The organism is Edaphobacter paludis (genome assembly GCF_039993895.1).
GTDB lineage: Bacteria > Acidobacteriota > Terriglobia > Terriglobales > Acidobacteriaceae > Edaphobacter > Edaphobacter paludis.
On the sequence record NZ_CP121194.1, the window covers coordinates 519,045 to 575,504 of the forward strand.

Below are 56,460 nucleotides of genomic sequence, written 5' to 3' on the forward strand. Positions count from 1 at the left end.
GCCTCGCCGGTCACAAGGTTGTCGGCTTTGACTTCAACAAGGAAGCCACCGCCAAGCTCACCACTACCGGAGCGCTCGGCGTCAATTCGATTGAAGAGCTGGTCAAGAGTCTGCCCGCTCCTCGCGCCATCTGGATCATGGTTCCCGCGGGCGATCCGGTGGACGAGACCATCGCGCAGCTCGAGCCTCTGATGGAGCAGGGTGACACCATCATCGACGGCGGCAACTCCAACTACAAGAACACGCAGCGCCGTCACGATGAGGTCAAAGCCAAGGGCTTCCACTTCGTCGACTGCGGCACCTCCGGCGGCGTCTGGGGACTCAAAGAGGGCTATAGCCTGATGATCGGCGGCGACCAGGAGCCTGTGGAACGCCTCACTCCCATCTTCCAGGCGCTCGCTCCGTCGCCCACCGAAGGTTGGGGACACGTCGGCCCTTCCGGCGCAGGCCACTTCGTCAAGATGGTTCACAACGGCATCGAGTACGGCATGATGCAGGCATTTGCCGAAGGCTTCTCCATTATGCAGGCGAAGGAGCCTCTTCATCTTGATCTCACTCAGATCGCGCACATCTGGCAGAAGGGTTCGGTCGTTCGTTCATGGCTGCTCGACCTTACCGCCGGTGCGCTTGATAAGAACCCGACGCTCGACGGCCTCGAAGCCTGGGTGCCCGACTCCGGCGAAGGCCGCTGGACCGTCACCGAAGCCATCGACCTCAACATCTCTGCGCCGGTGATCACTGAATCGCTCATTCGCCGCCTCCGTTCGCGCGAAGAGAACAACTTCACTGACCGAATGATCTCCATCATGCGCGGCGCCTTTGGCGGCCACGATGTTAAAAAGAGCTAAGACTTCAGAAGAGATCTGAGCTTCGAAAAAGCCCGAGCCACCACCAAGCTCTAACCAAGCACGAGAGGTAATTGAAATGCCAACCACCACCGAACCACACATCACCCCTGCGGTTACGCCTGTCAGCCCGCAGCCCGAGAGGACACCTGACCCCTGCGTCGTCGTCATCTTCGGCGCCTCCGGTGACCTGACCAAGCGCAAGCTCCTGCCCGCGCTCTATCACCTCGAACAAGCCAACCTCCTGCCCAAGGACTTCGCCGTCGTCGGCGTCGCCCGCCGTCCGCTCGAGGACAGCTTCGCCGCCGACATGAAGGAAGGTATCGTCGCCGGCGGCGGCGTCGAGGAGTCTGACCCTAAACTCGATCCCTTCGTCGATAAGATCCAGTACCATGCCATGAACTTCGACGATGCCTCGGGCTATGACGCTCTCAACAAGCTGCTTGCCGAAATCGACAAGCAGTTCGGCACTTGCGGCAACCGGCTCTTCTACCTTGCAACCGCGCCTGAGTACTTCTCCGACATCATTAACTTCCTCGGCCAGCATGGCATGTCGAAGCCCTGTGTCGGTCCTTCGTCGGACGGCAAAAAGAACTGGGTGCGCACCATCATCGAGAAGCCCTTCGGCCACGATCTTGACTCGGCCAAGGCGCTCAATGACGAAGTCAACAAGGTCTTCGACGAAGACCAGATCTTTCGTATCGATCACTACCTCGGTAAAGAGACGGTCCAGAACATCCTGGTCTTCCGCTTCGCCAATGGCATCTTCGAGAACGTCTGGAACCGCAACTACATCGATCACGTCGAAATCACCGCTGCCGAGTCCATCGGCATCGAAGGTCGCGGGCCTTTTTACGAGACTGCCGGTGCACTTCGCGACGTTGTCCAGAACCACGTTATGGAACTACTCAGCTTCGTTACCATGGAGCCACCTGTCTCTTTTGAGGCGTCCGCGGTTCGTGCTGAGAAGGTCAAGGTCTGGCGCGCCATTCAGCCGATTCACCCGGCAGACACCGTTCGCGGCCAGTACGGTCCCGGCACGGTCGATGGCAAGCCTGTTATTGGCTACCGCCAGGAAGACCGCGTCCACCCACGCTCGCAGACAGAGACCTACGCTGCTCTGCGTCTCGAGATTGAAAACTGGCGCTGGGCCGGTGTACCGTTCTACATCCGCGCAGGCAAGCGACTCGCCAAGCGCGTCACCGAGATTACCATCCAGTTCAAGAAGCCACCGCTTCTCCTCTTCAAGGGTAAGGACGGTAGCAAAGCCGATGTGCAGCCGAATATCATCTCCATGCGCATTCAGCCTGACGAGGGTATCACCCTTCGTTTTGGCGCGAAGGTTCCCGGACAGGGAATGAATATCAGTCCGGTCAATATGGACTTTAACTATGCCGAATCGTTCGGCAAGTCCTCCGCTAACGGCTATGAGCGGCTCCTGCTCGATGCCATGCTTGGCGACGGCACGCTCTTCGCTCATCGCGATGGAGTGGAAGCTACGTGGGCACTCATTACCCCCATCCTCAAGGCCTGGGCGGAGAAGCCGGTCAAGGACTTCCCCAACTATGCCGCCGGAACCTGGGGTCCTACCGCTGCCGACGCCCTCCTCGAAGTCGAGGGTCGCAAGTGGCGAAAACTCTAAACTGTAATCTCAGCTTCTAGCTCCTAGCTTTTAGCCCATTAGCTAAAAGCTAGGAGCTAAAGCCAGGAGCTAGAAGCTAAAATGCCCCGTCCCGTCACCGTCACTTACCGTATTTCCCCCGCGCCTGCTGCCGTGGCTCAGGCTGCTGCGCAACTCTTTGCCGATGCCGCGAAAACAGCAGCCGAAACCAGAGGCCGCGCCCGCATCGCCATCTCCGGGGGCACCACACCCAAGGCGATGTTTGCCCTTCTGGCCGACCCCGCCCAGCCATTCCTCAAGCAGGTTCCTTGGGACAAGCTCGATCTCTACTGGGTCGACGAGCGTTGCGTCCCTCCCACCGATGCGGACTCCAACTACCGCATGACCAACGAGGTACTGCTCTCGAAGGTACCCCTCGCCCCCGAGCGCATCCACCGCATGGAAGGTGAGCTCGACCCCGCTGTCGCGGCCGCCCGTTACGAGTCCACCATTCGCAACTCCTTCCGGCTCGAAGGAGCCGAGACACCCACCTTTGATCTCATCCTCCTCGGTATGGGTGACGATGGCCACACTGCCTCGCTCTTCCCGCATACCGAGGCGCTCAACGACCTCACCGACATCGTCACCGCCAACCACGTACCGGAAAAGGACACTTGGCGCATCACCCTCACCTGGCCGGTCATCAACCAGGGAAGGGAAGTGGCCTTCCTCATCGAAGGCGCTGCCAAGGCGCAGGTCCTCCACGACGTTCTCCTCGGCCCCTATCAGCCTGAGACTTACCCCTCACAGATCATCCGTCCAGCCAGCGGACACCTTACCCTCTTGCTTGACTCCGCGGCGGCGTCTAAGCTTCCCGTACCCGAAGATTCAGGGACTACAGGTACGTTGGAGCTCAAATAAATGATCCTAGCTGGCGACGTAGGCGGCACCAAGGTTCACCTCGCGCTGTACGATTTCAACGACGGCAAACTCCACCCGATTCGTGACCAGAAGTTCCCTGCCCACCAGTTCGCCACGCTCGACTCCGTCGTCGAGCAGTTTCTCGGCACAGATCGAGATACTCGCGGCCAGATTGCTGCTGCCTGCTTCGGCTGCCCCGGGCCTGTGCGCGGAGGCCGCCTCAAGCTCACCAACCTCCCATGGGTGCTCGATGTTTACGAACTCGAGAAGTCCCTCGGAATTGAACACATCTTTCTGATCAACGACCTCGAAGCCAACGGCTACGGCATCCTCGAGCTGAGTCCCGATAAGATTTACACCCTTCACGCAGCCAATACCGCCGCCGTCGGCCATCGCGGCCTCATCTCTGCGGGCACCGGTCTCGGCGAAGCTCTCCTTATATGGGACGGCAAGCACCATCGTCCTATCGCCTCGGAGGGCGGCCACTGCGACTTCGCTCCCCGCACTGACCGCGAAGTCGCTCTCCTCCAGTATCTTCTCCGCACCCTCAAAGGCCACGTCAGCTATGAGCGGGTGCTCTCCGGCCCCGGTGTTACAAACATCTACGCTTACCTGCGCGACGTGGAAAGGCTTCAGGAGCCGCAGTGGCTTCGCGACCGCCTCGGTGCCGAAGACCCTAACGCAGTCATCGGCCAGTGTGCCCAGGATGGATCGAGCTCTATCTGCTTCGAGACCATGCGAACCTTCAGCGCGATCTACGGAGCCGAAGCGGGCAATATCGCCCTTAAGCTGCTGGCAATGGGCGGCATCTACCTCGGAGGAGGTATCGCCCCGAAGATCATTCAGACCCTCCAGAACGGTGACTTCATCCAGGCCTTTCTCGATAAAGGCCGCCTCTCACCCCTGCTCCAGTCCATCCCGGTCCGCATCATTCTCGACGACACCTGCGCTCTCCTTGGGGCCGCCGCATACGCCGAAGCGCGTGCAGCCGACATCTCCAACTACTCCGAACGCGCCGCCTCCATCAAACACTGATTTTTGAAGCTCCGTTCTGGCTTCATACCCGGCGGCGCACAGATCTCTGGGAGGCTCTCAGCCTAAGCCGGCAATGTTCCACTTCGTCACGCCCTCCGGCTCTGCTCCAACTGCTCCTTCACCTGGTAATCGCTGACCTGACCGAAGTCCTCATAAAACTGTCCCACCGCTTCAAGCCGTGACGGAGTGTAGACACAAACCGCCTCATCCGCCTCCGCACCCACCCAATCCAGAGTCTCCCGCAGCGCAACAGGGACAGCAACGACCACCCGCGCTGGGCGCTGCCGGCGAACGGAGCGCACCGCCGCCAGCATGGTGTATCCCGTGGCAAGTCCATCATCGACGAGAATGACTATCTGCCCTTCCAGCGCAAGCGGTGGCTGGTCGCCGCGATAAAGCCTCTCCCGCCGAACGAATTCCTCCCGTTCGCGTGCGATGATCGCATCCAGCGCAGTTTGTGAGATATGCATCATTGCAATCGCCTTTTCGTCGAGCACGATAAGGCCATCTGCAGCTACAGCGCCGACGGCAAGTTCGGGCTCGCTGGGAGCGCCAATCTTGTGTACCAGGAATACATCGAGCGGCAATGCAAGTGTCCGCGCAATGACCGCAGCTACCGGAACACCCCCACGCGGCAGAGCCAGAATGACTGCATCGGTGCTCCCTCGATAACCGGCCAGCAACTTGGCCAGCAACTCTCCCGCATGTTTGCGGTCGCGGAACATGGATATTGAGATGCTCGTGCGATGGCTCAGTGTTTGTCTCAACCACTCCCAGCATGTACCGTTTAGATAGAACACATGCTGACCACAAAGACCCTCCTCTCCTCGGCCCTCCTCGTCATCGCATCCTGCATCGCTCCCCTCGTGGCTTCAGCCCAGCGGCTTCCGTCCGGAGTTCATCCTGAGCACTACACCCTTGCTCTCACGCCCGACCTCAAGGCCGCCACCTTTGCGGGTACCGAGACCATCGACCTCACCCTCGACGCCCCCAGCACCACCATAACGCTCAACGCCGCCGAGATTAAGTTCCTCTCCGTCACGGCAGGCACACAGACCGCGCAGGTCTCCCTCGATCCCGACAAAGAGCAGGCCACCTTCACCTTCCCGCAGGCCCTTCCTGCGGGCAAGGTCACCCTCGACATCCGCTACACCGGAATTCTCAACGACAAGCTGCGTGGCTTCTATCTCTCGAAGACAGCGAAGCGCAACTACGCCGTGACCCAGTTCGAGCCTACCGACGCCCGTCGTGCCTTCCCCAGCTTCGATGAGCCTGCCCTCAAGGCTACCTTTGACATCGCCCTTACCGTTGACCGTGGCGATACCGTCATCTCCAACACCAACATCGTCTCCGACACTCCCGCGCCGGACAAACGGCACACCATCAAGTTCGCCACCACGCCGCGCATGTCGACCTATCTCGTGGCTTTCCTCGTAGGCGACTTTCAATGCAGCAAAGGCAGCAGCGACGGCGTTCCCATCCGGGCCTGCGCTACGCCGGACAAAGTGAAGCTTACTCAGTACGCCGTCAAATCCGCCGAGTACATCCTGCACTATTACGATACCTACTTCGGCATTAAGTACCCTATGCCCAAGCTCGATATGGTCGCACTCCCTGATTTCGAGGCTGGTGCCATGGAGAACTTCGGCTGCATCACCTACCGCGAAACCGACCTCCTCATCGACAGCAAGACCGCCAGCATCCCCGAAAAGAAGAACGTAGCTGCCGTAGTCGCTCACGAGATGGCGCACCAGTGGTTCGGTGACATGGTCACGATGCAGTGGTGGAACAACATCTGGCTCAACGAGGGTTTCGCCACCTGGATGGAGCACAAACCCCTCGCCCAATGGCATCCCGAATGGAACATTCTGCAGGACCAGGCGCACGAGCTGGACGCCACCCTCAACTACGACTCGCTGGCCACCACCCGCACCATTCGCGCTACTGCCGATACTCCGGCACAGATCAATGAGATGTTCGACGGCATCGCTTACGGCAAGGCAGGGGCAGTCCTTAACATGGTGGAGAACTACGTTGGGGAGGAGACCTTCCGCCAGGGCGTCCACAACTATCTCGCCGCCCACCTCTACGCCAATGCCACGGCAGAAGACTTCTGGAACGCCCAGACCGCTGCCAGCCACCAGCCTGTGGACAAGATCATGTCCAGCTTCGTGGAGCAGCCCGGCGTCCCTCTGCTCACCTTCTCCAATACCTCCGGTCCCGGCGCGCCTGTAGTCCAGAGCCGCTTCTTTCTCTCTCCCAACTCCGCCAGCTACACCAGCCAGCACTGGACGCTTCCAGTCTGCGTCAAGACCAGCGACAAACCCATCTGCCAACTCCTTACCCCCGGCGAAACCACTCTCCCCATTTCCACAGAGACTCCGCAGCCCTTCTTCTACGCCAATGCCGCTGCCAAGGGTTACTTCCGTACCGCCTACACGCCGGAGCAGTATAAGGCCATCGAAGCCAAAGCCGAAACCGCCCTCACCCCGCCTGAGCGTATCAACTTCATCGGCGACCGCTGGGCGCTCGTTCCTTCAGGCCGCTCTTCCATCGCCGATTATCTTGACCTCGTCCTCGCCCTCAAGCAGGACCCCAACTCCGCCGTCCTTGAAACCGCTCTCGCCAAGGTCTACACCATCAAAGCGAAGATCGCCACCGGCAAAGATCTTACTCAGCTCAACGCCGCCCTTCGTCGCGAGTTCGGTCCCATCTATGCCGCTTTAGGCAATCCGTCGAAGAACGACTCTTTCGACCGTAGCCAACTTCGCGCCGTGCTCTTTGAGCTGCTCGGAGCCGCCGACGACCCAGCCATCATCGCCCAGTCGCGCCAAATCGCCGACCGTAGCTTCGACAAAAAGAAGAACCTCGACCCGGCTCTAACCGACGCTGCTATCGTTATTGCCGCCAGCAATGGGGATGCTGCGCTCTACGATAAGGTGCTTACCGCCAGTAAGGACCCCAGCGACCCTAGCCTCCAATCCCACGCCCTTCAGACCCTCGCCCGCTTCCTCGACCCGGCCCTCGTGACCCGCACGCTCGATTACGCCTCGTCCGGTCAGGTTCGCAATCAGGATAGTTGGCGAATCTTTTCCATCCTTCTCGAGCAGCGCGCTACCCGCGACCAGGCGTGGACCTATATTCAGCAGCACTGGGACAAAGTCCATGCGCAGTTCACCACCAACTCCGGCGTTCGTGTCGTCGCCGCCACGGGCTCCTTCTGCACCGCTGAGGGTCGTGATCAGGTCAGCAGCTTTTTCAGCACCCACTCGGTCGACGCCTCGGCACGAACCCTGGCCAAGTCCATCGACAGCATCAATGCCTGCATCCAGTTTCGTGCCACCCAGGAGCCGAGTCTTCACCACTGGCTCGAATCGCAACCTGCACAATAGTCTCGTTCTGCGCAGTGAGGAGACAACCGACCTAAGATTCTAATCCCCTCAAAACGCTGATGCCGGCCATCATGGCCGGCATCAGAAGCAGCGGTGCTCACCAGCGTGATGCCTTACGGCATCACTTTTACCATGACCACTCCATGGCTGGGAACCTCAGCCGAATAACCGTCAGTCTTCCTTCCGACGTCCTTCTTTGCCCAAAGATCCCTGACCGAGGCGCTCAGCGTATTCGGATACCCAATATCAGTCCACGCCACTGAGATCTTCGCCGCCGTCGTTCCGCGATTCAGGAGCGCCACGGCACGGCCGCCATCCGCCAACTGCTTCGACCAGATCTCCAGATCGCCGTCCTTCTTCACCCTGCGCCCCTGCTGCCCCAGCCCGTCCTGATCGATGGCGATGACCTCTTTATTCAGCAGAGTCTCCTTCGTGTCCGCCGACATATGTTCAATGTCGTTGCCCGCCAGCAGCGGAGCAGAAAACAGGGCCCACATGCTGAAGTGCGCTCGGCCTTCTGTAGTCGTCAGCCCGCTATTGCCTACCTCCAGCATGTCCGGATCATTCCAGTGTCCCGGCCCGGCATAGCTCTCGATCCCATTCATCAAATCCAGAATCTGGACCACGCCGTTGCCGCCCCAGGTCTTCTTACAGTCCCAGCAATCCTGAATGTCTCCCGTAGCGCGCCACATATTTCCAACCGGCCCGGCCCAGAGCCACGGTTTCGTAGATCCCCATTCGCAGATGCTGAACAGGATCGGCCTTCCCGAAGCCTTCAGTGCATCGCGCATCAGCGTATAGGAGGACTCGCTGCTCTGGCCCGGCAGGGTATTGCACCAATCTTCTTTCAGATAATCCACGCCCCATGCCGCGTACTGCCGTGCGTCCTGATACTCATGCCCGATGCTCCCCGGCCGCTTTGCGCAGGTCATCGTGCCCGCATCGGTATAGATCCCGAACTTGAGGCCCTTCGAGTGGATATAGTCGGCCAGCGCCTTGATGCCGCCGGGAAACTTGTCCTTGTCCACGATGATGTTGCCCTCGGCATCGCGACCCGTCTGCCAGCAGTCGTCGATGATCACATATTGATATCCAGCATCCTTCATCCCATTGCTGGCCATCGCGTCTGCGGTCTCACGAACGACGCCTTCATTGATGCCTTTGCACGCATACTTGTTCCAGCTATTCCACCCCATTGGCGGGGTTCGCGCCAACCCGTTTTCCAGAGCGTGCCCGACGGCGGGGGCCATCAGCACAAACATCAGCAACGAAGAAATCCAAACCAGACGCAACACTTTCATCCTGTCTTCCTTTCGATTTTGCAAAGATTTCCATCCCGACCCGCAAAGCCGCGAAGAGCAGCAGAGCTGAGGACACCGATAAAAGCTCCTCGGTGGTCGCGCCAATTGTAATGTAACCATTTACACGGTGCGCTTACGGCAGCCGCTTTTCATAGCAAAGGACGCGCAGGCCGGGACGAAACGATAGCCCAATCTCCCCCACCTGCACGTATCCCAGTTTGGAAAAGAGCCGCTGCGCCGCTGTATTCTCCCTACTTGTGTCGGTGCGCACCGCCGGGATGCCACGCTCCGCCGCGACTTCTTCTGCTTTCTGCATCAGGGCTGCCGCCACCCCTGCTCCACGAAACTTCGGATCGACCGCCAGCCGATGCACCATGACTCCGGCCTCTTCGACATCCCAGCCGGCGTGCCCATACTCCGGTTCCTGGCCGGTCGTTACCGCTATCATCCCCGCAAGGGAGCCATCGATCTCTGCTACCCAAAGCTGTCTCTGCTCAACATCATGCTCAAACACAGCCTCAGTGGGATAATTTTCATCCCACTGCAGATTTCCCGCCGCCCGCATCGATGGCACTACGCGCCGCAACAATTCAATTACTGCCACCACATCCTTCCGCACAGCCAACCGTATCCGCATATTCTCAAGCACTCAATCAGTAAAATTTACATAATGCGGAACCGTTCCCGCATCAGCCGCTGAAACCGCGGCTTCCAGATCAGGTCATACGCCAGTTCCTTCCCTGGAAACATCGCCAGCGCGGCCTTCCTGCTATCGCCGATCATCTGTGCCGCCTCGTCTATGGTCAGCGATCCATCCTGTGCGATGACCTGCATTACCATGTTCATCATCATCTGCATCCGCCGAATCAACTTCTGTTCCTCGGCTCGCTCCTCAGCGCTACCCTGTGCAACCACCTCGCTCGTCTCATTGAGTTCCATCGAGATACCTCCGGTCCTACTGGTTAGATATCCAAAACCCTCTGGCAGATTCCTGCTGGACATCTTCTACTCGCGAACCAAAAAGATAAAGGCCGGAAGCAGTATCGCTTCCGGCCTTCCCCATCAAACAACCAACTAGGCGTTGTAGGTAGAAGAAGCAACCCGTCCGCCGCGTCCGGTCCAGTTGGTGTGGAAGAACTCCCCTCGCGGCTTGTCGACGCGCTCGTAGGTATGCGCGCCGAAGAAGTCACGCTGTGCCTGGAGCAGGTTCGCCGGCAGTCGCTCGGTCCTATAGCCGTCATAGAAGGCCAACGCGGTCGAGAACGCAGGCATGGGCACGCCAATCTCGATCGCGTGAATGACAGCCTTCCGCCACGAAGCGCCATACTTGTTCAGCGCGTCCGAGAAGAAATCATCCATCAGCAGATTCTGCAGCTTCGGATTCTTGTCGAACGCCGCTTTGATATCGCCGAGGAAGGCGCTGCGGATGATGCAACCGCCGCGCCACATCAGCGCGATACCGCCCATATTCAGGTTCCAGTTCATCTCTTTTTCAGCAGCACGCAGCAGCATGTAGCCCTGGGCGTAGCTGATCATCTTCGAGCAGTAAAGCGCACGCCTAACATCTTCGATGAACTGAGTCTTCTCCGCGATTGTCTTTGCCTTCGCCGGTCCCGTCAGCACCTTCGAAGCGGCAACGCGCTCATCCTTCAAAGCCGACAGGCAGCGTGCAAACACGCTCTCGCCGATCAGTGTCACCGGCATGCCCAGGTCGAGCGCAGAGATGGCCGTCCACTTACCCGTCCCCTTCTGCCCCGCCGTATCCAGAATCTTGTCGACCATCGGCTTGCCGTCTTCGTCCTTTTTGGCAAAGATCTCAGCCGAAATCTCGATCAGGAAGCTGTCCAACTCGCCCTTGTTCCAATCATTGAAGACCTCGGCAAACTCATCGGCGGTCAGGCCAAGCCCGTCCTTCAGCAACTGGTAGGCCTCGCAGATCAACTGCATATCGCCATACTCGATGCCGTTATGCACCATCTTTACGTAGTGGCCTGCACCGTCCTCGCCCACCCAGTCGCAGCAGGGAGTGCCGTCTTCCACCTTCGCTGCGATGGCCTGAAAGATCTCCTTCACATGGGGCCATGCTTCCTTATTGCCGCCGGGCATGATCGACGGGCCGAACCGCGCACCCTCTTCGCCGCCACTTACGCCAGTACCGATAAACAAGATGCCCTTGGCGGCAAGGTCCTTCGTGCGCCGGTTCGAGTCGGTGAACAACGAGTTGCCGCCGTCAATGATGATGTCGCCCTTCTCCAGGTAAGGGAGCACGTGTTCAATTGTCTGGTCGACGACTTCGCCCGCCTTCACCATCATCATCACCCGGCGCGGCGTCTTCAGCAGTTTGCACATCTCTTCTACAGAGTGCGCTCCAACTACCTCGGTCCCCTTGGCCTCATTGTTGATGAAGTCATCGACTTTAGAAACCGTCCGATTGAACACTGCGACCTTGTATCCGTGGTCGTTCATGTTGAGTACAAGGTTCTGACCCATAACAGCCAGACCAATCAATCCAATATCACAAGTTGCCTCTGCCATTTCAATCTCCAAAGCGATCCGTTCATACGCATCGCTGAATGTGTGGGGTTATTTGTCGGCCCATTATCGTCGTGGAAAGCGGTCCGGCCAAGGTGTCTTTTTATCATATGGAAGCAACGATAAGATAGACCCGCTCCGCAGATTGCTCACGGAAGCGAGCATCCTCTCAAGCAACATTTGCTTTACCTGCAACGGTTCCGAATCGATACAATTGGTGCCAATAGGGTGTTGAGCCTTTCGCGAAGATCCAAACTACTATTCGTCTGCCGCTCCGAGAACCTCGCGAATGCCGCCATCGCGCCCCAGCAAAAACGTAGTCAGGCCAAACTCATCCGTGCGGTAAAGCCGCGTATGTGCCGCTGCAATTCGGTCGATCACCTCTACCTTCGGATGCCCGAAGGTATTTCCCTTACCCACAGAAATCACCGCATCTTCCGGAGACGCCTCGGCAAAGAACTGAGAGGTCGTTGAGCTATTGCTCCCATGATGGCCCACCTTCAGCAGAGTTACTGCCTTTATCCGTCCATCCGCCACCATGGCCCGCTCACTCGGAGCCTCTGCATCTCCCTCCAGCAACGCCGAGGCCTTTCCATATTGCATCCGCATCACCAGAGAGTCATCATTTACCGGAACCCCGTCATTTCTGTAACTCGCCTCCGGGGCAAGCACCGAGACCTCAGTCCCACCCCAAGGCAAATCCTCCCCGGCATGAAGGTGCCGCACCACCACCCCAAGCTCTTTCGCTTCAGCCAGCAAAGCCCTGTAGGCCTCCGAATCCGGATCGATCCCCACCCACAACTCCCTCGGGCGAAAGTCTCGCATCACGGCTGGCATACCGCCCATGTGGTCGCTATGCGCATGGCTCAGTGCAATCACATCCAGCCGCCGAATGCGCCGCGACCAAAGATACGGGGCCACCACCTCCTCACCCACATCGAACCCGCTCACCACCGCCGCCGCTTCTGACGGCCCACCCACCGGGCCGCCCGCATCCACCAGCATCGTCCGTCCCTCCGGACTTACCACCAGAAGGGAATCCCCTTGCCCGACGTCAATCGCCGTGACCTCCATCACTCCCGGCGAAGTTACCGCCCGCTCCGGTAACAACACCATCAAGGCAATCAGCGGCAGCACAGCGATAGCCACCCAGCTCCACACTCTCGATCTCCTTACCGCCCAACAGCAAAATCCGCAACCCACCACCGCAAGCAAAGCCACCCACCAGACCGGCCCCGGAACCCTCATATCCGCCGCCTGAATCTGACTTACGTGTCCAATCACACCTCGAATCCCATGAAGCAAAGCTGCCGTCACCGCCCCCGGAATCACAGCCAGCACGGGACTCACGAGCGCCGCGCAAAATGTCACCAATGCCAGTGGAGCCAGCACCGCCACCAGCGGCACGCTCAGCATATTCGCAGGCAGCGCAAACATCGTTGCTCGATGAAAGTACATGGCCATCGGCAGCACCATTAACGTTTCCACCACTACTCCGATCAGCACCAGCTCCAACGCCCAGAATCCGCACCGCACCATGTACGCCGGAATCCCACGCGCCCATCGCCCCAGCAAGCCTGCGAATGCGTCGCCCCAGACCCGCAGCATTACGCGAAACTGCGCTACCCGAGGTCGTAGACGCACATCCTCCCACTCGTCCCAAAGCTGCCGCGCCGCCCGCGCATAGTCTCCCGGGCCGCGCTCCCACAGCGGAACCGCAATTCCACCAATCGCTACAATCGCCAGAAACGTCATCTGAAAGCTCGCCTCAAACAAGCTGCCCGGAGTCCATACCAGTACCCCCAGCGCCGCTGCACCCAACGCATTCAGCACGTTTCTGTCTCGCGATAGCAACCGCGCCACAAGAAAGATAACGATCATCCAAAAAGCCCGCTGCATGGGAACCCCAAACCCGGTCAGCAACGCATAACCAGCCGTTAGCCCAATCGTCAATAGCGTGGCCAGCCACTCGCTCAGCCTCAGCCGCCGTGCCATCCAGAAAACCAGCCCCGCCAGCAGCGCTACATGCATCCCCGAAACCACGAAGAGGTGAAACGACCCCGTCCGCTCAAATCCCAGCCGCAACGCGCGGTTCAATCCGGAGCGGTCGCCAAACAGCATGGCATTCAGCATCCCCGCATCGTCTGCGCTCAACCGCAACGCAGGAGGCATCCGCCGGTTCGCACCCGACCGGACATATCCCGAAATCCTGTCCGCCGCCCAGCTCTGCGTCGCATACACCCTACACTGCAGGTCACGCGTACCCTCTCCCAGCAGAGTTACCTTACTGGCCTTGACCGTCGCATGAAACCCCAAGCCCTGTCCCAGCAAATAGTCCGCATACTGCCAGGCTCCCGGGTCGCGATACCGCTCCGGCACCTTCAATCGCATCGGCCCTTCAATGACATCACCGCACTTCAAATCGGGTAACGTGGCTGCATTCGCCAGTACCGTGACCCGCACCCCACCATCCACCGAGACCATCCGCGAAATGTCCGGCGTCAAATACTCCACGTCCTGCACCTGCAAGTCGACCGAGACAGCCTCTGCCGCGTCGGGCTCCTTCTCCAGCCACCATGCCGGATCATTATCCTGATCGACAGCCTTCTGACGAGGAGGCAGCTTCCGCACCCTCACCACGCGCCCCCTCACCTGTCTGCTCAACCCATCGGCATAGTTCTGCAAAGCGGTCTGCGGAATTGGAACCGGCTGTACCTCGGCACACCACATTCCCACCACCATCCAGACCGCAGCCACCGGTAAAATTGCAACCCGAAGGGACCATCGCAACCCAACGATAGCTAGCCCCGCCAGAAAAGCCAAAGCCACCAGCAGCACCACCGCTGGCTGCCGGTTCCGTGCCATGACTTCACCCAGTGCAAACCAGACTGCCGCAGCCAGCAGAGGAGCCCGCCCAAACCGCAGCCGCTCGACCCCAGTCCACCTCCAAAGCGCAGGATCAGGCCCACCACTCGCGTTGTCAGTTTTTAGAGCTCTGCTAACTGACCGCATCCACCATCCATTGCACCGCCTTCATAAGTTAGAGGCGGCGCAGAATCACAACTGTCTCCTGGTGAAACGTCTGTGGAAACATATCGACAAGATGTAACTCATTGATTCTGTAGCCGAAGTCTACCAGAGCCTTCAAATCGCGCCCCAAAGTTACCGGGTCGCAGGAGACATAAACTATCTCTCTGGCCTTCAATCGCCCCAGCAGCTCGCAAACCTCCGCGCCTACTCCGGCACGTGGGGGGTCCATCACCACCAGATCCGGCCTCTCCCGTTGCACCACCGCCCCACGCAGAAACTCCAGGGTGGTCGCCGCAATTGCTCGCCTTCCGGGTCCTTTGAAGGTCTTCGCCAGATCGTCCGCCGCAGCTTCCACCGCGACGACTTCGTCGAACCCTGCTTTCAAGGCCCGTGAAAAAAGTCCCACTCCGGCATACAGATCCCAGGCCAGCGCCCCGCTGCGACCATGCGCGACGATCCGCACCAACTCCTCCACTAGAAAGCGATTCACCTGAAAAAATCCGCCGCGGCTGACCCAATATTTTTCTCCTGCCGCCGCGTAGCTCAACCCCTCGGCCCCCCATGCGGCTATTGGTCGCGGTCTCTCCATCCGTCGCCCCTGCAGCGAGCCTTCTGGCCTCAGCATCATCACACCAGCGCCTGCCAACTCCGGCAACAATCCTTGCAAGCACTCACAAAAAGTATCGAATCCCGAAACTGGAGATGGAACCTGATTCTGCCGCACATACACCGTCATCTGTAACGCGCGTGCATCTTTCGTCGTAAAGAACTCAATCTCCGCCGCCGCTCTTACCCACCTCGCCGTGTCAGCATCTTCCGCTAGCTTCAACACTGCCTCGGCCGCACGCCACAACACCGGCGCTGCAATGGGGCACTCCTTCACCGGCAGAAACTCATTCGACGCCCGCCGCAGGTACCCAACCCGCGGCGAACCTTCTACGTCAGCCACGCGCAGCCGTATGCGATTCCGATAACCCCACGCCTCGCTCGCGTGAACCTGCACCTCCGGCAAGTCCACCAGGGCCGCCCGCTCAAGCGTCTCCCGCAGAATCAGAGTCTTCAACTCAAGCTGTGTTTCATACTTCGCATGTTGATAGTGACATCCGCCACACGCCCCAAAGTGCACGCAGTTCGGCTGCGCCCGCTCATTCGAAGCCTCCAGAACCTGGATCAACTCTGCATCCGCAAAGCCGTTCCTGCTCTCCTTCAGGCGAGCCTCGACCAACTCTCCCGGCAGTGTAAACGGAACAAAGACGGTCTTCCCGGCACCCTCTTCTTCTGTTTGATGAGCCAACCCAGCCCCACCATAAACCACCTTCTCAATTCTTACCTTCATCCGTTGCTGTCCTTCTTCGCTCACTCAGACACCGGCTAGGGGGTTCTATTCATGGCTCATATAAAAAAGGCTCAGCCTCGGCAGCTTCCACGCTTCCAGCATCCGCTTCTGTAGAAACTGCTGCTGGACCTGTTTGATCTGTACTGCCTGCATCTTCCCCTTGTACGGCGCAAGCTCACGCGCAGCCTGTTCCCGAAGTCCCACCATCTCCTCTTCAGGCGCAGCCATCAGCAGAGCCGCAAACAGCTTCTCCTCCAGCACCGTCAGCGTCCGGTCGAGCTCTTCGAGCGACATCACCGGGTCAGCAACCAGCCCCAAAGCCAGCGCTCGCAGCCGTGCCGCGACCTCTACCGCGACTGCATCTGCCGGTGCGCTCAACTTCGCCCTCTCGAGGATAACCGCGTTTGCTTCGAGATAGCGCCCCACCCGTTCCGTCTCAAAGCCACTCTCCGCTGCCTCTGCCCCGGCGGCAGAAACTGCTCCAATCGCGGCCTCGCGCGCCTGTTCCACTGCTTCCATCACACTCTGCGCGCACCATGCAAGCCCATTCACCTTCCGCGCCCTGCCCGCAGCCCGTAACACCTTGGCATCATGCTTATCAAACGCGTTATCAATGCCGCGCAGCACAGCCTCCAGAGGAATGCCCGCCTCGCGCCACGTCTCAATCAGCGCCCAGTCCAGCGTGGACAGCATCAGCAGTGACCCGCGCCGCTGCTGAAACCGCTCCTCGATCTCCGTAAAGTAATTGAAATAGTTCTGCATGGATATCTAAGCGTGCGGCTGTTTGTTCTCTAATGCAACAGTCCCGCGCTTCCTGTGCCGGTCAAGATTGCGCTCATAGACAATCCGCAATCCCGTCAAGGTCAGCATCTCATCGACCGCCCCGATATACTTTGACCCTTCGGCGATCAGTTTCGCCAGGCCACCCGTGGCAACGGTCTTCGTCCCGGGCCCCGTCTCCGCGATCATCCGTTCTAAAATCCCATCCACGAGCCCGATATAGCCGTAGTATAAGCCGATCTGAATGTTATCGACCGTTCCTGTTCCAATCACCTTCAGCGGCTTCTTCACGCTGATCCGGGGCAGCCGCGCCGCGCGGGCAAACAACGCATCAGCAGAGATTCCTAATCCGGGTGCAATCGCCCCTCCCATAAACTCGCCCTTCTTCGAGATCACATCGAAGGTCGTCGCGGTGCCCATGTCCACTACGATCGTCGGTCCGCCAAATCGTTCGAACGCTGCAACGCAGTTCACAATTCGGTCTGCGCCGACCTCTGTCGGATTGTCCGTCAACACCGGAAGCCCGGTCTTCACCCCCGGCTCGATGAACAACGGCTTCACATGAAAATAAACCTCGCAGACCTGGCGCAGCGTCGAATCCAGGGGAGGCACGACCGACGAGACCGCAATCCCGTCCACCACTCCAATCTCCAACCCTCTCAGCCCAAACAAATTCCGCAGCAGCACGCCAAACTCATCTACCGTCTGCTTCGCCGGAGTCGTAATTCTCCAGTTCGCAACCAGCTCTGTAACGGCAGCGTCAGTGGAGTTTCCGTCTCCGAGCCGGTAAAGCCCAAGCACGGTATTTGTATTGCCGACATCCATCACCAACAGCATCGCAATCTCGCCTCGTTACCCTTCCCGAACCCCGCCTGAAAGCACGGTATGCAGTACGCCATCGTCCCCATCAACCAACAAAAATCCGCGTCCATCGAGCCCTGCCGTCACGCCAGTATAGCCGCCGCCTTCGTCCACCTTGACGCGCTTGCCGCGCACCCAGCTCGAAGCGCTGGCAAACCGCTGCAATAACCCGGCACCGACCTGCCGCTCCCGATGTTCCTGCATCAGAAGTTCAATTTCCTCATCCAACGCCCGCAGCAACGCTATCAACAACGCTTCCCGTGAAACCTCGCCCCGGCTCTCCATTCGCAACGAAGTAGCCAGTGCTTCGATCTCGGCAGGAAACGCGGCATGGTTCACGTTGATGCCAATGCCAATTACCGCATATCGCAGCATCGCTACTTCCACATCCTGAGCCGGAGAGGCGGCAGTCTCGACCAGTATTCCGCCGCATTTGCGTCCATTCAGCAGCAGATCGTTCGGCCACCGAATATCCACTGCGATTTCTGCCACCTCAGCAATCGCGGCCTGCGCCGCCAACCCCGTGGACAGTGGAAGCCATAAAGCCATCGTCATTGGTAGAGCGAGAGCGACCAGCGCACTCGCGTAAAGCCCATCGCCTGCTGCCGAATGCCAGCTATGGCCACCCCGCCCACGGCCTGCCGTCTGCTCATCGGCAACCCAGACACCGGCGCGCGCACCAGACTGCGCCGCCTCCAGCGCCAGCGCATTCGTCGATCCGACAGAAGGGAAGTGCAACACGCGCCCAGAGAAGGTCGTTCCAGCAAGACCCGCGTCCACCGCAGCTAAATCAAACGTAGTCAAAATTCATCCCGTAAAAGGAAAGAATGTCCGTGTTCCTTCGCGCAAATCCGCGGTCTATTCACGCCGCTCTCAGTAAACATCCGCCGTAATCTTCATGCTCAAATCCACAGCCACAGCTGAGTGCGTCAGCGCGCCCACCGAAATGAAATCCACACCCGTCAGCGCGTAGTCTCGCACTGTCTTCAAATTCATATTGCCCGAAGCCTCAATCGGCGCGCCCGGCAGCCCAGCACGAATCTGCTTCACCGCCTTCTTCACTACCGCAGGCGTCATATTGTCCAGCAGAATCGATTCCGCCCCACCCGCAATTGCCTGCTCCAGTTCCGTCTGGCTGCGTACCTCGACCTGCACAATCTGCCCGGGTTTGCGCCCTTTGAGCGCTCGCTCCAGCGTCACAGGAAGGCCTCCGCCGAGCGAGATGTGGTTGTTCTTAATCAGGATTCCGTCCTGTAGATCCAGCCGGTGATTCACGCCGCCGCCGCAGCAGACAGCGTATTTATCCAGCGCCCGAAGCCCCGGAATCGTCTTTCGCGTATCCAGAATCTTCGCCTGGGTTCCGGCAACGGCCTTCACAAACTGGTTCGTCAGCGTCGCAATGCCGCTCATACGCTGCATCAGATTCAGGGTCACGCGCTCGCATGACAGGATTGCCGAAGCATTATGCCGAATCACCGCCAGCGATTGTCCCTTCTTCACGCGCACGCCGTCGAAGATCTCCGGATGGCTCACCACCTCGAACCGTCCCAGCGGTGTCGACGACATCTTCGAAAAGATATCCAAAATCGCTGGAATGCATCCCAGCCCTGACACTACGCAGTCTTCCCTGGCAATAATCGTGCCCGAAGCACGTAGCCCCCTGTCGATGGTCAGCGCCGTCGTCACATCGTTGGCGACCTTATCTTCCACCAGCGCCGCTTCAAGAATCGTTCGTATCCGTTTACTCTTCCAGTCCATTCTGTAATCCTAAACCCGTCGTCCGCATCTCAATGGAAGCACTTTCGAGGAAGCAGCCATGCTCATGTCCCTGCATCGCCAATTCGCCTACCTCTTCCTGCTCGCGCTGCCGATTGCCTGCGCCTCATGGACCGTTACCCACGAAGAGGTCTTCCGGGAACCCCGCGAATGGTGCAAGGACAGGAGCCAGAACTGCCATCCTCTTCCCGTTCGGAAATTTTTCTATCTATTTACCTGCGAATATTGTTTCAGCCACTATATAGCGGCCTTTTTCCTCATCATCACGCAGTTCCAGATGCTGTACGATGGCTGGCGCGGCTATCTCATCGCCTGGTTTGCCCTGGTCTGGGTCGCCAATATCTATATGAGCTTCTTCAACCGCCTGCGCCTCGACATCAAGCACGAAAATGTAGCTATCGCCACCGACGAGATCGTCAAAGAGAAGGTCCAAGCCCAGCCATAGGCAAGTTAGGCCACAGGCAAAGCCTCCAGCGCAGCCTTCGTCTTGTCGTGCAGCATTTGGGTCTCCGCCGCCTGCTTGCGCAGCCCATCCACAATATGCGCTGGCGCCTTGGCCATAAACGCATCATTTCCCAACTGACGCTCAGCCGCCGCGAGCCCCTTCTCAAACTTGGCCAGGTCTTTCGTCAGCCGCTCACGCTCTGCGACCACATCGATCTGACGCTCGTACACCACAGCCACATCGAAGTCGGCTGTACTCCGCGCCCCATCACCGGTCAGTGCAGCCGATGCAAACTCAACCTCACTAACCCGTGCCAGCCGCCTCAGTAGATCGGCATTGTCATCGGCCAGCGCCACTACGCGGTTTGCCGCAAACACGCGAATCGGAGCAGCCTCTTTCTCTGGAACCGCCATCTCTTTTCGAAGTCCACGCACCGTCACAATCATCTGCTGTAGCACCTCCATCGCGGAGACACTGGCAGCATCCGCAGCCACATCCTCAGCCCGTGGAAACCGCGTCAGCGCAATCGACTTCGCTGGCTTTGCAGCGTCGTAAAACGCATTCCAGATCTCCTCCGTAATAAAAGGCATAAACGGACTCAGCAGCCGCAACGCCGCTTCAAAGACCGCCAGCAAGGTCGTCAGCGCCGTCTTCGCAGCAGTCAGGTCAGCCCCTTCGCCAAATTCCAGCCGCAGCTTCACAATCTCGATATACCAGTCGCAGAAATCACCCCAGAAGAACTGGTACACGGCACTCGCCGCCTCATCGAACCGGTAAGCCCTCAGCGAAGCATCTACGGCGGCCGCTGTCGCTCCCAGCCGCGACAATATCCATCGCGTCTCCAGCGGAGCACTCTCGACATTCTTCAGCGCAGCGCCCAGTTTCGTCAGATCGACGACTACTCCTGCTTCGCACGCCCGGTCCACCTGCATAAACAAGAATCGCGCCGCATTCCAAATCTTGTTAGCGAAGGCTCTATATCCGTCTGTGCGCTCCTCGCTGAAGGCAATATCCGTTCCGGGGCTGGCCATGCTCGCCAGCGTAAACCGCACCGCATCCGTGCCGTATTTTTTGACCACCTCGATGGGGTCAATCACGTTGCCCTTCGTCTTCGACATCTTCTGCCGCTCCGCATCCCTCACCAGAGCATGGATGTAGACCTCACGAAACGGCACCGCATCCTTCAACTCGCGCTTGCTGCCATCCGGCATCGGCACATCCAGCATGAAGTGGCAGCTCAGCATAATCATCCTGGCCACCCAGAAGAACAAAATATCGAAGCCTGTCACCAGCAACTGCGTGGGATAAAACGCCGCCAGATCAGGCGTTTTTTCCGGCCACCCGAAGACGGTGAAGGGAAGCAGTCCTGAAGAGAACCACGTATCCAGAACATCGGTCTCCTGCAATATTTCAGTCGACCCACAGTGCCCGCACTTCAGCGGAGTCTCCCGCGCCACCGTCGTGTCGCCGCAAGCCCCGCAATGCCACGCCGGAATCCGATGTCCCCACCAAAGCTGGCGTGAGATGCACCAGTCATGGATGTTCTTCATCCATTCGTCATACGTCTTGCGGTACTGGTCGGGCGTGAATTTGATGTAGCCCTTGTCCACCGCTTCGATCGCTTTGTCCGCCAGCGGCTGGATCTTCACGAACCACTGCTGCGAGAGCCGCGGCTCAATGACAACGCCGGTCCTCTGGCTCAGGCCAATCGACAGCGTGTGATCCTTCACATCCACCAGTAGCCCGAGTTCTTTCAGGTCTTCAACGATCTTCGTACGCGCGGCGTATCTATCCAGCCCGTGATATGGCGACCCGGGCAGCAGCACATGCGCGGTCTCATCCAGAATCGTCAGGTTTGGAAGGCCGTGCCGCTGCCCAATCGCAAAGTCATTGGGATCGTGCGCCGGAGTTACCTTCACCGCGCCTGTACCGAACTCGGGCTTAGCCCAGTCGTCCGCCAGAATCGGAATCTCACGGTCGGGCCCACTATTCACGCCGCTTAGCGGCAGCTTGACCATCTTGCCCTGCACCGCAAGGTACCGCTCATCTGTAGGATTCACCGCGACAGCCGTATCTCCGAGCATGGTCTCCGGCCGCGTCGTCGCCACGACAATCGATCCCGAACCATCCGCCAGAGGATAACGAATGTGATAAATCTTCCCCAGCCGCTCCTCGTGCTCCACCTCCAGATCGCTCACCGCAGTCTGAATCGCCGGGTCCCAATTGACGATGTACGCTCCGCGATAGATCAGTCCCTGCTCGTGCAGGCGGACAAATGCCTCTTTCACGGCCACGCTCAACCGCTCGTCCATGGTGAAGTATTCGCGGCTCCAGTCCACGCTCGCGCCCAGCCGCTTCATCTGGTCGAGGATGGCCCCCCCGTAAACGCCCTTCCACTCCCAAACCCGGTCCACAAACGCTGAGCGGCCAAGTTCCTGCCGTTTTGTTCCTTCAGAGGCAAGCTGTCGTTCCACCATCATCTGCGTGGCAATTCCAGCATGGTCCGTTCCCGGAACCCACATCGAGACCTCGCCTGACATCCGGTGCCACCGGGTCAGAATGTCCATCTCCGTCTGGTTGAGCATATGGCCCATGTGCAACCGACCGGTCACATTCGGCGGCGGCAGCAGCATGGTGAACTTCTTTACGCCTTCCTGCGTACCTTCAGCAGTGGCGACGTCAAACAGGCGCTCCCGCACCCAGGACTCGGCCCAGCGCTCTTCAATAATGGACGGATCATATGCTTTTGGCAGTTCGTGGCTCATGTTCTTTAACCCTAGCATCGACAGATAGTGAAAATGTATGGTTTTGCCCTTAGCTTGCCGGAAACACTCACCATTGTTTTTCTTCGTCCATCCTGCCCAACGCCGCCGTACACTACCTCCCACGAGGACATTCATGACTAAGCTGTTTCTTGCCGCCGCCCTCCTTCTCTTCGTTTTCACTCCATTCGCGAGGGCGAAAAGCAACCGTTCCAGCTTCGGCAGCGACATTACTGTCGTTGAAGGCGAAAGTGCCGATAATATAGCCTGCGCCTTCTGCTCCGTCCACATCCAAGGAGACGCGCAGGGCAACGTAGCCGTTCTCTTTGGCAGTGTCACAGTTGCTCCCACTCACAATATCTCCGGCAATGTAGCCATTTTCGGCGGAGACCTGAATCTCAACGACGAAGCCGTAGTCGGAGGCAACGTGGCCATCATGGCCGGCAACGCAAACCTCGCTTCAACCGCCACCATCCACGGAGCCCGCACCGTCCTTCCCGGACGCCTCTGGCTCCTGCTCCCCTTCACGCCGCTGTTCATCTTCATCGGAATCATCTGGCTCATCGTCTATCTGGTATGCCGCAACCGCTATCAGTTTCCCGTTTATCCCAACGGCCGCGGGTTCTGATATTGGCAGGGAATATAGATCGAAGCTCGCCGCAGGCTCTAAAATGGATACTGGAGTGAGCCGATGACGACAAGCTCTGCAATTGCGAGAACCACCCATCCTCTACGAACCGGCATCACCGATTTCGTGGCAGGTCTGCGCGAATTAGAGCGCGATCTGATCACCAAGGATCGTATCGCCGAGTACATGGCTGCGACCACCCTGCGGCCCGAGGCGCTCCACGACTACGTCTGGTGGCGAGACAGCTTCTACACAAGAAACCTCATCTACCGGGACGAGCTTTTCGAGGTGATGACCATCTGCTGGTCCCCCGGCCAGAAGACCGCGATCCATACCCACAACGGCCAACTTGGCTGGATGACGGTGTCGCAAGGCGAAGTAAGTACCCACGAGTATCACCACACCAGTTGCAATGCGCCCGAGAATCAGAACGTCGTGAACATCGATTGTCTCGGCGGCGCGACGGAGTTGCAGATCGACAAGGTAAGGACGGTAGTCTGCGCCGAAGGCAGTGGCATGGTGACCGTGGACAAGTTGCAGACGATCCACCAGATCGAGAATTCCGGGACCACCGGCTGCATCAGCCTGCATGTCTACTCAAAGCCATTCGATAGTTGCATCGCCTTCGATCTCGAGAAACAGCGGTGCTATCGACGCCAGTTGAGCTATTTCAGCAAAGACGGCCACCCGTTGGAGAAGTAGCCGCGCCGGTCGCATCACAGATTGAGCTTCTTGAAGAACCGCTCCGGGATGTGCCGAATGATGAACATGATCGGCTGCCACTGGAAGGGCACATAGAGAACATCGTGCCGCTTATCGATCGCCTTGACGATACTTTGCGCGACCTTATCGACATCGGCGAATTTCTCGCTCCCCTTCATGCCGGAGGTCATTGAGGTCTTGACCGGCCCAGGCTTAATCGTCAGCACTGTAACGCCTTCGCGGTCAATGCGGTTACGCAGGCCATCTAGAAACGCCGACAGGCCAGCCTTGGACGAGCCATAAAGGTAGTTCGACTTGCGCCCACGATCGCCCGCAACCGAGGAGATGACGGCAAGCGTCCCTGCACGGCGCTGAACGCAGAAGTTGGCCAGCCAGGTCAGCAGCGAGACCGGTGCCATGTAGTTGGTGTAGATGATCTGCGCAGCAGTATTGAAATCCTGCTCGGCTTTGGCCTGGTCGCCGAGGATGCCGTGCGCCAGATAGGCGATGTCCAGGCCGGTAAGTGAGTTTACGGCATGAGATAGCAGCGCCGGATGGTTGTCTGTATCGTCGAGGTCGGCGACGGCGGTGTCGACGTAGCTTGCTCCGCGTGTCCTTAGATCCGCGGCAACCGCGGCAAGCTTCTCCGCATTGCGGGCTACAAGAAAGAGGCGTGCGCCCTGGCTGGCCCAGATGCGGCAGGTTGCTTCGGCGATACCGGAAGTTGCCCCGAGAACGAGGATTTTGCGGGGATTTGTATCAGTCTGACTCATAAGCTTGCTCGATCCGGATTAGGAATTTGGGGTAACGCGCTCCCAGAAGCTGGAGGTAAGTTGCGGGTCGCGGTAGCGGGCGAACTGCTGCCACTGCGGATAGAAGGCCTGGAACTGCGCCGCGGTCATGGCTGCGTCTTTGGCCGGATAAAGCCGTCCACCAAACTCGCGGGTCATGTCCGCGAGCCGTTCAAACAGAGGAAAACTCTTGTCCGGCTTGATGGGGAAGTCCAGTGCCAGCGTGATACCGGGCTTGGGGAAGCTCATCATGCCAGGCGAAGGAACATCGCCGAAGACTTTGAGCACAGCAAGGAAGCTGGCAAGGCCCGATTTGGCGACTTCTTTGAGAATCGCGATGGTGCCTTCGCGAGCATGTTCCCAGGGAATCACGTACTGGAACTGCAGCAGACCGCGCTTGCCGTACATGCGGTTCCAGTGCAGGACCTTGTCGAGCGGATAGAAGAAAGGTTCGTAATCCTGCAAAGCGACGACGCGCTCGTGGATCTGCTTGTGGAAGAAAGCAGTATTGAAGAGGCTGACCGAGAGATGATTGAGCGCGAAACCAGGCGCATCGAAGGGAAAGACCAGCTTCGGCGCGGGTGAGGGCTTCAGTTCGCTCCTCTTCGTCGAGTGATCGCCCTGCATGAAGACCCCGCGGGCGAAGTTCTTGCCGGTGGAGGCGCAGTCGATCCAACTCACGGTGTACTCGATGTCCTGGCTCTGCCGGGTAAGGTCGAGGAACTCGTCGATACCGTGGAACTGGATACCTTCGTAGTCGATCAAGCGCGAGACGATGGGTTTGAGCCGCAGTTGCGCCCAGGTGATGAGCCCGGTGAGGCCAAGACCGCCGATAGTTGCGGCGTAGAAGTCTGAGTTCTCGGTTAGCGAGCAGAGTTTGCGCGTGCCGTCGGACCGGATCAGCTCGAACTGCGTGACGTGACGGCCGAAGGTTCCCGCGACATGGTGGTTCTTGCCGTGGATATCGTTGGCGATTGCTCCGCCAAGGGTCACATATTTTGTCCCGGGCGAAACGGGAAGGAAGAAGCCGCGAGGAACGGCAAAATCTAGGATCTGGGCCAGCGTGATTCCCGCTTCGGCGGTCAGCAGACCAGTCTCGGGATCGAAGGCGATCAGGCGGTTCAGCCCTGTCGTCACGAGCAGATTGCCGCCCCTGAGCAGACAGACATCGCCATAGCTGCGTCCCATGCCCACCGGGAGCACACCGTTGTGCATCCCGCTGGCTACGGCGGGATAGTCGCTCTGCCAGTGCAGCGGAACGACATTTGCGTCGTAGTTCGGGTAGCGTCCCCAGGACTCGAAGGGCGCCTTACCCTCGAACTGCTCGTCCGGGGTGCGGAAGTCGAGTTCCGGCGTTGCTGGTGGGGCGGTCGGCATGGTCTTAGGATACCTTGCCTGTGTAACAAACGCGCTGCAGAACCATACGGATGAGCGTTGAAGGAGACGAAGATATATCCGTTAGCTCAACTTCATTGCAGCTACTCCAAAAACGCGATCATCGGGTGAAAAGAGGGGGATGAGAAGAGGCGACACGAAGATGGCCGATTTTGTCCGCTTCTTGTCCGCAAGCGTCTTTCGATCTGTTCGAGGATGCCATATGCTCAAGCAGGGTGGCATGTAAGCGGAAGGAGAGCAGCACATGGCTAACTCAAACCAGGCATCGGCCGTGATCAACCTATTCGAACCGCAACGAGTTCCGGTGTATGTGGTTTTGCCGCCGCGTACGCTTTTGCTGAATGTTGCAGGCCCCCTTGAAGTATTGCGACGGGCCAATCAAGAACAGACGAAGATGCGATTTGACGTCTCGTATGTGGCGGCAGCCGCTGCTGTGAATACATCGATCGGTCTGACGCTTGCAGATCTGGATTCGCTACCCGATGAGCTACCGCTTACGGCGATTATCGTGGTTATAGGCAATGTGGACCAGGTGATGAAAGATCCCGAGAGGTTCAGGACAAGCGTGGAGGATGAACAGGAGAAGGTCATCGTCGAGTGGCTAAGACGCGTAATTCGTCCCGAACACAAGCTGATTACGCTGTGTTCTGGCGCTCTCCTGGCAGGGCGTGCTGGTCTTTTGAATCATCGCATGTGTACAACGCACAATGTGGACTGCGATGAGTTGGAGGCGCTTGCACCGCGTGCGAAAGTGCTGCGGAATCGGCTGTATGTTAAGGACGGAAATCTATACAGCAGTGCGGGCGTGACCGCAGGGGTTGACCTGATGCTGCATGTTCTGCATGAGTTGACGGAGATACAGTGCGTGCTTGCGGTGGCGCGGTATCTCGTGATTCATCTCCAGAGAAGCGGGTCCGACCCACAGCTTTCGCCCTGGCTGGAGGGCAGAAATCATATGCATCCGGTCGTGCACCGAGTGCAGGACGCCATTGGAAGTGATCCGACGCGCCCATGGACGAGAGCGCAACTGGCCAAGATTGCCGGAGCCAGCGGGCGTCATTTGTCACGACTCTTTCATGAGCATACGGGTATGGCGATCGTGGACTATCGAAATCGGCTGCGCGTTGCGATCGCAAAGGAACTCCTGAACCAGAGCCAACTGGACATGGAAAACATCGCGGAGAAGGCCGGCTTTGAGTCGACGAGGCAGCTTCGCCGCGCATGGAGCAGGGTGTTTGCGACGAGCCCCAGGCAAGCACGGCCACCAAAAGTGAACGTGCAGCGCGTCGCCTGAAGATCTTCGCGGAAGCCTAAAACTGCTCGCATGTCCTCTCCATGGCCGATGTGCAGACCACTGCACGGACCTTTGGCAGGGCATTCTTCCTGCCAAATTGCGTTAGGGAATTTGCTATTTGACGATGCCGGATCTGACCAAAGAGCCTTATAGGACGAATGGCCTTTTATGTCCTCTCTTCGTCCGGAGCGATGCTTTTTCGAATGCCTGGAGTTGCCTAGGCTTTGACTGTACCTACTCTTCAAGGAGGCAGTCATATGCGCTTACAACGGCTATTTTCAGGCATGCTCGTTTTTGGGGTGCTCTTGCCGGTATCGGCCATCGCCCTTCCACATTCGATCCCAGTCATGAAGGACCATACCGCTCTGTCGGTCTTCAGCCGAAAGAAGACGATTAGGCTCAGCTTTCGGAACGTCTCGGCCGCGGCATTGGAATTGCGCGCTGGGGAGAAACTATTGACACTGGAACCGGGCAAAACCGAGACATTTGTGCTGCCGCTTGGGGTGCAGGTCTGCCTCAATAAGGCGACGTCAAATGGTAAAGCTGGCGATCTTGTGCTGACCGCCGCCGGCTATCTTGATCGAACAACTGTTAGCGTGCACTAATCACCACAAAAAGAAGAGGCACGGCCTGAGCCGTGCCTCTCGCTGCATTCGTAGTTTACTTATGCTGCGGTACGTGCATCCTTCGCGGACTTCAGGGCTGCCTTGGCCTGCTCTGCCAAGGTAGCGAAACCGGCGGCGTCGTTGACGGCGATGTCGGCGAGGATCTTGCGATCTAGACCGTTGCCGGCCAGCTTGAGGCCATTGATGAAGGTCGAGTAGCTCATGCCATTGATGCGGCAGGCAGCATTGATACGCACGATCCAGAGAGCGCGATACTGCCGCTTCTTCTGTTTGCGGCCGGTATAGGCGAACATGAGTCCGCGCTCGACGGCTTCCTGCGCTGCCTGATAGAGCTTGGATTTTGTGAGGAAGTAACCACTCGCGCGCTTGAGGATCTTTTTGCGGCGGTCATTGCGTTTCGTACTCCGTTTTACACGGGGCATGGTGCATCTCCTTTTGCGTACATCGTTTGAGCGGCTGGAGGTAAGGTGGCCTCTTCACTCGCTATGCAACTTCAGATCTCAGTGGACTGGCTTGCGCTTATCCAGGGGCCGGAACGCTTTGCTGGCCCTTTGCTCTTTTAGAGCGGCTTGATCTGAAAAACCGACAACTCCCTGCCTGAGGCTCAGGCGTAAGGAATCATGCGTGCTACTTTGGCGTGATCCGCCTCAGAGACCAGAACCGAGCCGCCCAACTTGCGCTTGGTCTTGGTTGCCTTCGAGGTGAGGATATGGCGCATCTTGGACTGGCCGCGCTTGAATTTGCCCGTACCGGTCTTCTTGAAGCGCTTTGCGGCGCCGCTGTGTGTCTTCAACTTTGGCATTGGTGTTCCTAACGAAGTGCTGCTTTTGTACAACCCTTTGAGTATATACGACGGCTGCCAGATTGGTGAACCTGGGTCGATATCTTCTGTACACAGGTGGATTGGATAAGGTTGGGGAAGTGAACGAAACCGGGGAGACGTATTGATGTTGAAAAGCGGAAAGTTGTGGACGAGAGCGGGCCGATTTCTGGTTCTGATGGTGGTCACCGCTGCCGTGATCGCCAAGGCGCAGGACCCGGCGTGGACGACGCCGTTTCCGTCATACCGCATCGCGGGCAACCTGTACTACGTCGGCAGCAAGGACCTGGCGTCGTACCTGATAGTGACGCCGCAGGGAGACATCCTCATCAACAGCAGCCTGCAAAGTTCGCCCGCGCTGATCAAGAAGAGCGTTGAAAAGCTTGGGTTCAAGTTCAGCGATGTGAAGATCCTGCTGATCAGCCATGCCCACTGGGATCATGATGCGGGCAGCGCCGAGGTCATGAAGCTCACCGGCGCGAAGTACATGGTGATGGATGCGGACGTTCCCGTGGTTGAGTCCGGTGGAAGGAAAGACTTCCACTATGGACGGTCGCCGGAGGATCTTTACCCGCCCGCCAAGGTAGACCGCGTGCTGCACGATGGCAGCGAAGTTCGGCTGGGAGGGACCGTGCTGGTGGCGCATCTGACGCCCGGCCACACCAAGGGCTGCACGACCTGGACGATGAAGGTTACGGAGGGCGGGAAGACATACAACGTTGTCATCGTGGGCAGTCCGAATTTGAATCCGGGCTACAACCTGGTGAATGACCCGGCCTATCCACAAATTGCACAGGACTATGAGAAGACGTTTCAAGTGCTGAAGTCCTTGCCCTGCGATATCTTTCTGGGGGCGCATGGCAGCTACTACGGGATGCTGGCGAAGTATGCCCTGCTGAAGCAGAGGGGGCCGAAGGTATTTGTCGATCCGCAGGGGTACAAGACCTATGTGGCCGATAGGGAGAGGGCTTTTCGGGCCGAGTTGGCGAAGCAGTTGAAGGGCGGCAGGTAAAAATACCGGAGCAGTTCCGACACAAAACGCCGCCGGTAGGAGTCCTACAACCAATGCGCCTTCGAACGATCCTGCTTCTGCTTGCTGCCCTGGCCGCTCTCGTCTCAGCGCCCCAGTGGGTAAAGAGCACAAGCCCAACCGAAGCGCGTGCACTATACGCAGCGGCGCATGATCGAACCGCCTATACGCTGCCGCCTGCGAAGTTGAGACAGGCTGAGGGCCTCTTCCGCACGCGGACGATACTCTACTTCGCCGGCAGTGCATGGAGCATTCTGCAACTCATCCTTCTGCTCGCGGCAGGGGTTCCGCAGCGGCTGCGCGATGGGGTAGTAAGGGCTACGAGCAATCGCCTCGCGCAGTGCTTCCTGTTTACGCTGATGCTTTTTGGGGCCATCGCAGCGCTGGATGCTCCGTTGTATATCTATGGGCATCATCTTGGACTGGCCTATGGGCTCTCCGTGCAGCATTGGCCGAACTGGCTTTGGGACCAACTCAAGAGTTTTCTGCTGGTGTGGATCGTGGGCGGCATGTTGGTAATGGTGCTGTTCTGGGTGATTCGGCGTTCGCCAAGGCGATGGTGGGTATGGTTCTGGGTTCCGGCAATGGTGGCAGTCCTGTTCGGAGTGTTTCTCGCGCCCGTGCTGGTCGATCCGCTCTTCAATAAGTTCGAACCGTTGCAGCAATCGAACCCCGCTCTGGTCGAGCAACTGGAGAAGGTCGTCGCCCGTAGCGGCATTAGCCTGCCGCCGGATCGGATGTTCTACATGCGCGCCAGCAGCAAGGTCACGGACCTGAACGCCTATGTAACCGGCTTTGGGCCGTCAAAGCGGCTTGTCCTCTGGGACACGACGATTGCGCAGGCAACGCCGGATGAACTGTCCTCTGTGTTTGGCCACGAGCTGGGCCACTATGCGCTGCATCATATCGCGCTTGGGCTGGTGTTTACCGGATTGCTGTTGTTGGTGGCCTTCTTCCTCGGCCAGAAGATGACCGAGTGGCTGCTGCGCCGTTATGGTCTGCGCTGGCGTATCCATTCACAAAACGATTGGGCTTTCCTTGCCATCCTGCTGCTGGCGTTGAATACCTTGTCGTTCTTCTCCGCGCCAGTCGAAAACGCCTTCAGCCGGGCTATTGAGCACGCTGCGGACGTCTATGGGCAGGAGGTAATTCACGGCATCGTCGCCGATCCGCAGGCGGTGACGCAACATGCCTTTCAGCGGTTGGGGGAGGCTTCGCTCGAAGATCCCACAGCGCACCCCTTTGTCGAATTCTGGACCTACAGCCATCCTTCGATTGAGAGCCGTGCAGCCTTCGCCGCCGCATACAATCCGTGGTCAACTGGCGAGCATGCAAAATATTTTTCAAATTCTGATGCGGTTTATCTCAAGTAAAATAATCCCGAACCTAATCTACCCATGACCACCGACTGCCTGTTCTGCAAAATCGTTGAAGGTAAGATTCCGGCGAGCCGCGTGTACGAGGACGAGCTCTGCATCGGGTTTCCCGACATCAATCCTCAAGCCCCGACCCATTTGCTCATCGTTCCCAAACAGCACATTGCCTCGCAGGCGAAGGCCGCCGCCGAACATACACCGCTGCTCGGCCATCTGCTCGCCACCGCGGCCAGCATCGCGCGCAGTCGCAATCTCGACAAGGGGTATCGCGTCGTCGTCAATACCGGTGAGGACGGCGGACAGACGGTGAACCATCTTCACCTTCATCTGCTTGGTGGACGGCACATGAACTGGCCACCGGGCTAGATCAAGGCAAAGACAAAATACAGGGTGTCTCTCCGCTTTCCCAGTGGACTCGCCAAGCGAGATGACGTGCTTGCAGTGTTGGATGAGACGGCGCTGCAATTTAGTTGAATGCTTCAACTATTTAAAGCTCAACTGTTCCTGTTGCAATTGAAAAAGCCCTGCGAGAGATTTCGCAGGGCTTTTTCATATTTCTTTGGAGTAATTATTGGTTGAAGTTTGGTTCATCCTCTTCCACCAGGCCATAGCGGCGCAGCAGATTGGGCAGATTCTGCGAGAATGCCGCACGTGGCATTACGGTATCGCAGCCTGCCTCGACGGCCTTTGCCTTCAGGTCCCCTTGTAAATGAGAGAGGAAGCCGACAATCGACGTGCTCCGCTTAAGCTTGGTCTTCAACTTCGGGATCAAGGTCAGCGGCTTGGCGTTGGCGTTATTGAGATCGAAGACGATCAGGCCGGGACGATCCTCTTCTTCGAGGCCGGTCAACTTCGCAATCGACTCTTTGTCGTTTTTAATGAATGCGATCTTTACACCGAGCTTGCGCGCGGTTTCCTGAATCTTCGCGATGAAAAAGAGGTCTTCGATAAAGAAGAAGATCTTGGTCGGGGCATCCTCTGGAATGGGGATGGTACGGCCCTGCGAGTAGTCGATGGGCTGCGAATCGCTCTGATAGCCGCGTCCGCCGCCGCCGCGGCCCTGGAAGTTACCGTGGCTTTCGATGGTTGAGGGCGGCGTGTCGGCGAAGTTGCCGTTGACTGCGCGATAACTGTGATCCATGGGGCCGACGAAGCTACGTGGCCCGCGTTGCTGCTGCTGTCTGCCTCCGCCTCCGCCACTCTTACGCTTGAAGCCGTTGTTTCCGGGTTGATGGCTATTGCTATCGCGGAAGCCGCCCCCGTTGCTGCCACTGGCGATGTTGCCGGGGCTTTCCGGCGAGCGCTGACGGTCGCGGTCACGAAACTTCTTCTTCCAGCGTTTGCCGGTGGCTGACCCGCCGGTGGCGTTCTGCTGACCGGTATTTGCCTGGAAGCTCGGGGAACTCTGCGGTTGTGACGGCTGCGCACTTGCGGCCTGGATGAAGCCGACAGGCTGGCCAGGGATCTGTTCAGCGCCCGGCTGCGCGGCCTGCGGAGCTTCGGGCCCTTTGCCCTTGCGCTTGCGCCGGCGACGGCGACTGCTTTTGGACTGTCCCATGCCATGGGGGACATTTGCCCCTGAAAACTGGTCGTCGCCGTCCTGTTGGGCGGCTGACATTGGCGAACCCTGGGGCGACTGCACCTCGGGTACATTCTGCTCTGAAGTCATGCTTCCACTTCCTATTGCACTAGATCGCAATTAGCGGTTTACTCTCACGCCACGGGCCTCGTCACCCTCGCGAAGATTTCGCGGAGCCAACCAAACCGGGATTGCAGCGTCGGAGGAAACGGTCTCAAATTACACTCGAACGGACGTCTTGGTATTGCTATCTGCTGCGACCAGCGATCAAATCACCAGATCTAATGCAGCCCGGAACGCCTTACCTTGGCGAACCCTCAGCCTCTACCTGTTTACGACAGAGTCCCACAAATCCACTGTGTCCGGGCTGCTGGGCCCCCAATTTCTGCATCATCACATTCAATTGGCGGTTACACAATGATCGGCACCCACAGCCGGTTCACGAGGCAAGACTTAGAGTACGCGCAATAGCCATGATTGGCAAGAACTCTCTTCATATAGACGAAGCTCTTAGTTAAAGGGTTCCCCACCAACAGCGACAACAAGCAAGTAAAAGCCGCTCAATAATTTATTGAGCGGCTTTTACATAACTGATGGCCAGTCACTGGCCTCCTGAAAGACTTCCACTCATGGAAGTGAGCCTCTCGGTCGATGGCCAAACCCTCATTCGGGGAGTAGCTTCTTTCGATCCGGGGCATTACAACCGCGCTTCAACTTCGACTCGGAGGAGTAATACTGATACAGATAGCAATCAGGCGGCCAAACTGACAAGTGAGAATTCAGAGGACTTAGGGTTCGCCTTCGGGGTTAAATATCAGAAAACAGAAGTTTCATTCAGGTTGGCTACGGTTTTTAGAATATTTTGAAAGAATTTGGAGTTTGACCGGCTACCAAGGCAGCCCTATAATCCAAGATGTTCCGCCAACCCTCTCGCTTGCCGACGGTTTGCTTGTTATGCTTACCGCGGTGTTCGAGGCAAAAGATGGTTACGCTCTTCGAGCGTTGCCATTAAGTGGATGCAGGAATGGCTCGGAAGGTCGCGATTGTGCGCCTACGGCCGGATGATTTTGGAATGATCCCCGAAGGAGTATCACACACCGCATGAATCGTACCCTTACTCTAGTCTCCGCCCTTGGCGCGGGATTGATGACCGTTGCCGGTATGGCCCAGGCACCGCAGCCCACCACCCAAACCGCCCCTGCCGCAGCTGTGGCGCCACAAGCTGTACCTGCGAAGATTGCTCTGATTGAATATGAGCAGGTTGCCGCCGCCACCAATGAAGGTCAGCATGCCATTCAGGGAATCCAGACCAAATTTGCGCCGAAGAAGGCACAGATCGACTCTGAGTCGACTGAAGTGGATTCGCTGAAGAAGCAGCTGCAGAGCGCGCCTTCCACTCTCTCGGATGAAGAGCGTGCCAGTCGTCTCCGGACCATCGACACCAAGGAAAAGCAGCTCCAGCGCGATGCCGAAGATGCGCAGACCGCCTATAACGCTGATCTGCAGGAAGCACTGGGCAAAGTAGCCCAGAAGCTTGGTCCTACCGTGGTCAAGTATGTTCAGGAGAACGGCTACACTCTGCTTTTGGACCTGAGCCAGCAGCAGGGAGGCGTTTCAGTCATGTGGGCTCAGCCGGGAACGGACATCTCCCAGGCCATCATTACCGCCTACAACGCCTCTTCCGGTGTCGCTGCTCCTACGCCTTCTGCCCCGACCCCGTCGCATCCGCGTTCGACCACCTCACACTCTTCAACAACGAAGAAGTAAGCAGCAATTTTTCGTCTAAAAACGGAGCCCTCCCAGGAGGGCTCCGTTTTAGTTTGTCTGTGGAAAATTCTGTGGATTTTTGGTGCACCCTATGATTTCGACACAAATTGTTAGCGGGATAGTCTGTCCAGACTCGGAGAAGTGGTTGCTATAACTCATCAGGAAACAATTACCTACAGAAAAGAATGCAGATATTTGCAACTATTTCATTTGTATTTTGTCAAGTATAGCGATTTCAAGGGTTTCCACAGATCGACGTTACTGATGGGTTACAGATCCCGCTTCAGGCCTTCACTCGTAACGTCAGATGGATCATCTGTTTTGCGGTGTGCGGCCCCTATAAAAGGTGGAACATCTGGTTACTTCTAATCTTCTCCGACCTTCAGCACGGCGAGGAAAGCCTCCTGGGGAATGTCCACTTTGCCGATCCGTTTCATCCTCTTCTTGCCCTCTTTCTGCTTTTCGAGGAGCTTGCGTTTCCGGCTGATGTCGCCTCCGTAGCATTTGGCGATGACATTTTTGCGAATGGCGGTGACGGTCTCACGGGCGATGACCTTGCTGCCGATGGCTGCCTGAATGGCGACCTCAAACATCTGGCGAGGAATGAGTTCGCGCATCTTGGAGACGAGCGCACGGCCCCGCTGCTGTGCGAAGTCCTTGTGGATGATGATGGAGAGCGCGTCGACGGGGTCCCCGCCGATGAGGATATCCATCTTGACCATGGGGGAGACCCAGGAGCCAGCGAGGACATAGTCGAGGGAGGCGTAGCCGCGGGAGACGGTCTTGAGGCGGTCGTAGAAGTCCAAAACAATTTCGTTCAGCGGTAGCTCGTAGGTGATCATGACGCGGGTGTCGGAGACGTACTCCATATTCTGCTGACGGCCACGCTTATCTTCGACAAGCTTCAGAATGCCGCCGACGTATTCTTCGTTGGTCAGGATCTTGGCGATGATGACTGGCTCTTCGATCTGCTCGATGTTGGAGGGATCCGGCCACCGTGAGGGATTGTCGACTTCGATGACACTGCCGTCGGTGAGCGTGATCTTGTAGCGGACGCCGGGGGCGGTGGTGATGAGGTCGAGGTTGTACTCGCGCTCCAGCCGCTCTTGAATGATTTCGAGATGGAGCAGGCCGAGAAAACCGCAGCGGAAGCCGAAGCCGAGGGCAACGGAGGACTCGGGCTCGAAGGAGAACGAAGCGTCGTTGAGGCGAAGCTTTTCGAGAGCATCGCGCAGCATGGCATGCTCGTGCGAGTCGACGGTGTAGAGACCGGCGAAGACCATGCTCTTGATGTCTTCGAAGCCGGGCAGCGCTTCGGCGCAGGGATTCTCGACCGAGGTGATGGTGTCACCAACCTTCGTGTCGGCCACGTTCTTGATCGTCGCTACAAAGAAGCCGACTTCACCCGCGGTAAGTTCCGCGATCTCGATGGGCTTCGGGGTCATGACGCCCATGCTTTCGACATCGAAGGTCTTGCCGTTGGACATTACCTTGATCTTCATGCCTTTGCGCAACTTGCCGTTGATGATGCGGGCAAGGACGATGACGCCTCTGTAGGGATCGAACCAGCTGTCGAAGATAAGCGCCTGCAGCGGAGCCTCAGGATTGCCCTGCGGCGGGGGCAGAAGCGTCACGACAGCCTCGAGGATGCTGGCGACGTTGAGGCCGGTCTTCGCGGAGACAGCGATCGCGTCGTCGGCGGGCAGGCCGACCGATTTCTCGATCATCTCTTTGGTGCGCTCGATATCGGCGCTGGGAAGATCGATCTTGTTGATGATGGGAATGATCTCAAGGCCGTTCGAGATGGCGAGATATGCATTGGCGAGCGTCTGCGCCTCGACGCCCTGTGAGGCGTCGACGACGAGAAGCGCTCCTTCGCACGATGCCAGCGAGCGAGAGACCTCGTAGCTGAAGTCGACGTGGCCGGGCGTGTCGATGAGGTTGAGCTGATAGGTCTCGCCATCATGGGCCTCATACATCATGCGGACGGTGTGGGCTTTGATGGTGATGCCGCGCTCGCGCTCGAGGTCCATGGTGTCCAGCACCTGCATCTGCATCTCGCGTGCGGTCAGCGAGCCGGTCAGCTCGAGCAGCCGGTCGGAGAGGGTGGACTTGCCGTGGTCGATATGCGCGATGATCGCGAAGTTGCGGATGTGACTTGGATCCATACGGGGTGCGAACTGCCTCAACCTTCGATGCTATCACTGCGGCAGCGTGTCGTGAGGGCGAGGTGTCGAGAGTGGAGCATGTGAGGGAATGTGCCGGTTTGAGCGCGCAATCCGTCTTACAATGAGCAGGGAAGATGGCGCGGACAATTCAACGATTCAAAGATGTGCGGCGATGGGCACTGGTGGCAGCTTGTGCGCCGCTGGTGATGCTTGCGGGTTGTCCGCAGAACCAGGGCGCAGCGAAGGCCAAGGTGCCTGCCAATGCGACGGCTCCGGCCATTGCCAGCGGCCGGAGCGGTCAAGCCGGACAGGCAGTGAAGTCTGCCGTAGCGAAGGCCCAGCCTGTCGACCCGGCCAGGGCATACAAAGACCAGCAGTTGATCAATCATGCCGAGCAGCTTTATCGCAACGGCGTGGACAACTACAGTGCGGGGCATCTCGATGCGGCACGCGCCTCCTTCGATGCGGCTGTTGATGCGATGCTGACGAGCGGGATGGACCTGAAGGGCGACCCGCAGCTCGCCGATGAGTTCGACCATCTATTGAATGCGGTGAACTCGCTGGAGATGGCGGCGTTGAAGCAGGGCAACGGGTTTTCGCCGACCATTGAAGAGGCTCCTCTCGATGCCGCCAACCAGGTCACGTTTCCTGCGAACCCGGCATTGACCGCGAAGGTCGAAGCGGAGTTGAAGACGACGCAGTCCGACTTTCCATTGGTGATCAATCAGTATGTCGCCGGCTTCATCAGCTATTTTTCGAATTCCCAGACTGGGCATGCGCATCTGCTGCGTTCTCTTGAGCGTGCCGGAAAATACAAGGCAATGATCTCGAAAGATTTGCGCGATCAGGGCGTGCCGCAGGACCTGATTTATCTGGCGGTCGCCGAGTCGGGTTTTCAACCGCAGGCGCTCAATGCCCACTCCGGCGCCGGGGGCATGTGGCAGTTTATGCCGACGGGTGCGTACGGCCTGACGCGTAACGGTTGGTTCGACGAACGATTTGATCCGGAGAAGTCTTCCAAGGCGTATGCGCAGTACATGAAGTCGCTGTACAACCAGTTTGGCGACTGGTACCTCGCGATGGCGGCCTATGACTGGGGCCCGGGCAATGTGCAGCGTGCCGTCATGCGCACAGGCTATGCGGACTTCTGGGAGCTCTACCGGCGCAACGTGTTGCCTGGTGAGACGAAGAATTACGTGCCGGGCATCATCGCCGCGATCATCATGGCGAAAAACCCGACCCAGTATGGATTAGACAAGATGGTGCCCGAGCCGGCAGTAGTCTCTGACACGGTGACGGTGGACGATGCGGTGGATCTGCGTCTGGTGGCCGATATCACCAACACGACGCTGCCGGAGATCGTTGCGTTGAACCCTAGCTTACTTCGCATGACCACGCCGCGCGACGTACCGTTCGATCTGCATATTCCCGTCGGCACGAGCGAGCTTTTTGCGTCCCGGATTAAACAGATTCCCGAGGACAAGCGCGACACGTGGCGGTTCCATGTCGTGCATGACGGGGAGACGCTTGATGCGATTGCAACAGCGTTTCATACTCATGCGAGCGATATTGCGGAGGAGAACGGCGTCGCTGCGAATGACAGCGTCGACGCTGGCGATGAGTTGGTCATCCCGATCGCAACTGCGAGGGCGGTCGCACATCCGCAGACGTACAAGGTGCGGCGTGGCGATACGCTGGTTACCGTCGCCGACCGTTTCGGCGTAACGGTGGAGCAGTTGAGACGCTGGAACCATCTCCGATCGAACGCAGTCAGAACGGGAAGTTCGTTGCGGGTCTCCGAGCCCGTGAAGCTCGCGCCAAAGACGAGGATGCGTGGGAGATCGTCGCATGGACACGCCCGTTCGCATAACTCTTCCGTCTCGTCGCATTCGAAATCGACTTCATCGGAGCGGGCGACGTCGAAAAAATCGAGCGCGAAATCGAAGCATGTCGCGTCCAAAACGAAAAGGAAAGCTGCACGATAAGCTACCTCGCAAAAAAGATTGCTTGCCTTCGGTAGCGCTTCGATGCATCCTGTTGCTAGAATCTCGTCGCAGGAAGTTAAGATAAATTTTGTTGCATCGTATTTGTAGCGAAGAGTCAGAGCAGTGATTGAGGGGAAACGAAATGACGTTCGACGACACGATCCGGTACCGTGCAGCAGCGGCAGATGAAGACCACGACTTCGCCGATGAAACAGAAGACGACGATCAGCGCCACAGCTTCGAAGAGGACGACGAAGAAGAAGAAGAGGTCACGCTGAACTCTGACGACGATGAAAATGAGATCGACGAGGAAGAGGATGACGAGGCTACCCGGCCTGACACTCATGCCGAAGAGGCGAGTCTCTTCAGTCTGCCGCCGTCGCCGGTGAGCGGATACACCCCCTCGACCAGAGAGGCGATTGTTCCTGCTCGCAATTCCTCCGCGGAGCGAACTGTGACGTCAGCGACGAAGAAAGCTTCCGCGAAGAAAGCTGCGGGCCCGAAAAAGGCTGTTCCTGTAAAAAAGGCTGCCGTGAACAAAGCGCCTGCAAAGAAAGCTGTCGCTACAAAGGCGACCAAGTCTGCGTCGAAGAAGCCTGTTGTCGCAAAGAAGGTCGCCGCCAAGAAGACTTCCGTGAAGAAGAGCCCGGCTAAGAAGAGCCCGGCTAAAAAGACATTGAGTTCTGCCGCGAAGAAATCCAGTGCTCTGCGCGGCGGTAAGGGCGCCTCCAAAAAGACGTCCGGCAACAAGAGCACAGCCAGCAACAACAAACCAATGAAGAGAGGTACTACCTTGGCAACCAAGAAAGCAGCAGCAAAGAAGGCCCCTGCAAAGAAGGCAGCGGCAAAGAAGGCAGTAAAGAAGGCCCCGGCAAAGAAGGTCGCGGCAAAGAAGGCTCCTGCGAAGAAAGTCGCGGCAAAGAAGGCTCCTGCGAAGAAGGCAGCCGCAAAGAAGACCGCAAAGAAGTAAGCATTAACTAAGGCAAGCAAAAAGGCCCGGACACTCGATTGAGAGCCCGGGCCTTTTTGCGTCTGGCGGTATCTCTACTTCTTAGCTTCGGCGATTGCAGCGAGGACCTCTTCGCTATGGTGGTTCACTTGGACGTTGGGCCAGAACTTGACCACCTTACCCTGAGGCGAGATGAGGAATGTCTGCCGGCTGGCAAAGTGCATCGGTCCCACCGACTTTACGGGCACGCCGTATTCGTCGACTACTTTATGCTCGGGATCGGCCAGCATCTTGAAGCTGAAGGTGTCTTTCGCGCACCATGCTTTGTGGCTGGCGACTGTATCGAGGCTGACCCCGAGGACGACCGCATTCAGCGCATCGTACTTCGCCTGATCGCGCTGGAAGTTGTGTGCCTCGATAGTGCAGCCCTGGGTCTGGTCCTTCGGATAGAAGTAGAGGACAACCCATTTGCCTTTGAAATCACTGAGGCTGATGGGCTTGTCTTCCTGTGAGGGAAGGGTAAAGTTGGGCGCGGTCATACCGACCTTCACCGTGTCTGTATCGGCGGCATGTGCCTTCAGACCGACGCCGCATGTTGCCACCAAACCTATAATCGCTGCAATCCAAATTCCTTTGCGCATCTTTGTTCCCCTTTGTGAAGCATGATGAATATACGGGCCCATCTGCCTATAAGACTCCTGTTTCAAGTTTTCTGGCGTGATTTTACGGCGTGGCGACAACATTGTGACAATTGAGCTACTTCGCGAGGATTGCAATGTCAGCCGCATCCGCTGCGGCGATGATCGCAGCGGGGTCAAACATCAGCGTTCTGCCTGCCTCGATGGCGAGACAGGTTGCACCAGCATTACGCATGGTCTCGATGGTAGCGAGGCCAATGACGGGAACGTCGAAGCGCATGTCTTGATTAGGTTTAGCAACCTTGACGACAGTCAGCGATCGGCTGAGTGTGGTTTGGCCGCCGTCGCCCAGCGTTTGAAAGAGGGCGCCGGCGCGCTCGATGGTGGCGTCGGTGCCTTCCATGGCTTCGACGGCGACGCAGGCCTGGGCAGCGATGACTACGGTCTGCCCGAGGTCGTAGGCCGCGATGGCCTGGGCCACAGTACGACCGTAGGCGATGTCCTTGAACTCCTCGTCACTGGGAGCGCGGCTGGTGAGAACACCGGGTTGAGCAAGCAGCGGTTCAAGATAGGCGGTCGAAGAGATCAGTTCAATTCCCTCGTCGCCTAGAACTTTTGCGACAGCACCGAGCAGCATGTCGGTCGAGCGGGTGCGGAGGTTGAGCAGCAGCTTTGCCAGCCGCCAATCCGGGCGAATACTAGAAAAGATCTGCTTGTGCTTTACCTGACCTGCCATGACGGCGCGGGTGACGCCTTCGGCCTGAAAGGTTTCGATGAGGCGGGAGAGCTCTCCGAGTGAAAGCCAGTGAACGTGGATGTTTGGATCGGCGGCGGCGCGGGCGTCGATCTCGGGGTCAGTCTCCTCCTTGATCGCTGCGACGACGACCTGAAGGCCGTGAGCGCGTGCAGCGTCAAGAAGGAGGAAAGGGAAGCGTCCGTTGCCGGCGATGAGGCCGAGTTTATCCATGGGGTAACGAGCTAATACCGATGATTTTCCAGCGAAACTTACTGCTTGCCTTCGACTTCGGCTTTGAGATGGATGGTGCGTCCAGTCTGCGCAGAGCGGCGAGCTGCATCCAAAATGCGCACCACGGTAACGTTGGTGTCGAGCGATGTTAGATCGTGTTCAGGCTTGAGTGTGCCGTCGAGAACTGCGCTGAGGTAGTTGAGCGAGTTATCGTGAGGTGGGGTGAGCGCGGGTGCGTCTTCGATGTGTTCGGCGTGCTCGCCCGGTAGACGGATACGGAGCTTAACGCCTGGAGCTCCATCCTGATAGAGAGTGTCGACGTAGCCTTTGACCCCGTAGACTTCCATGTCTTTGCGGTCAAAGGGCCAGTTCCATGAGCCTTGAATAATGACCTGCGCATGCGGATAGGTAAGGATGATGGTGCTGTCGTCATCCACTTTGGGATAGATTTCTGGCTTGATCTGAAGGGTGACGGCGGTGACGGTGAGCGGCAGTTCGCCGTGCGTCATCCATGTGGAGAGATCGACGCCGTAGCAGCCGAAGTCGAATAACGCTCCGCCGCCGTTCTGTTGCGGATCGGTGAGCCATTTGAAGAAGTCGGGGCTGACGCCGATCTCTTTGGGGCCGCGATGTCCGTCATGGAAGACGAGCTTGCGCAGATCACCGATCTGGCCGCTTGCGAGCAGATTGTTCGCTGCGGTGTTGGAGGCATACCAAGTGGTCTCGTAGTTGGTGAGGACTGGAATGTTGTACTTCTCTGCGAGCTTCTGAATGGCCAGGGCATCTTCAACGGTAGTGGCGAGGGGCTTCTCGACCATGACCGCGATGTGGAGCGGCGCGGCCTGCTCTATGGCGGCGCGATGTCCAGCGATGGAGGTGTAGACGAGGATCGCCTGTGGGTGAGTCTTGGCGAGCATGGCCGCTTCAGACGAGAAGAAGAGGTTATCGGGGAGATGAAATCTTGAGGCGTACTTCTGCCGCAGAGCGGCATCAGGTTCGGAGATGCCGACAAGTTCAACCTCTGGGTGTGATGGCAGATTGTGCAGGAAGCCCAGGATGTGGTCGTGATTCAAGCCGACGACGGCAACGCGGATGTGAGCAGGACTCTGCGCAGAGGAGGAGGACGAAGCAGTGAGGACGCCAAAGACGAGGAGTGCGAGAAAAGCTTTGAAGGCGCAACGGAGAGAGTAGGTCATAGATGGAGACCAGTCTACCTTTCTTGTGACGAGCAATGCTTCGACTGCCGAACTTACTTGATGATGCCCCGGTCGCTGTTGGCGATGAAGTCGGCGAGGTAAGCTACATGTTCGCCTGCGCCTTTGCTTATCGTCTCGCGGATGGCCTCAAGGGCTTGCGTTGTATTCAGCTTCGAGGCTTGCAGCAGACGGTAGGCCGCGCGTAGTTCTTTCAACTGTGCCGGCGTGAAGCCGCGGCGTTGCAAGCCAACTTTATTCAGCCCGTAGGCGTGGTTATTGCGCTCGATGCTGGTGAGCGAATAGGGCAGCACGTTCTGCGTGATGGTCGTGCCACCGCCGATGTAGGAGTATTTACCGATGCGGCAGAATTGATGAATCGGACAGAGTGCGCCGACGACAGCATAATCCTCTACGATGACGTGCCCGGCGAGGGTGGCGGAGTTGGCGAGAATGCAGCCATTGCCGATGATCGAGTCATGGCCGATGTGGGTGTAGGCCATGATGAGGCAGCCTGAGCCGACGCGGGTTACTCCTCCTCCGCCAACCGTCCCGCGGGAGATGGTGACGTATTCGCGAATACTGTTGTCATCGCCTATATCGAGGCGCGTGGGTTCGCCTGCGTACTTGAGGTCCTGCGGTGCGATTCCGAGGCACGCAAAGGAGTAGATGCGGTTCCGGTTGCCGATGGTCAGATGTCCATCGAGGACGACGTGCGAGACGAGTTCGCAGTCTTCGCCGAGGACAACATTCGCGCCAATGGTGCAGAAGGGGCCGACCGTGCAGGATTTTGGGATGGTGGCTCCAGCGGCGACGATTGCGGTCCGATGGATGCTCACTCAGCCGGTACCTCTGGCGTGGGTTTCTTGGCGGCGCGAGGGACGAGCTGGCACATCACTGTCGCTTCACACGCTACCTTGCCATCAACCGTGGCGATGCCCAGCATCTTGACCGCGCGGCTGCGCCACTGGAGCACGGTGACTTCGATGCGCAGTTGGTCGCCGGGAACTACTGGGCGGCGAAACTTGGCATTCTCGATTCCAGTGAAGACCATCAGCTTGTCGGCGCGGTCGGGAATCTCGGTGAGCAGGAGCGCGCCGCCAGCCTGGGCGATGGCTTCAACCATGAGGACGCCGGGCATGATCGGATAGTCGGGAAAGTGTCCCTGAAAGTGCGGCTCGTTCAGGGTGACGTTTTTAATGGCAACGATGCGCTGCTTGCGCTCCATCTCGACGACGCGGTCGATGAGCAGAAATGGATACCGGTGCGGCAGGATGGACATGATCTCGACGATGTCCATCGTCTGTTTGGCGACCTCGGTGCCTTGCGGGGAATCAGTCATAGGTTCACTCATGGCAGCCCTGAGTATAAACCGCCGAGTCATTTCTTTTTCAGCAGGTTGTCGGGATTGAACAGCTCCGGCGGCAGGCCGGTGTTGTACTGCACCTTGTTATAGAAGCGTTGGTTGGCCATGTCGCCGTTGTGGTAGCGGGTGATAGTGAAGGCCGTGGGCAGGCCCTGAACGGTGTGGTAATCGTCGTATTCCTCTACGTCCTCGTCATAGTCTTTGAAAGTGGTGTTGCGCCACTGGAAGGTGCGACGCACTGGGAGGTGCGTGGTTGAGTCCAGATCGATAGTGACCGCGTCGTTGTTCGCGCTGAGGATCGTCACTTTATCGGCCATACGGCGCTCGACCATGCTGGTTCCGTCGTAAAGGATCATGACGCCGGGGGCCTTGATCCAGTCGCGGACCACGTCTTCGATGGAGTGGGCCTGCCTGCGGTAATAGTCATCGACCTGGTCTTTCGGCAGAGTGGTTTTGCCCTTGTAAGTGACCTCGTAGCCGGTGCCCCCGGTCCAGATTTGGACGACGTCAATCTTCTTGCCGGGGAAGATCATGCTCTTGTCGGTCAGGAAGCCGATACGCTGAGCTTCCTGATGGGTGCTGTCGGGAAACTGGTGCCAGGCGTCGAATTCGACGATCATGCCATTTGGCCGCCCCTGGAAGAAGCTGGCCATGCGGCCGTGGAACTGCATGTCCTTGCGATTCAGCCACTCTGGGCCACCGAGTGCGGCGATCATCTGATCCATCAATTGGCGGCCGCGTTGTTCCTGCGTCAGCGCGCCAGGTGGAGCAACTGTCGCGCCGGGAGTGTCACTGGTCTGCGCCCTCAGCAAAGGGGAAGCGAATGCGGCGAACAATATGCCTGACAACAGGGTGCAAAGAACTCTCTTCATCAAAACTCCGTTAGCCTGTGACACCATCAACGTCTTGGATGGTAGACGAAATGTTCAACAAAAAATATTCTGCACACCTTCCGCTGATTCGATAATCTCATCCTGAGAATCGAACTGCTTTCGTGACGGTTGCCAATTCCTTCCGCTGGAGCCTGTGAATATGAAGATCGCCGTAGTGATAGCGCGCGTTTTGCTTGGCCTGATGTTTCTCGTCTTCGGCCTCAACTACTTCTTCCATTTTCTTCCAATGCCTCCGCCGCCGGGCGACGCCGGTGTATTGATGGGTATCTTTTATACTCACGGCTGGCTGACCTTCCACGGGGTGTTGTACGTGATCGCCGGCTTGCTGCTGCTGTCTGGATGGTACGTTCCGGTCGCTCTGACAATCCTCGGGCCTATCATCGTGAACATCCTGCTGTTTCATCTCACGATCGCTCCGGGTATCGCGCCGGGTCTATTGGCAGCTGTACTGGAACTCTTCCTGATCTGGGCATATTGGCCAGCCTTCCGCGGTATCTTTACGGCGAAGATGGAGACCCTCTAGTCTCATCTCACATCCGTGGGTTGGTGTGATACTGGACGCGGGGCGGCGTCGCGCTGCCTGGAGCATTTATTGGGTGGTCTCGTATTGCAGTGCGAGGCGGGTTTTATGAGAGTGAGCGAGCTTATCGCGCAGAAATTGGAAGACGTCCTGCATGCCGGATCCGGTCTTGGCGGAGACCTCGAAGATCTGCATCCCAGGGCGCACACTCTCGATGTTTCGCCGAGCGGCGGCGAGATCGAACTCGGCAGGGCCGGCCATATCCATCTTGGTGATAATCGCGACGTCGGAGCTATTAAAAATAGTTGGATACTTTAGAGGCTTGTCTTCACCTTCCGTGGCGGAGAGCAGGACGAAGCGGAGCTCTTCGCCAAGGTCATAGCTGGAGGGGCAGACCAGATTACCGACGTTCTCAATAAAGAGAAAATCGAGCGCGTCGAGCTGCCATCCTTCAAGCGCTCTTTCGATCATCTGTGCATCGAGATGGCAGATGGTTCCGGTCGTGATCTGGCGCACGTTAGGCGTCGCGCGCTTGAGGCGGGCGGCGTCGTTCTCCGTGGCAAGATCTCCGACCAGCGCAGCGACGCGGAAGTTGGCGGCGAGGGTGCCGAGAAGCTTTTCGAGGAACGCGGTTTTTCCCGAGCCGGGGCTTGAAACCAGGCTGATGACGCTGACGCCCGAAGCCTCGAAACGTTCTCGGAGTGCGTGGGCGAGAAGATCGTTCTGCTTCAGAACCTTCGCGCGTACTTCTACGATGCGTGTGCTCACGCGGCCACCTCCAGAGAAACGACTTCGAGTTCACGTCCTGTGACGATGGTCTCGCTCGGTGTGTTGCATTCCGGACAGCAGAGTTGATAGAGCGAGGGGGGGGGCCGGTCTTCATGGCAAATGGCACAGTGGATGACAAGCGGAACGGTCTCAATATCGAGTCGCGAATCTTCGAGTCGCGTGCCCTCACAGGCGAGCTCCCAGGCGAAGAGGAGTGCGTCTCGGTCTACACCCGAGAAGACACCGATTTTGAGGTGCACGACCTCTATGTCATGGAGATCGCGCGCTTCAGATTGCTCGTCGATCTCGTCGATGATGCTGAGAACAATCGATAGCTCGTGCATGAACTGCCTTTCATGCTTGCTGCGTGAAATCCGGGCGGTTACATTGTGCTGATTTTGATGTAGCGCTTGATGTCGGGCGCAACCATGATTGCCACTAGGATGAATGCCAGACTCAGTGTGCCAACGATGATTTTTCCTGTCATGATGTCACCTCTCTGTTACCCGTAACATGTGTATGCACCTGCATCGGAGGGTCTTTGCTTTCAAGGATTTTTCCGATCAACTCTTCGATCATGTTGGATGCTTCTTCGACCGTGGCTTGCACTTGCGGTGATAGCCCCATGCGGCCTTCGAGTTCGTCGCCGAAGTCCCTGGGCTCGCAGCCGACGACAAGGATACTAGCGGCTATGGGGCCGAGCGAGGCGGCAAGATTTAAGACCCGCATGGGATCCATGCCATGAGGGTTCAAGTCCATGCCCGCTGCATCGGGGGCGCCGAGCCCCGTCAGATCCGGTTCAAGGACGAACAGAGTGCCGGGCACCTCCTTGCGGGGCAGCGCGTCGACGAGGATGACGGTGTGCCACGGGTCGAGCAATGTGTAAGCGAGGTCGAAGCCCCGGATGCCGAAGTCTTTCACCTGCACTTCGCTGGGAAGGGTCCGCTGCGAAAGCGAACGGGCAACCTCGACTCCGAATGCGTCGTCTCCGAGGAAGATATTGCCGATGCCGGCGATGAGAATCGTCCCGGTCATGTTGAGGCTTCCTCTCGATAGGGCTCGATCTCTTCGGTGCCAAAAAAGAAGCGGTGGCCAGGTTGGCGCATCATGCCGAACTCGCGTCCGGGGTCGTCGTCGAGCACGACGGCAAACTGGATTCGGTCTTCGAAGTCCTGCTCGATGGCCTCGATGATGGCAACCTTGCCGGTGAGAGCGAGGTCCATGATGTCCGCGGACTTTTGCGGCCAGATGCGGATGCGATCGCCGACGCGGAGATCGACGCTGCCTTCGGCGGTCCACACCCGCACGGACTCTGGCGCTGCTTTCTCCTCCGCGAAGGGATTCCACTCTGCTATGAAGCCATCTGGTGAGTCGGGATTCATGAGGTGCCTCCGCGGACCTCGCGCATTGGACGGATGATGCCATGGGTTTTCAGCATCTCTTCGCCGGTCAGGGCTTCGGTGCGCTCGAGGATGCGGCGGGCGCGAGGATCGCCATTGCGCACCTCCTCCTTTTCGGCGTCGGTCAGGGTAAGGACGCGGAGGGTAAGCATCTCGTCCATCTCGGTGCCGTCAAAGAAGTCGCCGGCGCTGTCGGGCGATGTTTTGGGATAGTCGTACATGATGATGGGGGAGAGAAGCAGGATGGAACGGTCAGGCTCTTCGCCGGCAAGAACGGGAAAGACGCCGATGTTGGTGCAGGCCTTGGCATCGGCACTATAGAGATCGGGTGGTTCGAGGAGCGAGATAAACTCTCCGTCTGTCAGGCCGATCAGGAGGTGTGCGGAGACGAGCGACTGGGACAACGCCTCGTCCCGGTGTGCATCGGTGCCGCTCGAAAGCGGGCTCGCGTTTTCGAGTTCGAGATGCAGCTTGCAGATGCCACCAGGCATGCTTTGGGCGCTGATCGTAAGGCTTGCCGCGAGGTCTGAGGTAGGGGTGATGTGTAGATTCAGGGGTGCGTCGAGGATATCGCCAAGACTCAATCCGCAGTGGTCGGACGTGCGTTCGATGGCTTCATCCCAATCGAGCGATGGGTCAGCGAGGGTCTTCAGATCGTCCGAAGTTATTCGTGGCTGAGGCAGAAGCTGGAGGAAGCTGACTTTGATGTCAATCGACGCGTTGTGGCCGGGAACCAGGAGACACTCCGAGACTAGGCGGAAGGGTTCCTCGGGGTGTTGGGCTTCGGCGTAGATGCGGGGATAGAGAGTGCCGAAGTTCCAGCGCTGTCGATTTTTGATAGCAGTGGGGCGGTAGGGATAAAGAATGTATCCCTCGTAGAGCACGGCGGCAGCGATCTTTTCTACCGAGGCGAAGTTCATCTCTGGACCTCCTCGGGGATCTCCGCTGAAGCATCTGCGGCGAGGGCTCTGGCTATGGCTTGTTCCCAGGTGGGGAGCCCATGGCGAACCTTGTAGTTGTACAACTGCTCGAAGGTGTCGCGGCGAAGACAGAGCCACGCGGAGTTGGGGTAGTGCATCTCCATCATCTCTTTCCAGACGGATACAGGAAGACGATAGCTGGCCTCGCGGTCCCATGGAACCTGTGAGATCTGCAGCGCTCCGTCCAGACCCTCGTAGAAGAGTGTGCCGCTGAACATGACGGCGACTGGTATATCACCTGAATCGAGTGCGTGGAAGTACTTGGTCGCCGCGACATTGAAATCGAAGGTACAGGGAAGCTCGAGATTGACGAGCACTTCGCCGGTGAAGCGCGGGATCGCGACGCTGGTGTTCATCCAGAGTAGCGGCTTGACGGTGCGGGCCCAGCGCTCTGGCGTTCCGAACAGATCGAGCAGCTTCTCTTGTTCGTTGGGGACGTAGCGGCGCTTGGCGGGCTCGATCTGGACCTGGCAGCGTAGGGTAATCGCGTGGATCGCTTCGGCGGCAGGGAAGTTGGTGATACGCAGCTTGAGTGCGATCAACGGCATAGCCGCGTGGGGCACCGCTTCAGCACCTTCGATCTCGAAATGGAGCTCAGGCATGGATTGGCTCCATCTGCTGGTTCGCGGGAGTTTCTCTTATTTCAGTGCTGCGGGCTTTCAGGCTCGCGAAGAACTCGTGGATGTGCTTCCAGACATCCACGCCACCGGAGAGACCACGCCAATGCATACGGATGAGGCCGACGAGGTGGAAACACTCGTCGATTGGCACAATGTAGTACTCATGGGCTGTGCCCACACGATTGACGAGCAAGGTCTCGACATCGGGCTCCATCTTCTGGAGAGAGAGATGCTGGGCCGCGATTTCGGTCCAGGATTCCAGGCTCAGCAACGATTCAATGGCTCCTGCTGGACTGGGATACATGGCCATCATCCTGCCGCTTGAGGTGGCGTAGTAGAAAAAAGCCAGATTGATAGGAATCATGAGAGATTCCCATTGCAGATTTGGCATTTCGAAGTCGGTGAGAGCGCGGATGCGGCGGGGGATTCGCAGATAGTGGGCTCCAGGCTGGCCGCAGAAGAGTACGGCACAACCATCGCAGGAGCAGGCGATCTCGCGTTTACGGGGATCGAGTAGATGCTGATGCACGGGTGCGAGCTCGGCGCTGCAAAGCTCGCAGCGTTCCGCCCCATCAGAGATAGGGCGTCGGCGAGCGACTTGCCTCAGAAACGACGGGACCGGAGTCCGTTCCTGTTCGGCTTCGGGGAGTTCGTTCATGCTGGGCTCCCGAGGCTAGGCAGGTGGCAGGTGGGGCATCTTGGGATTGATGGGGCCACGCTGGCATAAGTTGATGCCGGTGGCGTCCTTCGCGAGGCGGGTGGGCCGTTGGGCGAGCGGTCTGCCGCGGCTCTCACCCTTGCGAATTCCGACGGCGTGGAATGAGGTATCGGGCTGTGCGTCCTGTTTGGCCATAACGGTTCTCCTTACTTGATGGTTACGAGTTGGGGTCCACTCTGCGCTTCGGCTGCGGCGTTCTCGGAGACGATTTCTACGATGTCGGGCGCGACCTCGAAGAGTGCATCTTCGACTGCGTTCTTCAGCGTAATGGAGGAGCTTGGACAGCTGCCGCAGGTTCCGTGAAGGCGCAGGTGGACGATGCCATCTCGAACGCCGGTGAGTTCGACATCGCCGCCATGAGATTTGAGATAAGGACGAGCTTTTTCAATGCCACGTAGCACACGCGTTTCGATGTCATCCGGGTGGAGGTTGTGCAGCAGGAGCATGCTGGATACCAGATCATTCTGCAATGCCTGTCCGAGGGCATGTTCGCCCGCCGGGGTTTGCATGAGCGAGTCGATGAGACGCTGCAATCCCGCACCATGCAATTCAACGACCGACTGCACAAGGTCGAGCGCAGTGGCCCGGATCTCCGGATCACCTGCGCTTTGGAGGCGGGCTGCCAGCTTTTCCACTCGTTCCGTCTGCAGGCGAAACTCGCCACGCTGCGGAGGCGCGATGCTGCCGACGACTTCAGGTTGGACATCGGTTTGGGGTGCAGCGGCCATTATTCATGCCCCGCTACGCCAAACATGGGAGAGTGGCGCGTTTCAAGGATTTTGCCGTCACCGAGATACATGTGGACGCCGCAGGGCAGGCACGGATCGAAGCTGCGAACCGTGCGCATGATGTCGATTCCCTTGAACTTGTCTGGGCCGTTTTCCTCGAAGAGCGGCGTGTTCTGGACCGCGTCTTCGTAAGGTCCGGGAGTTCCATACATATCGCGGGGGTTGGCATTCCAGGGAGTAGGTGGGTACGGATGATAGTTGGCGATCTTGCCCTCGCGAATGACAACGTGGTGCGAGAGAACGCCGCGAACTGCCTCGTGAAAGCCGCAGCCGATGGCCTCTTCCGGCACTTTGAACTCGCTCCAGGTGGCGGTGCGGCCGGCATTCAACTCGGCGAGAGCTTTTTCGACGAAATGCAACGCGGTGGCGGCGGCGTAAGCCTGGAAGTAGGTGCGGGCGCGGTCGCGTTCGAGGGTGTTTGACCACTTAGGGATGTGCCACTCGAACTCGGTCTCGGGCAGCAGAGCGGTCTTGGGGAGGTTGATTTTTACGCTGTGACCGGTGGCCTGGACGTAGCCGATGTCTACGAGGCCAGATAGCGCGGTCGACCAGAGACGTGCGATGGGTCCACCGCCGGTATCGAGAGCAAGGTGGTCACCGGTGCGCTGATCGAGCCAGCGCGGCGACATGACCCAGGTGTAGTTGCCTTTGAAGTCGCGCTTCTGCGGACGAGGAATAGTGGTCTGGTTCCAGGGGTGGCGCTTATCGATCGGGTTGCCGAGCGGGTCTTGTGCAACGAAGGTCTCCTGGCCCTGCCAGTCATCGTAATAGGAACTGCCGAGGAGTATCCGGATGTTGAGATTGATGTCAACGAGAGAGTTCGTGACCAGCTCACCGTCGACGACCACGCCGGGAGTGACGAACATCTTGCGGCCCCATTCGGCCATGTTCTTGTACTCGTAGTCGCAATAGTCGGGATCGTTGTACGAACCCCAGCAGCCGAGCAGGATGCGGCGACGGCCGACTTCTTCGTATCCCGGGAGCGCGTCATAGAGAAAAAGTCGAAGAGATCGTCGTGCAGCGGTACGACCTTCTTCACGAACTCGACGTACTTCATCAGCCGCACGAGATAGTCCGTGAAAAGTTGAATCGTGGCTACCGTGCCCACTCCACCGGGATAGAGCGTCGACGGGTGGACGTGCCGTCCTTCCATCAGGCAGAACATCTCGCGGGTGAGGCGGCTCATGGCGAGCGTCTCGCGGTAGAAGGTGCCGGTGAATGGATTGAGCGCGGTCATGATGTCGGAGATCATGCGATAACCGTGCTTGTCGGCGTTCCGACAAGGCGTGTGCTGAGCCTTCTCCCAGACGTTGGGATTGGTCTCCTTGACCATCTGTTCGCAGAAGTCGACCCCGACCAGATTGTCCTGAAAGATGTTGTGATCGAACATGTACTCAGCCGCTTCGCCAAGGTTTACGATCCATTCGGCGAGCGCGGGAGGGCGGACGCCAAACGCCATGTTCTGCGCGTAGCAGGCGCATGTGGCGTGATTGTCTCCGCAGATGCCGCAGATACGGCTGGTGATGAAGTGGGCATCGCGCGGGTCTTTGCCCTTCATGAAGATGCTGTAGCCGCGAAAGATGGACGAGGTGCTGTGACACTCGGCCACGGTTTTGTTGGCGAAGTCGATCTTGGTGAAGATGCCAAGACTGCCGACGATGCGGGTGATGGGATCCCAGTTCATCTCGACGAGATTGCGCTGCTTCTCCTCAAGTTCAGGGACGGTATCGGGATACGTTGCCATGGCTTGATCCTCTTTTTCAAGTGGTTAGAAGGCGTTGGGCTGCTGCGGGCGATAGCCGGTGGTGAGCTCCGGGCGATTGTGGCGCCACTTCGGCTCTTTGTTGACCGTAGAATTAGTGATCCCGCGGAGCGCACGAATCATCCTTCCGTATCCGCTGACCAGCGTGGCTGAGAGCATCCCTCCGGGAGGTTCGTCCATAAAAGGCATGAACTTGTCGGGGAAGCCGGGCATCGTGCAGCCGATGCAGATGCCGCCGACATTGGGGCAGCCGCCGATACCGCGCATCCAGCCGCGTTTCGTGACATTGCAGTCGACGACTGGCCCCCAGCAGCCTAATTTGACGAGGCATTTTGAGGAGCCGTATTCGGTGGCGAAGTCACCCTGCTCGTAGTAGGAGCCGCGATCGCAACCTTCGTGGACAGTCTTGCCGAAGAGCCAGGTCGGGCGAAGCTGCTTGTCGAGGGGAATCATCGGGGCGAGTCCGGCAACCTGGTAGAGCAGGTAGAGAACGGTCTCCATGAAATTGTCGGGTTGTACCGGACAGCCAGGGACGTTGACGATCGGTAGACCTGCTTTGGAACGCCAGCCCCAGCCCAGGTAGTCCGCGAGTCCCATGGCTCCGGTTGGATTGCCGGCCATGGCATGAATACCGCCGTAGGTGGCGCAGGTGCCGGCGCCGATAACGGCCAGCGCCTTCGGGGCGAGGCGATCAATCCACTCGCAGGTCGTGATGGGCTGACCTGTGTCATGGTTTGTTCCCATGGCAGCCCAGTAGCCCTCTTTCTTAATCTTTTCGTTAGGGATGGAACCTTCGACGACAAGGACGAAGGGGTCGAGCAGACCCTTCTCGGCATCGTAGAAAAACTGCATGAATTCGTCGCCATTCTCGTACGCGAGTACCGGATTGTGGAGATGCACCGTCGGGAGCCCAGGAATCGCGCCGAGGAGAACATCCTCGATGCTCGGCTGCTCGGCTGCTGTGACGGAGACGCTGTCACCGTCGCAACTGAGACCCGCGGTAATCCAAAGAATGTGAACATCGGATACGGGTGAAGGCCTGGTGATCTTGCTTACGGAGTCAGCCATGGAGTTCTCCTTGAGACCAGCATCGTGACCTATTCCGCGAGCCCGCTCGCAGCCAAGGTCTGGGATATCTCGCGACCCGTAAGCCGGGGGCGGAAGAGTCGCAACATAAGAACTGTGATTTGAGATTCGTCGAAGCGGGATGGTAGAAAGCAGGACATGCCTGTCACCCTCGCGAAGCTGAGTGTGAGCCCTAACTTATAACCCTGCGACCTACGGCAGGAATCGAACGACAATGACAGTACGCCGGTCCAAGGGTGCTGTCAAACGCAACAAAGAAAATACTTTCGACGTTTTTTCGATGCAATCTCTAGGCCTTTTCAACGTCTATTCGCGATCTACCAATGTTTATGAGCTCAGCAGATGCGCGGAAGCTGCTCGCCGAACATTACGTCGAGGACACGCGTGCCGCCGATCTCAGTCTTCATCAATACCATGCCGGGATGGGCTTCGACGACCTCGCCGATGATGACGGCGTCCTGACCCAGGCGATGTTGCCGCATCTGTTCGAGGACGGCATCTGCCATCTCAGGGACGACAAGGGCAAGCAACTTACCTTCGTTCGCGACATACAAAGGGTCGAGCCCTAGCACCTCGCACGCTCCCTTGACGGACTCGCGCACAGGAATGGTGCGTTCGTCCAGCAACATGCCGACGTTGGCGTGTTTGGCAATCTCATTGAGAGTGGTCGCGACGCCGCCGCGGGTAGGATCGCGCAATGTGTGAATGAAATCCTTTGCGGAAGAGGTGGTCGCAAGCATGGTGGCGACCAGGTCGTTGAGCGATGCGCAATCGCTCTCGATGGCGCTCTCAAATTCGAGCCCCTCGCGCTGACTCATGATCGTCATGCCATGATCGCCGATATAGCCGCTGAGTATGATCTTGTCGCGGGGGTGAGCGCGATCGGCCGAGATGTTGCTATCGTGCTCGATTATGCCGATGCCGGTTGTCGTGATGAAGATCTGGTCTCCTTTGCCACGGTTGACCACCTTGGTGTCTCCGGTGACAAGTTCTACGCCAGCCTCGGCGGCGGCGGTCCGCATCGACTCGACCACCCGGCGCAGATCGTCGACCGCAAGGCCTTCTTCGAGGATGAACGCGGCGGAGAGATACAACGGGCGCGCTCCGCTCATCGCGAGATCGTTCACCGTACCGTGAATCGCCAGCCGGCCAATATCTCCGCCCGGAAAAAAGATTGGCGTGACCACGAAGGAGTCGGTAGCAAAAGCTAGTCGTGTGTTACCGATGGTGACTACTGCTTGATCGTCAAGCTTATCGAGCGTGGGATTGCGAAAGGCCGGGAGGAAGATTTTATCGATCAGATCCGCAGTAAGCTTGCCGCCGCTGCCATGGCCCAGCACAATGTTGTTGTGGTCGAACACCGGAAGCGGACAAGACGCCGACAGAAGCGAGGCCGCACTATTTTCCTCACCATTCAGGTCCAAATCAACACCGGTCTTCGAGACATTCCCGTCAGGCTTCATCAAATCACATCCTCCTCACCCATCGAGACGTGGATCAGGTCCCACAGTATGTGAAGCAGCGTAACGTGTGACTCCTGAATGCGATGCGTGCTGTAGCTCGGTACTGTAAAGCAATACTCAGCTGCTCCTGCAAGCCGTCCGCCATCCTTACCAGAAAAGGCGATCGTCAGCATGTCCTTGCGTTTCGCTGCCTCCAGCGCATAGATCAGATTCGGTGAGTTGCCGCTGGTCGAGATCGCCAGCGCCATGTCTCCTGGTTTGCCATGCAGTTCAATCTGGTCCACAAAGATTCGCGCATAATCTTTGTCGTTCGCAATCGCAGTCAGCACAGCCATCTGACTGACCAGATCGAACGCCGGCAGAGCTCGTCGTTTTTCGATAATCGGATGAATGAACTCCACGGCAATGTGCTGCGCATCGCACGCACTCCCGCCATTTCCCATTACCCAAAGCTGATGTCCTTGCTCGAATCGCGCGGCCATCTTGGCGCTCAATTCACCAATCAACTCCGCGTACGTCTCAAAAAACTTCTCCTTCACCTCGATGGACTCTTTGCATTTATGCATCACCATGCCGCGCCAGTCATGCTTCTGCGCCACTGCTGCTGGCGTACCGTCATTGCTCCTCGAAGCTATCCCCTCGCTCATGCAGCACCTCGAACCGACTCCACACTTACATACTGGGTTGCCTCCCTGTGCTGTTCGAGGTGCCGCCCATAGGCGTAATACGCCGCGCATGCTCCCTCCGCCGATACCATCGTGGCTCCCAGCGGCTTCTGCGGCGTGCACCCCGTCCCGAACGCGGGGCAGTCATGCGGCTTCTTCAGACCGCGCAGAATCTGTCCGCTGATGCAGGCCTCGGGCTCCTTCGTATCAATGTGCTTTACATCGAACAGCCGCTCCGCGTCATGGTCGCGGAACTCCCATCGCAACTTGTAGCCGCTCTTCGGAATCGTGCCTACGCCGCGCCACTTGCGGTCGCTGATCTCGAAGACGTTAGCCACCAGCTTCTGCGCTCCTATGTTCCCGTCTCGGTTCAGTATTCGGGAGTATTCGTTCTCCACCACGGCCCGCCCCTCTTCCAGTTGACGAATCGTCATCAGGGTTCCCTGAAGGATGTCCAGCGGCTCGAAGCCCGTAATTACGATCGGCACCTTGAAGCGCGCGCTTAGCGGCTCATATTCGCGGTACCCCATTACCGCGCACACATGTCCGGGCCCCAGAAAACCCTGCACCCGGTTGAGTGGCGATTGCAGAATCGAAGCGATCGCGGGTGGCACCAACACATGCGAAACCAGGATGGAAACGTTCTTCACGCCTTCTTCCCGCGCTCTCCACACCAGCATTGCATTCGCTGGCGCGGTCGTCTCAAACCCGATCGCGAAAAACACCACCTGCTTGGCCGGATTGGTGCGAGCGATCTTCAGACAATCCAGCGGCGAATATACGATCCGAACATCGCCGCCCTGAGACTTGATCGTGAACAGGTCTCCATTCGAACCAGGGACCCGCAGCATGTCGCCAAACGAGCAGAAGATCACATCCTTCCGTTGAGCGATCGCATGCGCCTTAT

The 56,460-nt window shown here is 58.1% G+C and carries 56 protein-coding genes and 1 pseudogene (2 of these 57 running past the window's edge); 17 read left to right on the forward strand and 40 right to left on the reverse strand.

The genetic code is table 11. The features are described 5' to 3' along the window. From gnd (P4G45_RS01825) to glk, 4 genes are all read left to right on the forward strand, one after another. A protein-coding gene (gene gnd / locus P4G45_RS01825; RefSeq protein WP_348267994.1) for a phosphogluconate dehydrogenase (NAD(+)-dependent, decarboxylating) crosses the window boundary here: on the forward strand, positions 1–848 show its 3' portion. 58 nt of this gene lie to the left of the window's left edge; only the last 848 of its 906 coding nucleotides appear in the window; its start codon lies beyond the left edge, outside the window; its stop codon occupies positions 846–848. A 76-nt stretch (positions 849–924) separates the two neighbouring features. Next, positions 925–2,487, forward strand: a complete 1,563-nt coding sequence (gene zwf, locus P4G45_RS01830) for a glucose-6-phosphate dehydrogenase (protein WP_348267995.1) — start codon at positions 925–927, stop codon at positions 2,485–2,487. An 81-nt stretch (positions 2,488–2,568) separates the two neighbouring features. Further along, the gene (pgl, locus tag P4G45_RS01835) at positions 2,569–3,366 is read left to right on the forward strand and encodes a 6-phosphogluconolactonase (protein WP_348267996.1); all 798 of its coding nucleotides are present in this window, start codon (positions 2,569–2,571) and stop codon (positions 3,364–3,366) included. Then, positions 3,367–4,401, forward strand: a complete 1,035-nt coding sequence (gene glk / locus P4G45_RS01840) for a glucokinase (protein ID WP_348267997.1) — start codon at positions 3,367–3,369, stop codon at positions 4,399–4,401. Positions 4,402–4,487: 86 nt separating this feature from the next. Here the strand turns inward: glk and P4G45_RS01845 are convergent, their stop codons facing one another. Continuing rightward, complete coding sequence (locus P4G45_RS01845; protein WP_348267998.1) at positions 4,488–5,126, reverse strand: phosphoribosyltransferase family protein; 639 nt, start codon at positions 5,124–5,126, stop codon at positions 4,488–4,490. Between the two features lie 75 nt (positions 5,127–5,201). On the opposite strand from P4G45_RS01845, the gene P4G45_RS01850 reads away from it, so the two are divergent. Then, complete coding sequence (locus P4G45_RS01850) at positions 5,202–7,793, forward strand: M1 family metallopeptidase (protein ID WP_348267999.1); 2,592 nt, start codon at positions 5,202–5,204, stop codon at positions 7,791–7,793. A gap of 113 nt (positions 7,794–7,906) precedes the next feature. On the opposite strand, the gene P4G45_RS01855 is transcribed toward P4G45_RS01850, so the two are convergent. The 10 genes from P4G45_RS01855 to nadC all read right to left on the reverse strand — a co-directional run bounded on the left by P4G45_RS01855 (position 7,907) and on the right by nadC (position 19,391). Continuing rightward, positions 7,907–9,094, reverse strand: a complete 1,188-nt coding sequence (locus P4G45_RS01855) for an alpha-galactosidase (protein WP_348268000.1) — start codon at positions 9,092–9,094, stop codon at positions 7,907–7,909. A gap of 133 nt (positions 9,095–9,227) precedes the next feature. Then, complete coding sequence (locus tag P4G45_RS01860; protein ID WP_348268001.1) at positions 9,228–9,698, reverse strand: GNAT family N-acetyltransferase; 471 nt, start codon at positions 9,696–9,698, stop codon at positions 9,228–9,230. 59 nt (positions 9,699–9,757) lie between these two features. Then, the gene (locus P4G45_RS01865) at positions 9,758–10,033 is read right to left on the reverse strand and encodes a hypothetical protein (protein WP_348268002.1); all 276 of its coding nucleotides are present in this window, start codon (positions 10,031–10,033) and stop codon (positions 9,758–9,760) included. Between the two features lie 135 nt (positions 10,034–10,168). Further along, entirely contained in the window at positions 10,169–11,629 is a 1,461-nt protein-coding gene (gnd, locus tag P4G45_RS01870; RefSeq protein ID WP_348268003.1) for a decarboxylating NADP(+)-dependent phosphogluconate dehydrogenase, read from the reverse strand. A 255-nt stretch (positions 11,630–11,884) separates the two neighbouring features. After that, positions 11,885–14,638: a ComEC/Rec2 family competence protein gene (locus tag P4G45_RS01875; RefSeq protein ID WP_348268004.1), complete on the reverse strand. Its 2,754-nt coding sequence runs from the start codon at positions 14,636–14,638 to the stop codon at positions 11,885–11,887. Positions 14,639–14,666: 28 nt separating this feature from the next. After that, a complete protein-coding gene (gene rlmD / locus P4G45_RS01880; protein WP_348268005.1) occupies positions 14,667–15,992 on the reverse strand; it encodes a 23S rRNA (uracil(1939)-C(5))-methyltransferase RlmD in 1,326 nt (441 codons plus the stop codon). A gap of 45 nt (positions 15,993–16,037) precedes the next feature. Next, positions 16,038–16,754 carry a hypothetical protein gene (locus P4G45_RS01885; RefSeq protein ID WP_348268006.1) on the reverse strand — a complete coding sequence of 239 codons (717 nt, stop codon included), beginning with the start codon at positions 16,752–16,754 and terminating at the stop codon, positions 16,038–16,040. A 6-nt stretch (positions 16,755–16,760) separates the two neighbouring features. Continuing rightward, positions 16,761–17,609: a type III pantothenate kinase gene (locus P4G45_RS01890; protein WP_348268007.1), complete on the reverse strand. Its 849-nt coding sequence runs from the start codon at positions 17,607–17,609 to the stop codon at positions 16,761–16,763. A gap of 15 nt (positions 17,610–17,624) precedes the next feature. After that, on the reverse strand, positions 17,625–18,437 hold the full coding sequence (locus P4G45_RS01895) for a biotin--[acetyl-CoA-carboxylase] ligase (RefSeq protein WP_348268008.1): 813 nt from the start codon (positions 18,435–18,437) through the stop codon (positions 17,625–17,627). Between the two features lie 69 nt (positions 18,438–18,506). Continuing rightward, positions 18,507–19,391 (reverse strand): carboxylating nicotinate-nucleotide diphosphorylase, encoded by an 885-nt coding sequence (gene nadC / locus P4G45_RS01900; RefSeq protein WP_348268009.1) that lies wholly within the window; start codon positions 19,389–19,391, stop codon positions 18,507–18,509. Between the two features lie 58 nt (positions 19,392–19,449). On the opposite strand from nadC, the gene P4G45_RS01905 reads away from it, so the two are divergent. After that, complete coding sequence (locus P4G45_RS01905; RefSeq protein WP_348268010.1) at positions 19,450–19,854, forward strand: hypothetical protein; 405 nt, start codon at positions 19,450–19,452, stop codon at positions 19,852–19,854. 5 nt (positions 19,855–19,859) lie between these two features. Here P4G45_RS01905 and P4G45_RS01910 read toward each other — a convergent pair whose 3' ends face one another. After that, positions 19,860–22,619, reverse strand: a complete 2,760-nt coding sequence (locus tag P4G45_RS01910; protein WP_348268011.1) for a valine--tRNA ligase — start codon at positions 22,617–22,619, stop codon at positions 19,860–19,862. Between the two features lie 133 nt (positions 22,620–22,752). On the opposite strand from P4G45_RS01910, the gene P4G45_RS01915 reads away from it, so the two are divergent. Together P4G45_RS01915 and P4G45_RS01920 are read left to right on the forward strand one after the other, a co-directional pair. Continuing rightward, on the forward strand, positions 22,753–23,244 hold the full coding sequence (locus P4G45_RS01915; protein ID WP_348268012.1) for a hypothetical protein: 492 nt from the start codon (positions 22,753–22,755) through the stop codon (positions 23,242–23,244). A 63-nt stretch (positions 23,245–23,307) separates the two neighbouring features. Then, entirely contained in the window at positions 23,308–23,946 is a 639-nt protein-coding gene (locus P4G45_RS01920) for a cysteine dioxygenase family protein (RefSeq protein WP_348268013.1), read from the forward strand. Positions 23,947–23,960: 14 nt separating this feature from the next. Here P4G45_RS01920 and P4G45_RS01925 read toward each other — a convergent pair whose 3' ends face one another. Both P4G45_RS01925 and P4G45_RS01930 read right to left on the reverse strand, forming a co-directional pair. Continuing rightward, positions 23,961–24,719, reverse strand: a complete 759-nt coding sequence (locus P4G45_RS01925) for an SDR family oxidoreductase (RefSeq protein ID WP_348268014.1) — start codon at positions 24,717–24,719, stop codon at positions 23,961–23,963. An 18-nt stretch (positions 24,720–24,737) separates the two neighbouring features. Then, entirely contained in the window at positions 24,738–26,114 is a 1,377-nt protein-coding gene (locus tag P4G45_RS01930) for an FAD-binding oxidoreductase (protein WP_348268015.1), read from the reverse strand. Positions 26,115–26,376: 262 nt separating this feature from the next. Between P4G45_RS01930 and P4G45_RS01935 the strand changes: the two genes are divergently transcribed. Together P4G45_RS01935 and P4G45_RS01940 are read left to right on the forward strand one after the other, a co-directional pair. After that, complete coding sequence (locus P4G45_RS01935) at positions 26,377–27,426, forward strand: helix-turn-helix domain-containing protein (protein WP_348268016.1); 1,050 nt, start codon at positions 26,377–26,379, stop codon at positions 27,424–27,426. A gap of 257 nt (positions 27,427–27,683) precedes the next feature. Beyond that, on the forward strand, positions 27,684–28,031 hold the full coding sequence (locus tag P4G45_RS01940; RefSeq protein WP_348268017.1) for a hypothetical protein: 348 nt from the start codon (positions 27,684–27,686) through the stop codon (positions 28,029–28,031). 59 nt (positions 28,032–28,090) lie between these two features. Here the strand turns inward: P4G45_RS01940 and rplT are convergent, their stop codons facing one another. Next, positions 28,091–28,474 carry a 50S ribosomal protein L20 gene (gene rplT / locus P4G45_RS01945; RefSeq protein WP_348268018.1) on the reverse strand — a complete coding sequence of 128 codons (384 nt, stop codon included), beginning with the start codon at positions 28,472–28,474 and terminating at the stop codon, positions 28,091–28,093. A 182-nt stretch (positions 28,475–28,656) separates the two neighbouring features. Then, a complete protein-coding gene (rpmI, locus tag P4G45_RS01950) occupies positions 28,657–28,854 on the reverse strand; it encodes a 50S ribosomal protein L35 (protein ID WP_348268019.1) in 198 nt (65 codons plus the stop codon). A 145-nt stretch (positions 28,855–28,999) separates the two neighbouring features. On the opposite strand from rpmI, the gene bla reads away from it, so the two are divergent. The 3 genes from bla to P4G45_RS01965 are packed head-to-tail and all read left to right on the forward strand — an operon-like array spanning position 29,000 to position 31,644. Then, positions 29,000–29,884, forward strand: coding sequence for a subclass B3 metallo-beta-lactamase (gene bla / locus P4G45_RS01955; protein WP_348268020.1), 885 nt, complete (start codon positions 29,000–29,002; stop codon positions 29,882–29,884). Between the two features lie 53 nt (positions 29,885–29,937). After that, complete coding sequence (locus P4G45_RS01960) at positions 29,938–31,275, forward strand: M48 family metallopeptidase (protein WP_348268021.1); 1,338 nt, start codon at positions 29,938–29,940, stop codon at positions 31,273–31,275. Positions 31,276–31,299: 24 nt separating this feature from the next. Then, the gene (locus tag P4G45_RS01965) at positions 31,300–31,644 is read left to right on the forward strand and encodes a histidine triad nucleotide-binding protein (protein ID WP_348268022.1); all 345 of its coding nucleotides are present in this window, start codon (positions 31,300–31,302) and stop codon (positions 31,642–31,644) included. Positions 31,645–31,846: 202 nt separating this feature from the next. On the opposite strand, the gene P4G45_RS01970 is transcribed toward P4G45_RS01965, so the two are convergent. Beyond that, entirely contained in the window at positions 31,847–32,947 is a 1,101-nt protein-coding gene (locus P4G45_RS01970) for a response regulator (protein WP_348268023.1), read from the reverse strand. 1,011 nt (positions 32,948–33,958) lie between these two features. Between P4G45_RS01970 and P4G45_RS01975 the strand changes: the two genes are divergently transcribed. Continuing rightward, positions 33,959–34,624, forward strand: coding sequence for an OmpH family outer membrane protein (locus P4G45_RS01975; protein WP_348268024.1), 666 nt, complete (start codon positions 33,959–33,961; stop codon positions 34,622–34,624). 365 nt (positions 34,625–34,989) lie between these two features. Here the strand turns inward: P4G45_RS01975 and lepA are convergent, their stop codons facing one another. Continuing rightward, positions 34,990–36,792, reverse strand: coding sequence for a translation elongation factor 4 (gene lepA / locus P4G45_RS01980; protein WP_348268025.1), 1,803 nt, complete (start codon positions 36,790–36,792; stop codon positions 34,990–34,992). A gap of 134 nt (positions 36,793–36,926) precedes the next feature. Here lepA and P4G45_RS01985 point away from each other — a divergent pair, with 134 nt between their 5' ends. Next, positions 36,927–38,777 carry a LysM peptidoglycan-binding domain-containing protein gene (locus P4G45_RS01985; protein ID WP_348268026.1) on the forward strand — a complete coding sequence of 617 codons (1,851 nt, stop codon included), beginning with the start codon at positions 36,927–36,929 and terminating at the stop codon, positions 38,775–38,777. A 142-nt stretch (positions 38,778–38,919) separates the two neighbouring features. Next, positions 38,920–39,747, forward strand: a complete 828-nt coding sequence (locus P4G45_RS01990) for a hypothetical protein (RefSeq protein ID WP_348268027.1) — start codon at positions 38,920–38,922, stop codon at positions 39,745–39,747. A gap of 74 nt (positions 39,748–39,821) precedes the next feature. Here P4G45_RS01990 and P4G45_RS01995 read toward each other — a convergent pair whose 3' ends face one another. The 6 genes from P4G45_RS01995 to P4G45_RS02020 form a co-directional block, all read right to left on the reverse strand. Next, complete coding sequence (locus P4G45_RS01995; RefSeq protein ID WP_348268028.1) at positions 39,822–40,367, reverse strand: peroxiredoxin; 546 nt, start codon at positions 40,365–40,367, stop codon at positions 39,822–39,824. A 115-nt stretch (positions 40,368–40,482) separates the two neighbouring features. Next, on the reverse strand, positions 40,483–41,331 hold the full coding sequence (locus tag P4G45_RS02000; RefSeq protein ID WP_348268029.1) for a UDP-2,3-diacylglucosamine diphosphatase LpxI domain-containing protein: 849 nt from the start codon (positions 41,329–41,331) through the stop codon (positions 40,483–40,485). 38 nt (positions 41,332–41,369) lie between these two features. Then, on the reverse strand, positions 41,370–42,527 hold the full coding sequence (locus P4G45_RS02005) for a Gfo/Idh/MocA family oxidoreductase (RefSeq protein WP_348268030.1): 1,158 nt from the start codon (positions 42,525–42,527) through the stop codon (positions 41,370–41,372). 53 nt (positions 42,528–42,580) lie between these two features. Beyond that, entirely contained in the window at positions 42,581–43,363 is a 783-nt protein-coding gene (gene lpxA, locus P4G45_RS02010; RefSeq protein WP_348268031.1) for an acyl-ACP--UDP-N-acetylglucosamine O-acyltransferase, read from the reverse strand. Next, positions 43,360–43,866, reverse strand: a complete 507-nt coding sequence (gene fabZ / locus P4G45_RS02015) for a 3-hydroxyacyl-ACP dehydratase FabZ (protein ID WP_348268032.1) — start codon at positions 43,864–43,866, stop codon at positions 43,360–43,362. The genes lpxA and fabZ overlap by 4 nt, the downstream gene beginning before the upstream one ends. A gap of 38 nt (positions 43,867–43,904) precedes the next feature. Continuing rightward, entirely contained in the window at positions 43,905–44,762 is an 858-nt protein-coding gene (locus tag P4G45_RS02020) for a hypothetical protein (RefSeq protein ID WP_348268033.1), read from the reverse strand. Positions 44,763–44,922: 160 nt separating this feature from the next. Between P4G45_RS02020 and P4G45_RS02025 the strand changes: the two genes are divergently transcribed. Beyond that, positions 44,923–45,306, forward strand: coding sequence for a DoxX family protein (locus tag P4G45_RS02025; RefSeq protein WP_348268034.1), 384 nt, complete (start codon positions 44,923–44,925; stop codon positions 45,304–45,306). Positions 45,307–45,372: 66 nt separating this feature from the next. On the opposite strand, the gene hypB is transcribed toward P4G45_RS02025, so the two are convergent. The 16 genes and pseudogenes from hypB to hypD form a co-directional block, all read right to left on the reverse strand. Then, positions 45,373–46,071 carry a hydrogenase nickel incorporation protein HypB gene (gene hypB, locus P4G45_RS02030; protein ID WP_348268035.1) on the reverse strand — a complete coding sequence of 233 codons (699 nt, stop codon included), beginning with the start codon at positions 46,069–46,071 and terminating at the stop codon, positions 45,373–45,375. Continuing rightward, on the reverse strand, positions 46,068–46,415 hold the full coding sequence (gene hypA, locus P4G45_RS02035; RefSeq protein WP_348268036.1) for a hydrogenase maturation nickel metallochaperone HypA: 348 nt from the start codon (positions 46,413–46,415) through the stop codon (positions 46,068–46,070). The genes hypB and hypA overlap by 4 nt, the downstream gene beginning before the upstream one ends. A gap of 38 nt (positions 46,416–46,453) precedes the next feature. Continuing rightward, the gene (locus P4G45_RS16935; protein WP_373694139.1) at positions 46,454–46,558 is read right to left on the reverse strand and encodes a hypothetical protein; all 105 of its coding nucleotides are present in this window, start codon (positions 46,556–46,558) and stop codon (positions 46,454–46,456) included. Continuing rightward, positions 46,555–47,106: a hydrogenase maturation protease gene (locus P4G45_RS02040; RefSeq protein WP_348268037.1), complete on the reverse strand. Its 552-nt coding sequence runs from the start codon at positions 47,104–47,106 to the stop codon at positions 46,555–46,557. Before P4G45_RS02040 ends, P4G45_RS16935 begins: the two co-directional genes overlap by 4 nt. Then, entirely contained in the window at positions 47,103–47,453 is a 351-nt protein-coding gene (locus P4G45_RS02045; RefSeq protein ID WP_348268038.1) for a hypothetical protein, read from the reverse strand. Before P4G45_RS02045 ends, P4G45_RS02040 begins: the two co-directional genes overlap by 4 nt. Next, complete coding sequence (locus P4G45_RS02050; protein WP_348268039.1) at positions 47,450–48,391, reverse strand: hypothetical protein; 942 nt, start codon at positions 48,389–48,391, stop codon at positions 47,450–47,452. Before P4G45_RS02050 ends, P4G45_RS02045 begins: the two co-directional genes overlap by 4 nt. Then, complete coding sequence (locus P4G45_RS02055; protein WP_348268040.1) at positions 48,388–49,053, reverse strand: DUF6084 family protein; 666 nt, start codon at positions 49,051–49,053, stop codon at positions 48,388–48,390. The genes P4G45_RS02050 and P4G45_RS02055 overlap by 4 nt, the downstream gene beginning before the upstream one ends. Beyond that, a complete protein-coding gene (locus P4G45_RS02060; protein ID WP_348268041.1) occupies positions 49,046–49,729 on the reverse strand; it encodes a DUF5947 family protein in 684 nt (227 codons plus the stop codon). Before P4G45_RS02060 ends, P4G45_RS02055 begins: the two co-directional genes overlap by 8 nt. A 15-nt stretch (positions 49,730–49,744) precedes the next feature. After that, positions 49,745–49,924: a hypothetical protein gene (locus P4G45_RS02065; RefSeq protein ID WP_348268042.1), complete on the reverse strand. Its 180-nt coding sequence runs from the start codon at positions 49,922–49,924 to the stop codon at positions 49,745–49,747. A gap of 11 nt (positions 49,925–49,935) precedes the next feature. Next, positions 49,936–50,517, reverse strand: a complete 582-nt coding sequence (locus P4G45_RS02070; protein WP_348268043.1) for a NifU family protein — start codon at positions 50,515–50,517, stop codon at positions 49,936–49,938. Then, on the reverse strand, positions 50,517–51,464 hold the full coding sequence (locus P4G45_RS02075; protein WP_348268044.1) for a nickel-dependent hydrogenase large subunit: 948 nt from the start codon (positions 51,462–51,464) through the stop codon (positions 50,517–50,519). Before P4G45_RS02075 ends, P4G45_RS02070 begins: the two co-directional genes overlap by 1 nt. Before the next feature lie 503 nt (positions 51,465–51,967). Further along, a pseudogene (locus P4G45_RS02080) lies at positions 51,968–52,321 on the reverse strand (nickel-dependent hydrogenase large subunit); the annotation flags it as partial. A gap of 24 nt (positions 52,322–52,345) precedes the next feature. Continuing rightward, positions 52,346–53,407 (reverse strand): hydrogenase expression protein HypE, encoded by a 1,062-nt coding sequence (locus P4G45_RS02085; protein ID WP_348268045.1) that lies wholly within the window; start codon positions 53,405–53,407, stop codon positions 52,346–52,348. A gap of 353 nt (positions 53,408–53,760) precedes the next feature. Further along, on the reverse strand, positions 53,761–54,888 hold the full coding sequence (hypE, locus tag P4G45_RS02090; protein WP_348268046.1) for a hydrogenase expression/formation protein HypE: 1,128 nt from the start codon (positions 54,886–54,888) through the stop codon (positions 53,761–53,763). Continuing rightward, complete coding sequence (locus tag P4G45_RS02095; protein ID WP_348268047.1) at positions 54,888–55,535, reverse strand: SIS domain-containing protein; 648 nt, start codon at positions 55,533–55,535, stop codon at positions 54,888–54,890. Before P4G45_RS02095 ends, hypE begins: the two co-directional genes overlap by 1 nt. Continuing rightward, positions 55,532–56,460, reverse strand: partial view of a hydrogenase formation protein HypD gene (gene hypD, locus P4G45_RS02100; protein WP_348268048.1) — the 3' portion only. Its footprint extends 217 nt past the window's final position; the window shows 929 of its 1,146 coding nt (coding positions 218–1,146); its start codon lies off the right edge, out of view; its stop codon occupies positions 55,532–55,534. The genes P4G45_RS02095 and hypD overlap by 4 nt, the downstream gene beginning before the upstream one ends.

Bases quoted from the DNA above. Each gene is read 5' to 3' on its own strand.
- zwf (WP_348267995.1), top strand. From the start codon at position 925: ATGCCAACCACCACCGAACCACACATCACCCCTGCGGTTACGCCTGTC.
- pgl (WP_348267996.1), top strand. From the start codon at position 2,569: ATGCCCCGTCCCGTCACCGTCACTTACCGTATTTCCCCCGCGCCTGCT.
- glk (WP_348267997.1), top strand. From the start codon at position 3,367: ATGATCCTAGCTGGCGACGTAGGCGGCACCAAGGTTCACCTCGCGCTG.
- P4G45_RS01845 (WP_348267998.1), bottom strand. From the start codon at position 5,126: ATGTTCCGCGACCGCAAACATGCGGGAGAGTTGCTGGCCAAGTTGCTG.
- P4G45_RS01850 (WP_348267999.1), top strand. From the start codon at position 5,202: ATGCTGACCACAAAGACCCTCCTCTCCTCGGCCCTCCTCGTCATCGCA.
- P4G45_RS01855 (WP_348268000.1), bottom strand. From the start codon at position 9,094: ATGAAAGTGTTGCGTCTGGTTTGGATTTCTTCGTTGCTGATGTTTGTG.
- P4G45_RS01865 (WP_348268002.1), bottom strand. From the start codon at position 10,033: ATGGAACTCAATGAGACGAGCGAGGTGGTTGCACAGGGTAGCGCTGAG.
- gnd (WP_348268003.1), bottom strand. From the start codon at position 11,629: ATGGCAGAGGCAACTTGTGATATTGGATTGATTGGTCTGGCTGTTATG.
- P4G45_RS01875 (WP_348268004.1), bottom strand. From the start codon at position 14,638: ATGCGGTCAGTTAGCAGAGCTCTAAAAACTGACAACGCGAGTGGTGGG.
- rlmD (WP_348268005.1), bottom strand. From the start codon at position 15,992: ATGAAGGTAAGAATTGAGAAGGTGGTTTATGGTGGGGCTGGGTTGGCT.
- P4G45_RS01885 (WP_348268006.1), bottom strand. From the start codon at position 16,754: ATGCAGAACTATTTCAATTACTTTACGGAGATCGAGGAGCGGTTTCAG.
- P4G45_RS01890 (WP_348268007.1), bottom strand. From the start codon at position 17,609: ATGCTGTTGGTGATGGATGTCGGCAATACAAATACCGTGCTTGGGCTT.
- nadC (WP_348268009.1), bottom strand. From the start codon at position 19,391: ATGGACTGGAAGAGTAAACGGATACGAACGATTCTTGAAGCGGCGCTG.
- P4G45_RS01905 (WP_348268010.1), top strand. From the start codon at position 19,450: ATGCTCATGTCCCTGCATCGCCAATTCGCCTACCTCTTCCTGCTCGCG.
- P4G45_RS01910 (WP_348268011.1), bottom strand. From the start codon at position 22,619: ATGAGCCACGAACTGCCAAAAGCATATGATCCGTCCATTATTGAAGAG.
- P4G45_RS01915 (WP_348268012.1), top strand. From the start codon at position 22,753: ATGACTAAGCTGTTTCTTGCCGCCGCCCTCCTTCTCTTCGTTTTCACT.
- P4G45_RS01920 (WP_348268013.1), top strand. From the start codon at position 23,308: ATGACGACAAGCTCTGCAATTGCGAGAACCACCCATCCTCTACGAACC.
- P4G45_RS01925 (WP_348268014.1), bottom strand. From the start codon at position 24,719: ATGAGTCAGACTGATACAAATCCCCGCAAAATCCTCGTTCTCGGGGCA.
- P4G45_RS01930 (WP_348268015.1), bottom strand. From the start codon at position 26,114: ATGCCGACCGCCCCACCAGCAACGCCGGAACTCGACTTCCGCACCCCG.
- P4G45_RS01935 (WP_348268016.1), top strand. From the start codon at position 26,377: ATGGCTAACTCAAACCAGGCATCGGCCGTGATCAACCTATTCGAACCG.
- P4G45_RS01940 (WP_348268017.1), top strand. From the start codon at position 27,684: ATGCGCTTACAACGGCTATTTTCAGGCATGCTCGTTTTTGGGGTGCTC.
- rplT (WP_348268018.1), bottom strand. From the start codon at position 28,474: ATGCCCCGTGTAAAACGGAGTACGAAACGCAATGACCGCCGCAAAAAG.
- rpmI (WP_348268019.1), bottom strand. From the start codon at position 28,854: ATGCCAAAGTTGAAGACACACAGCGGCGCCGCAAAGCGCTTCAAGAAG.
- bla (WP_348268020.1), top strand. From the start codon at position 29,000: ATGTTGAAAAGCGGAAAGTTGTGGACGAGAGCGGGCCGATTTCTGGTT.
- P4G45_RS01960 (WP_348268021.1), top strand. From the start codon at position 29,938: ATGCGCCTTCGAACGATCCTGCTTCTGCTTGCTGCCCTGGCCGCTCTC.
- P4G45_RS01965 (WP_348268022.1), top strand. From the start codon at position 31,300: ATGACCACCGACTGCCTGTTCTGCAAAATCGTTGAAGGTAAGATTCCG.
- P4G45_RS01970 (WP_348268023.1), bottom strand. From the start codon at position 32,947: ATGACTTCAGAGCAGAATGTACCCGAGGTGCAGTCGCCCCAGGGTTCG.
- P4G45_RS01975 (WP_348268024.1), top strand. From the start codon at position 33,959: ATGAATCGTACCCTTACTCTAGTCTCCGCCCTTGGCGCGGGATTGATG.
- lepA (WP_348268025.1), bottom strand. From the start codon at position 36,792: ATGGATCCAAGTCACATCCGCAACTTCGCGATCATCGCGCATATCGAC.
- P4G45_RS01985 (WP_348268026.1), top strand. From the start codon at position 36,927: ATGGCGCGGACAATTCAACGATTCAAAGATGTGCGGCGATGGGCACTG.
- P4G45_RS01990 (WP_348268027.1), top strand. From the start codon at position 38,920: ATGACGTTCGACGACACGATCCGGTACCGTGCAGCAGCGGCAGATGAA.
- P4G45_RS01995 (WP_348268028.1), bottom strand. From the start codon at position 40,367: ATGCGCAAAGGAATTTGGATTGCAGCGATTATAGGTTTGGTGGCAACA.
- P4G45_RS02000 (WP_348268029.1), bottom strand. From the start codon at position 41,331: ATGGATAAACTCGGCCTCATCGCCGGCAACGGACGCTTCCCTTTCCTC.
- P4G45_RS02005 (WP_348268030.1), bottom strand. From the start codon at position 42,527: ATGACCTACTCTCTCCGTTGCGCCTTCAAAGCTTTTCTCGCACTCCTC.
- fabZ (WP_348268032.1), bottom strand. From the start codon at position 43,866: ATGACTGATTCCCCGCAAGGCACCGAGGTCGCCAAACAGACGATGGAC.
- P4G45_RS02020 (WP_348268033.1), bottom strand. From the start codon at position 44,762: ATGAAGAGAGTTCTTTGCACCCTGTTGTCAGGCATATTGTTCGCCGCA.
- P4G45_RS02025 (WP_348268034.1), top strand. From the start codon at position 44,923: ATGAAGATCGCCGTAGTGATAGCGCGCGTTTTGCTTGGCCTGATGTTT.
- hypA (WP_348268036.1), bottom strand. From the start codon at position 46,415: ATGCACGAGCTATCGATTGTTCTCAGCATCATCGACGAGATCGACGAG.
- P4G45_RS16935 (WP_373694139.1), bottom strand. From the start codon at position 46,558: ATGACAGGAAAAATCATCGTTGGCACACTGAGTCTGGCATTCATCCTA.
- P4G45_RS02040 (WP_348268037.1), bottom strand. From the start codon at position 47,106: ATGACCGGGACGATTCTCATCGCCGGCATCGGCAATATCTTCCTCGGA.
- P4G45_RS02045 (WP_348268038.1), bottom strand. From the start codon at position 47,453: ATGAATCCCGACTCACCAGATGGCTTCATAGCAGAGTGGAATCCCTTC.
- P4G45_RS02050 (WP_348268039.1), bottom strand. From the start codon at position 48,391: ATGAACTTCGCCTCGGTAGAAAAGATCGCTGCCGCCGTGCTCTACGAG.
- P4G45_RS02055 (WP_348268040.1), bottom strand. From the start codon at position 49,053: ATGCCTGAGCTCCATTTCGAGATCGAAGGTGCTGAAGCGGTGCCCCAC.
- P4G45_RS02060 (WP_348268041.1), bottom strand. From the start codon at position 49,729: ATGAACGAACTCCCCGAAGCCGAACAGGAACGGACTCCGGTCCCGTCG.
- P4G45_RS02065 (WP_348268042.1), bottom strand. From the start codon at position 49,924: ATGGCCAAACAGGACGCACAGCCCGATACCTCATTCCACGCCGTCGGA.
- P4G45_RS02070 (WP_348268043.1), bottom strand. From the start codon at position 50,517: ATGGCCGCTGCACCCCAAACCGATGTCCAACCTGAAGTCGTCGGCAGC.
- P4G45_RS02075 (WP_348268044.1), bottom strand. From the start codon at position 51,464: ATGGCCGAATGGGGCCGCAAGATGTTCGTCACTCCCGGCGTGGTCGTC.
- P4G45_RS02085 (WP_348268045.1), bottom strand. From the start codon at position 53,407: ATGGCTGACTCCGTAAGCAAGATCACCAGGCCTTCACCCGTATCCGAT.
- hypE (WP_348268046.1), bottom strand. From the start codon at position 54,888: ATGAAGCCTGACGGGAATGTCTCGAAGACCGGTGTTGATTTGGACCTG.
- P4G45_RS02095 (WP_348268047.1), bottom strand. From the start codon at position 55,535: ATGAGCGAGGGGATAGCTTCGAGGAGCAATGACGGTACGCCAGCAGCA.